A 55636-nucleotide genomic window follows, 5' to 3' on the forward strand; every position below is an offset into this window, starting at 1 on the left:
CCTTTTTCAGCTCGGTTCAAGTCACCAACAAAAAGTAGGAAAACAGCTGACTGGCGAATGGCTTCCTGCGGAACCAATTCATATAAGGCATCTTTTTTCTCTTTACTGCGCACAAGAATCACCGAGTAAGATTGGAAATTTTTCCAAGAAGACGCCATTTGAGCAGCAGTCAAGATTTCATTTAAGTGTTCTTGAGGAATCTCTTGCTCCTTAAAGCGACGAACTGAAGTATGAGCTTTCATCAGTTTAATGGTTTCTGTCATCGGCGATTTTCTCCTTCTAGTCTTGTCTCCTCAGCCAAATAACGAATCCGTTCCATGACCCGTCTAGCTTCCCAAGTCTCGTCATTTCCATTCTTTCCTTTGGCAAAATGTTTTTCCAAATCTTGGAAATTAAAGTTGGAAGTAAAGAAGGTCGGCAAATCTTCCTGCATACGATACTGGAGAATAACTTGGAGAATCTCATCACGTACCCAAGGTGTTGACTGCTCTGCACCAATATCATCCAAGACCAAGACTTCTGCTAACTTGATCTCATCCACCAAGGTCTTTACAGAGCCTTCACCGATAGCATTTTTTACATCAATGACAAAACTTGGATAGTGGAGAATGGTTGTTGAAGCACCACGTTTTTCAGATAGGTCATGGGCTAAAGCTGCCATCATGAAACTCTTACCGACACCAAAATCCCCATAAAGGTAGAGACCTTTTCGGATACTTGGGTAAAGATCAACAAAGGCATAGAGTCTCTCAAAAATCGGCAAGCGTCCTAAGTCATCTAGGTCAATCTGAGCCAATTTCGCTTTCTTGAGACTTGCTGGTAGATTGATCAACTTGAGACGATTCTTGATAGCCGCCTCTTTTTCAGCCGCGATTAGCTCTGGTGTTTCTTCATAAGACACATCTGCATAACCATGATTCATGACCAAGATAGGCTTGTAGCCACGCGCTATATAGTCAGCATCCCCACGAAGAAACTTATCCCGTTCTGTGATATATTGGTTGAACTTGGAAATGCTGCGATTTAACTCCTCTGGACTGAGGGATTCTTTCTGGATAAAAGCCGCTACATCGGGGTCCTTCATGATCTGCTGGACCAAGTCTTGATACTGAAAACGACTTGTCTGACGTTTGATTACATCACCAACACTTTCCATCTAGTCTCCTCCTTCTTCTAATCGGGCTAACATTTCTTGTTTTTTGCGTTCTAGTTCCAGACGAGTTTCCTCACTGGTTTGATTCTTGTATTCTGGATTGCTCCACTTGGGAACATTGGTCTTAGTCGAGCTAGTTTTCGATTTTTGGTCTTCCTGACCTTTTTGCTGACGCTCTCGAATCCGAAGCACGGCTTCCTCTGCTGTCCGAATCTTGCGATAGGCATAGTCGTTTGCGACCTTCATAGCATATTTTTCATTGACATTAGCCGAATCAACCTTGTTAAAGGTTAGAAGCAAGACGATATTGATGACTTCGTCCAACAAACCTACAGACGCCATCTGGTGAAGGAGTTCTCTTTCACTTTGGGTGATGTTTCCCTTACGTGTTTGCTTGATTTCGGCTAAAAATTCCAGGGGAGTTTTATTTTTGGCTTCCCTGATAATGGTCATTTCTTTGGGGCTAAAGTCAGAAGATGCTGGCTTTTGCGCAATCTTTTCACGCATGCGTTTGACTGAAATAACCTGAGCCACCGCTGTCGCCTTAGCTAATTGATAGGTTTCAAACCAGGTCCATTTTTTTTCATCTGCGATGGCAAACAATTCCAAAACATCTGCTTGCTCATTTTCAAAACGCAAGCCATCTCGAGCCATCAGCCGCTGAAAATGTTCCAAGTCAAAATCATTTTTTAACTTGCTTTTAGACTCGATTGGTGTCACTTCTTCAGTCAGGGTTGGAAAGACTTGACTCAAAGAAACCGAGAGTGCTTCTCCCTTACTTGGAGCCTGCTTCATAGCAGAAACAGCTGTATCCCCAATCTTTTTCTCTAATAATCTGCTATAGACAGAATGACTTAGAAATTCCTGACTGGAGAGGGGAGGATGAAGCTGTAATTCATAGGTTTCTCCCTTTTGATAAAGGGTCAACAAATCCAAGGCAGACAAGACTTTGAAGGATTGGAGCAAGGTCGGCATGCCAAAGTTCAAATGGTTGAGGATATGAGAAAAGAGGTGTTCCTTCTGCCCACCATCCCAAAAGGTAATGGCATATAGATAGAGGCTCAGTGCCTCCTGACCGATAATCGGGAGGTAGCACTGCACCAGAGAAGAGGTATCTTGTGACACCCGATTATTCTTTAGAAAGGAAAAACGGTCATTTGGTTTCATCTATTTTTCCTTTTTCTTCTTAGAGGACTGAGTGATCTGCTGGAGAAGGCTCTCCAACTCACTCACGTCCTTAAAGCTACGGTAAACACTGGCAAAACGAACATAGGTAATCTCATCAAGCTCTGCCAATTCTTCCATGACTAAAGACCCAATATATTCACTTTGGATCTCATTCTCACTGCGACTACGGAGTTTTTGCTCAATACGATTGACCACCATGTTGATTTCATCACTTGACACAGGACGCTTCTGGGCTGAGCGGATAATCCCATTAAAGATTTTATCTCTCGAAAACTGTTCTCGCGTACCGTCTTTTTTGACGACAACCAGCGTTCTTTCTTCTACTCGTTCATAGGTTGTAAAACGATGCTGACACTCATCGCACTCACGTCTTCGACGGATGGTATTTCCTTCTTCGGCTTGTCGACTATCAACAACACTAGACTTGGTAGCCCCACATTTTGGACAACGCATGCATTTCCCTCCTTGTCGTTTTCTTTTCATTATACCATTTTTTGAGCAATTCCCAAAACAATTCTTATTTTTACTTGACAAGTTTTTTGTTTTATTGTATTATTTAATTAGAACAATAAAGACATAGAAAGGAGACTATGATGTCCTGGTCATTTGATAATACAAAACCCATTTATTTACAGATTATGGAAAAAATCAAACTACAGATTGTTTCCCATGAACTGGAACCCAACCAACAGCTCCCTACCGTGAGAGATTTGGCGAGCGAGGCTGGGGTCAATCCTAATACCATTCAGCGCGCCTTGTCTGACCTCGAACGTGAAGGATTTGTATACAGCAAGCGGACAACTGGTCGATTTGTCACCGAGGATTTGGACCTCATCGTTCAGTCCCGCAAACAACTTTCCGAGGAGCAGCTACAACAATTCGTCTCTTGCATGCTTCAATTTGGCTACAAAAAAGAAGAACTGCCAAATGTATTAAGCGACTATATTAAAGGAGTTTAAGACTATGACACTACTAGCACTTGAAAATGTAACAAAATCATATGGAGCAACTGCGGCACTTGACAATATCTCACTAGAGATCTCAGCTGGAAAGATTGTCGGGCTCCTCGGACCAAACGGATCCGGAAAAACAACCTTGATCAAACTGATTAACGGTCTCCTTCAGCCAGACAAAGGACGTGTCCTCATTAACGGACAGGATCCAAGTCCTGCTACCAAGGCAATTGTCTCTTATCTACCAGACACAACTTATCTCAATGAGCAAATGAAGGTTAAAGAAGCCCTGACTTACTTTAAAACCTTCTATCAGGATTTCAATCTTGAACGCGCCCAACATCTGCTTGCAGACCTTGGCATTGATGAAAATAGTCGTTTAAAGAAATTATCAAAAGGAAACAAGGAGAAGGTCCAACTAATCCTCGTTATGAGCCGTGAAGCCCGCCTCTATGTTCTTGACGAACCAATCGGAGGTGTGGATCCAGCCGCCCGTGATTATATCCTCAACACCATCATCAACAACTACTCACCAACCTCTACGGTACTGATTTCAACCCACTTGATTTCAGATATTGAGCCAATCTTGGATGAGATTATCTTCCTCAAAGACGGAACAGTCGTCCGCCAAGGAAATGTCGATGATATTCGTTACGAGTCAGGTGAATCAATTGACCAGCTCTTCCGCCAGGAATTTAAAGCCTAAGCAAAGGAGATTATTATGTTTTGGAATCTAGTTCGTTATGAATTTAAAAATGTCAATAAATGGTATCTGGCACTCTATGGAGCTGTGCTTGCAATTTCAGTTTTGATTGGAGCTTTCCTTGGTAGCCTTAGTCAGAGTTACAATTCTAACAATGCTGTTTATTTCATCTTCTTTTTGGTACTAGTCTTTGGGGGACTCAGCGTCACTCTTTGGATTGCAACAATCTTTTTAATCATCCGAAGATTCAAGGGGAGTGTTTATGACCGCCAAGGGTACTTGACCTTGACCTTGCCTGTCTCTGAGCATCAAATCATCATCGCAAAACTTTTAGGTGGTCTTGTCTGGTCCATCTTAAGCTATATCGTCTTTATCTTGAGTGTATTGATTATCTTCTTCTTAACACCAATAGAAAAAGACTTCACTGTCCTCTATAACTTCATTTCCCCTTACCTCAGCTACGGCTGGCTGTATGCCCTATCACTATTTGTCGGTTCGATTACATGGATTTTATCTATTTACCTCTCCATCTCAATCGGACAACTCTTTAATGAGTATCGAACAGCTATGGGGATTCTAGCCTATATCGTCATTGCCATCGTCATTGGTTATGTTTCTCTCTTTTTCCGAATTGAAAATGACTTTAACATGATGATTGGTACAGAAATTCTGCGCGATCTCTTTTTATCGGCTATCTACTATCTCGGTACCTACTATATTTTGAAAAACAAGGTTAATTTGCAATAAAAAATACCCAGCTTACAAGAGCTGGGTTTTCTATACTTTAACTCAATATCAAACTGGCTACAAGAGGGCTGACAAAGACATAGAGAATCCCGGTAACACCGATAGCTAAACCACCCATGGCTCCTGCTATAGAACCATATCGAAAGGCGGTTCCCGTTCCGACTGCGTGGCCTGTTCCTCCAAGGGAGAGTCCGACAGCCACTGGATCATCAATCTTCAACCACTTCAAAAGGGTTGGCCCGATCACACTGGTTAAAATCCCAGTCGCCACTACGACAACCAAGGTCACAGTGGTCAGACCTTGCAATTTTTCTGTAATCCCCACTGCCATAGCGGTTGTCACCGACTTGGGGAAGAGAGAAATAGCTAGGAAAAAGTCCATACCAAATATTTTCGCCACTATGGCAGTGAAGCTAGTATTGACAACCACTGCTAGCAGACTACCAAAGAGAATACTCCGAGCATGGTGCTTCATCAGATGAAAACTCTTATAAAGCGGAATCCCTAGAGCCACTGTCGATGGGACAATCAAATTATTCAGATAAACCCCACCTTGGTAGTAATCTTGGTAAGAAATACCCGTCGCCTTAAGAAGGATGATAATAAAAATTGCCGACAAAAGCAAGGGCGTTGTCAATGGATGGGGAAAACGTCTGTAAATCAGCATTCCCACTAGATAAGCTAGGATAGATAATGCAATCCCAAACAGAGGATTCGATACAAATTCACTCATTTCGTTTCTCCTTTCTCATAATCTCCCTCAAATCGTCTCTTGATAAACTGAACCACTAGGGCTATGAGGATAATGTTGATGACAGCCGCAAAAAAGACAATCAAGACGATAGGCAAAAGATAAGGAGCAATCACATCAAACTTTTCCATGATACCAACTGCTGGTGGCAAAAAGAGAATGGTCATATTGGCCAGCAAGAAATTCCCAACCATGTTGACATGCCTGGTCCTTAGCCACTTGAACTGTAGGGCTAGAAAGAGAATAATCAAACCGATAATACTGCCTGGGATGGGCAGATGAAAGAAACTAGAGATTCCCTCACCGATCAATGAAATCACAAAAAGAATCATTAATTGAACATATAATTTCATCCTAAACTCCTTGAAATAGAATTCTTGCATACCAGTTTACTCTTTTTTCAGAAAATTTCAAGGAAATATCGAAATTTTTCTTTCTTGCAAGGATTGATCAAAAGTAGTATAATCATTGCATGCGCAATCATCTTGTGTTACAAAGGCAGTTAGTAATGACTTTGTGATTTTTACTTTGAAAAGAAAGGAGAAAGCAATGACCTATTTGGAAAAGTGGTTTGACTACAACTGCCGTCAAAAGGAAATGGAAGCCATGCTGGAAGAAACTATTGCCCAGCAGAGTGAACAAAGGCTGAACTTGAAAGAGTTTTACCTGCTCTACTATCTGAATCTGGCCCAAGAAAAATCTCTACGACAAATTGACCTGCCAGATAAACTCCATCTCAGTCCAAGCGCTGTTTCTCGAATGGTGGCTAGGTTAGAAGAGAAAAACTGTGGCTTGCTTAGTCGCAGATGTTGCGACCAGGATAGACGGGCTAGTTTTATCTGCCTGACTGACGAGGGACAAACAACCCTGGCTTATCTACAAAAAGCCGTCGAAGAAAGATTGGAAACCAGTCTTGATTTCTTGCCTTAATAAGTATTTTTAAAAAAAAGTTGCGTGCGCAATCATTTTTCTTGACATTCCTCTTTTCAAGGAGTACAATAAAGTCAAGATCGAACAAAGGAGTTTTATATGATCGAAATTACCTATCTAGACACCAGCAAACAAGAGAGAACCATGACTTTCGAGTCTTACGAAGACTTTGAACGTTCTCAACAAGCTTGCCTTATCGGTGTCGCAGACTATTACCCAGTTCAAAAATTAACCTATAATGGTCATGATTTGGACTACCATGGGACTTATGGAGATGTCTTCTTCTATCTCATGAAACAAGATTTAAGCCAATATAACTAAAAAAGGAGAAATACAATGGCAAAAGCAATTACAGATGCAACATTTGAACAAGAAACAAAAGACGGTTTGGTCTTGGTAGACTTCTGGGCAACTTGGTGTGGCCCATGTCGTATGCAAGGTCCAATCTTGGACAAATTGTCTGAAGAACTTTCAGAAGATGTCTTGAAAATCGTTAAAATGGACGTTGATGAAAATCCAAACACAGCTCGTGCTTTTGGAATCATGTCTATCCCAACTCTTCTCTTCAAAAAAGACGGCCAAGTGGTGAAACAAGTTGCTGGAGTTCACACTGCAGAACAAATCAAGGCCATCGTTGCTGAATTGAGCTAATCACACGAGAGACCAAGTACTTTATTTGGTCTCTTTTTTTCTTGCCCTTTGCCATTTTTCAAAAAATATGCTAGACTGTAGGTAGAATATTACGATGTTTGGGACATGCCATCGCTAAAAAAAACCTCTACTTGGTATTTTTTAGCTCCCTTAAGGGAGCTTTTTGCGTGCTCTGAACATTTCCCATTTTGGAAGGAGTACTATGAAACGTCAATCAGCCTTGGTCGTCTTTAGTGGCGGTCAAGATTCCACAACCTGCCTCTTTTGGGCTAAAGAACACTATGAAACAGTCGAAGCTGTCACCTTTGCCTATGGCCAACGCCATCATCTCGAAATCCAAGTTGCCAAAGAAATCGCTAAGGAACAGGGTATTCGTCATCACATCCTAGATATGTCTCTACTGGGACAAATCACTGAAAATGCCCTGACCTCTGATCTGGAAATTGAGCAAAAAGAGGGAGAGGTTCCCAATACCTTCGTTGACGGTCGCAACCACCTCTTTCTTTCCTTTGCGGCAGTTCTTGCCAAGCAACGAGGCATTAAAGACATCGTGACAGGTGTCTGCGAGACAGATTTCTCAGGCTACCCTGACTGCCGGGATGTCTTTGTCAAATCTCTCAATGTCACCCTCAACCTTGCCATGGATTATGACTTTGTTATCCAAACACCTCTCATGTGGCTTGACAAGGCTGAAACTTGGAAGTTAGCCGACCAACTCGGTGCCTTTGACTATGTTCGTGAAAAGACCTTGACCTGCTACAATGGGATTATCGGAAGTGGCTGCGGGGATTGTCCAGCATGCCACCTACGTCAGCATGGCCTAGATGTTTATCTCTCACAGAAAGGAGTTGGCTGATGTTTTTTGCACCTAAAGAAATCAAACAGGAAACTGGAGAGTCTCTTGTCTACAATCCTCACAGAACCTTAGTTTCAAAAGAGTTTACTTTTGACGCTGCCCACCACCTCTTTCACTATGAGGGAAAATGCAAATCCCTGCACGGCCACACTTATCATCTGCAGATTGCTGTTAGTGGATTTTTAGATGAACGGGGCATGACCTATGACTTTGGAGACATCAAAGGTATCTACAAGGACTACTTAGAGCCCCACTTGGATCATCGCTATCTCAACGAAACTCTACCCTATATGAACACGACTGCTGAAAACATGGTTTACTGGATTTTCCAAACCATGAGTCAAGAGTTGCCAGACGAACGCGGTCTCCGTTTGGAATACGTTCGTCTTTATGAGACTCCAACTGCCTTTGCAGAGTTTAGACGGGAGTGGTTAGATGACTAGGGAACGTGTCCTCAAACTACCTGTTCTGGAAATTTTCGGCCCAACCTTTCAAGGTGAAGGTCGTGCTATTGGGCAGAAAACCATGTTTGTCCGCACTGCTGGTTGCGACTACCATTGCGACTGGTGCGACTCTGCCTTTACTTGGGATGGTTCTGAGAAGCCTACTCGCATGACAGCTGATGAAGTCATCGCTGCCTTAGATAAATTGGGAAGCTACGACTATGTAACCCTATCTGGCGGAAATCCCGCAATCTTAGCAGCCAACATGGCTGAACTCGTCACCAAGCTCAAGGAACGCGGTGTCACTCTAGCTGTTGAGACCCAAGGCTCTCGCTGGCAAAATTGGTTAAAAGACATCGACCAGGTCACTCTTAGCCCCAAACCTCCTTCCTCCAAGATGGAAGTCAACTTTGAGACCTTGGATTTCATCGTTTCCCAACTGGACCCAGACAAAGTCACCTTTAAAATCCCTGTCTTTGATGATGCCGATTTGGCCTTTGCCAAAGACATTCAAGAACGCTACCAACCAGATGTTCTCTTCTTATCAGCAGGAAACCCTGAGCCCAAGGCTACGGGTAATATTGTCCAAGACCAACTGGACCGTCTCAAAGAACTTTGGGAACGCATCGCCGCTGATGATAGTTGGGGGAATGTCCGCGTCCTCCCTCAACTGCATACTCTCCTCTACGATAACCAACGTGGTGTTTAAATTAGAAAGAAAAAATCATGTCACAACAAGAAGAAATGAAAAATCTAAGCCTACTGGGCAACAAAGAAACCAACTACATTTTCGAGTATCAACCAGAAGTCCTCGAATCCTTTGACAATCGTCATGTGGAAAATGACTATTTCATCAAATTCAACTGTCCTGAATTTACCTCTCTTTGCCCAATCACTGCTCAGCCAGATTTTGCGACGATTTATATTTCCTACATTCCTGACAAGTTCTGTGTCGAGTCAAAATCCCTCAAACTCTACCTCTTTAGCTATCGAAATCATGGAGATTTTCACGAAAACTGTATCAACACTATCGGGAAAGACTTGGTCAACTTGCTCGACCCTCGCTATTTAGAAGTATGGGGAAAATTCACTCCACGCGGGGGCATTTCAATCGACCCCTACTACAACTATGGTAGACCTGGAACCAAGTATGAAGGCTTAGCAGAACAACGCCTCTTCCAACACGACCTTTACCCAGAGAAAATTGACAATCGCTAAACTCATACTCAATGAAAATCAAAGAGCAAACTAGGAAGCTCAAGTTGCTCAAAGCACTGCTTTGAGGTTATAGATAAGACTGACGAAGTCAGCTCAAAACACTGTTTTGAGGTTGTGGATAGAACTGACGAAGTCAGTAACCATACATACGGCAAAGTAAAGATGACGTGGTTTGAAGAGATTTTCGAAGAGTATCATACGAAAAAGCCCTGTTCCTCAAAACGAGGAGCAAGGCTTTTTGAATTTCAATTATTCTTCTGTTCCAAGGAAGTTTTTCGCAACAAGGGCTGCAAGAACACCACCAACGATTGGGGCAAGGATGAAAATCCATACTTGTTGAAGGGCTGCACCACCTACCAAGACAGCTGGTGCCAAGCTACGAGCTGGGTTTACTGAAAGGCCAGTGATGTTCAAGCCCACAAGGATCAAAGCTGTCAATGACAAACCAATCACTAAACCAGCGATTGCACCATTGCCTTTGCTTGCTGAAGTGACAGTCATGATAACTAGGACAAACAAGAAGGTTGCGATGACTTCAAACAAGAATCCACCAAAGACAGTGACACCGTTTGCCAAGGCATTTTCACCAAGACTAGCAGTTGACATGCCTGAGTTAGACAAGAGGAAGAATACCGTAGCTGACGCAAGGAAAGCTCCAACTACTTGTCCAAGGATGTAGTTTACAAGCTCTGAAGATGACAAACGTTTGTTTACAAACATAGCGATTGAAACAGCCGGGTTCAAGTGAGCCCCTGAAACAGTTCCGATTGAGAAAGCTGCGACTACGATGGCCAAACCAAAAGCAAGAGCAATCCCAAGGTGGCCAAGACCTTCAACACCATTCCCAAAAACAACAGCTCCTGTTCCGATGAACACAAGCATAAATGTACCGATTAATTCAGCAATAAATTTTTTCATGATAAGTCTCCTTTTTTTAAACTATGTATTAGTCTATCAAAAGAAGGAAAGGGTTTCAAGAAAATTGACTGGAAAGTTATTTGAAGATCATGAACCGACTCGCTTATCCTTAGTACTGAAAGGATTGAATAGCTTCTTTCAAGTCATCTTGTAAAAGTTTATGACAGTCTAGTTGAAGGTAAATTTCTAGCAAACAAGATCTGAAATTGGAAAATTTATGGAAATCATTTACTTCTTTCAAGGGAAATTCGACTGTTTGCAGCCAAGCAGTGAGGAGAGACGATTCGATTTTCCCTCGTAAGATTGGTTCATAAAGTACTCTCGCTAACCGCCAATCTTCATCATTTGTAAAACGAATCTCAACACGTTTAAAGATTTTCCCAATGATTTCAAATGCTTCGGCTATATCTGACTTTGGAAAGCTAGGATGGCATATAACCTCCGTCAAGAGATCAGCCCCATGCGCAAATGCGTGGATCCACCCAAACTGATGAGATTAACCCGTCGTCTCTTTTTCCTTTGTAAGATAGTGTAAGCCTTGATTTAGCATGGTAACCCTGATAGGAGAAGACAACTGCTGGTAATAAAGTGATTCCTTAGTACCATCGCAGGACAGTAGATTGGCATAAATAAGCGCCCTAAAAGAACGTTTAAGAGCCGAGACACCTCTACTATCAATTTCTTTGTATAGACCTTCATCAGAGGAGACCCCTTCTGAGATAAACTGAAACTGCTCAAGGGAAAACAACTCTTCTTGAAGGCCCCTAGCTAAACTCGTAAAAACAAGTTCGTCTCGAATTTCTGGAGAGGGATCTCCCAAATGCTCAAGCAGCCACTGAATTTCTTCTCGGCTATAGCTTGGTTTTTCTTCTGTCACTTTTCTTTGTAATTCTTTATGCATCTAAAGTACCTCTGGATTTCTAGTAACTTATCAAAAAGTCATCCGAAGATGACTTTCTTTCTTATTCTGTTTTTGATGGAGTTTTTCCTGCTGCAATCGCATCTGCTTCTGTCATCTCAACAACGTTGGCTTTATTCGTTTTTGAAGGCATTCTATTCTTACTATACCAATAAACTTTTGATTTTCCATTGTTTGCAACATAGACAATTCTATCTTGCTGTTGAGCTTTGGTTTCAGCTTCACGTGCAATTCTTTTTTCTTCTTTTTGAGAAATTGATGATTCAACTGCACCTATTCTATCAAGCAACTCTGTCTTTTTATCATTATTTTCAATCTGATTAACTGTCTCTTTAGCAGACTTCACTTGGCTCGCATCTTGACTTTCTTCCAATTGTTTGACTAAGGTTTCACCTTTTTCTTGCAACTCCTTTGCAGCTTTTTCTTTGGCAATTCTCTCTTCTTCTGCTTTTTCTTTAGATTTTTTCTCTTCTTCAACTCGTTTTGCCTCTTCTATACTAGATGAAGTATCCGTAGTTGAAGCTGTCGAAGTAGTAGATGTCGCAGTCTGCTTAGTTTCTGATTGAGAAGATGAAATTTTCTTTGTGACTGTCGGAGTTTGAAGAGCAACTGCAACAAAACTGACAATGAAAAGCCCTATCATTAGATTTCTTTTTCGAATATCTGGCGATTTCTTTACAAAATACCAAATACCAACTCCGCTCAAAACAAGATAGAGAGTAGGCAAAGCAATCAATAAAATGATTCCCAATAAAACTAGACCAATTTTGATAAAGAGCATTCTTTTGGGGTCTTGCTCTAGCCATTCTTTGATTCTATTCATATTACTCTCCTAAAACTCTGTCCAATCTTTACTCCCCCAACTCAGCACTGTAGGCAATAATCTGATTAACCGTGTCAGACAAGAACTGAATCGTATCACGGAGTGGTTTATCCATTGAGATATCGGCTCCGATAATCATGGCTGATTCAAGCGGTGTCTTGCTACCACCTGATTTGAGGAGATTGAGCCAATCTTCAGCTCCAGTTTCTGAATGTTTCAGATGAAGGTAACCAGCAGTCGAGATGACTAGTCCAGCTGAGTAGGTGTAACTATACAAGCCCATGTAATAGTGAGCTTGGCGCATCCAAGTCAAGGCCGCATCGTCATCAATCTCAATAGCATCTCCCCAGAAATCCGTCAAGACTTCCTTCATAATACTGTTGAGCTTGCTTGCCCCAAAGGTTTCTCCTTCTTCAATCAATGTATAAACCTTGCGCTGGAAGGCTGCTTCCAAGAGGTGGGTAATAAAGTTATGGAAGTAGGTATCTGTCAAGCGGTGGGCAAGAGCAAAGCGTTTTTGACGAGGATCGTCAGACTGATGTTCCAAATAATCACTTAAAAGCAATTCATTGAAGGTTGATGGCGCTTCGACATAGTAGGTAGACATGTGAGCGTTGAAGTAACTCTGATGATTGTCAGAAAAGATGAATTGACCAGAATGTCCAATTTCATGGATCAAGGTATAGACATCGCTCAAACGGCCTGTCCAGCTCATGAGAACATAAGGATGTACACGATATGGATCCGTTGCATAACCACCAGAATCCTTGCCACTATTGGCAGCGAAGTCAACCCAGCGTTCTTCTTGGTAGCGGGCGATTTCTTGAGTGTATTCTTGACCCAATGGTGCGACTGATTTCATGACCAAATCATAGGCATCGTCGATAGTCACTTCAGGATTGAGGGCGCTGTCCAAGTCTAGCTTCCAGTCTGCAAAAGTCATCTTTTCAAGACCATTAACCTTGGCAACATGCTTGAGGTATCTCTGAGCGACTGGCGCAAAGTCCTTCATGATGAGGTCAATCTGGCGGTCAAACATGGCACGGTCCACTTCTTGCTCAGCCAGAAGATAGTCAAAAACTGAGTCGTAGTCCTTCATATCAGCCAAGAGTTTTTCAGACTTGACCTGAGCTAAGTAGGCTGCAGCAGCTGTATTTTGGTGCTTACGAAGTCCCTCTGAGAAGGAACGGAAGGATTTCTCACGAACCTCAGCGTCCTCGTGGTTTTGGTAGAAATTTTCATAGGTCACAAAGCTGTTTTTGTAGGTTTTTCCATGGGCTTCAAAGTCAGCCATTTCGAAATCCCCAGCACGCATCTTGGTGTAAATATCCTGTGGACTGTAGAAAACTTCACCAAGATTAGTCAAGACCTTCTCCACATCAGCCCCTAGATAGTGGGCTTTTTTGATTTTTGCCTGACGAATGGCAGCTGTTAAATGTGGTAATTCACCCAAACGGTCCAAGACTTCCTCGTCTGCAGCCACCAAGGCGTCGTCAAAGAAGGTCAAGGCTACGCTGGCGTCTGTTTCAAATTCCATCCCAGCTTGGGCAATATTGGCAAAATCTTCATTGCTATAGTCTGTCGTCTGAGGCATAAAGGCATAATTGCCAATATGGCTCATCTGGATGTAGATTTGCTCCAATTCCACAAAGGCCTTCTCAAAATCCTCAAAAGTGTGAAGATTCCCCTTGTAATCACGGCTAAATTGATTGATGTCTTCGCGCGTTTTCTCGATTGCACGCAAGAAATCCTCACGGTCTTGGTATAGGGCGGTTAAATCCCAAAGTTCCTTTTCTGGAAATTCTGAACGGTGTTTTTGTTCCATATTTTTCCTCTTATTTTTCTAATTCTACTAAAACACTAAGGGCTGATAAGGCGTAAAGCGGTGCTGTTTCTGCTCTTAGAATGCGAGGTCCAAGACCTGCCAAAACAGCTCCTTTAGTTTCAAAACTTTCGATTTCTGCTGGTGACAGACCACCTTCTGGACCAAAGATAAAGAGCAGTTTAGCTCCTTTTTCAAGACCAGAGACCGCTTGTAAGAGCGCAGCGACTTCTCCTTCTTTTGCTGATTCTTCATAGGCTACTATGATAGAGTCAAACTGGTCCAGCTGGGCTAGAAAATCTGCTTTCTTCTCGAAAAGCTGAATACTTGGAACGATATTACGCTTGCTTTGTTCTGCCGCTCCAAGGGCAATTTTTTCCAGTTTTTCAACCTTTTTAGCCAATTTCTTACCATCCCATTTGGCGACCGACCAGTCAGCGGGAAAGGCCCAGATTTGACTGGCACCAAGTTCCGTCACTTTTTGAGTGATGAACTCTAGCTTGTCTCCCTTGGGAAATCCTGATGCGATGGTTACTTGGACTGGTAGTTCCACATTGTCAGCTAATTCTTCGACCAACTCAAACTGATGATTTTCCACATCTACCACGCGCGCCAAGCGCTTAATGCCATCATCAAAGACCAAGGTCACCTCATCATCTTCTTTCAAGCGCATAACCTGAAACATATGCTTGCTGGTTTCCTTGTCCTCAATGGTGACAGGAGAGATTGCACTGCCCTTGACAAAATACTGTTGCATGCTAGCCTCCAATCACACCAGAGATATCCTTGGTCTTCTTAAAGACACAGGCATTCCATTCCCCTTGAATCATATGGGTTTCAAGGAAGAAACCTGCCGACTCAGCTGACTCACGCACCATATCCCACTTGTCCTTGATAATGCCACTCATGATCAGGTAGCCTTCATCCTTGACCAAGCGATAAGCATCATCCGTCAGATGAATGAGAATATCCGCTAAGATATTAGCCACAATCACATCTGCCTCAATCTCCACACCCTTGAGCAAATCACCTGCCGCTACATGGATATTTTCCATGCCAGGGTTGAGCTCAATATTTTCCTGAGCCACACGAACTGCCACATCATCTAGGTCATAGGCGAAGATTTCCTTGGCACCAAGCAACGAGCTGGCAATGGAGAGGACACCTGAACCTGTCCCCACATCCAGCACCGTTTCGCCACCACGAAGAACCTGCTCCAAAGCAAAAAGGCTCATCTTGGTCGTTGGATGCGTTCCAGTCCCAAAAGCCATACCAGGATCCAGCTTGATAATCTTTTCTCCCATTGTCGCCTCATAGTCTGTCCAGGACGGCACGATGGTCAAGTCATGAGTAATACGGGCTGGCTCATAGTATTTCTTCCAGTTGTCTGCCCAGTCTTCCTCAGCCAAGGCAGTCATGCCAATCTTGACCTCTCCTAAGTCCATAAAATCTGTCAATTCTGCTAGACGTGCCTGCAAGTCTGCCTCAACTGCCGCTACATCAACCGTTTCGGGATAATAGGCTGTCACCACGATTTCTTCTTGCTGCTCGACTTCAGGGAATATTTCACCAAAACGGTCGACATTCCCCACATAGTCCATACTATCTTCAATCGCAACACCTTGCGCTCCTAGCTCAATCAAGAGATTAGAGACCAGCTCCTCCCCCTCACGCTTCACTGTAACTTTTAACTCTTGCCATGTTTCCATCATTAAGATACCAAGCCCGTAAAACACAAAGCCAAAATAGAAAATTCTCTGAAGACACTTGGGTCTAAGAGAAGTTTATCTTTTTGGCACACTGTTTAGGGCGGGTTCAGTTTAGAAATGTAACCGAACCATCCTTTCTATTTCTCTATACATTTTTTCATGTAAACCATATCCATACCTTCTTTTTCAGGCTCGATATGGGTTTGACGGTAGCCATTTTTCTCATAAAAGGCGACCATCCCCGCATCCTGTAATACCGTACACAAATCCCACTGTTTAATCGTTGAAAATTCCTTTTCCAGCAATCTCAATCCCTCAGAACCATAACCTTTTCCTTGATGCTGAGGCAAAATCGCTGCCGTTCCCAACCAAGCCTCCGTCAATTCTTCATTGGTCTGAATTCGTAAAAAACCGATAATTTCGTCCTTTTCTTTTACAAAGTAGTAATAACTATTAAGACGCTCGACTAGTTTCCATTTGATTCGTTCGCGGTCCTCCAGATAAGGATCATACTCATCTTGATATTTTTCATAGACAGCCTTAAAGCTAGCTCTTTGAATTGCAATTACGGTTTCTAAATCCTCTGCTCCTGCTCGGATAATCTGAATCATACTAATACCTCCAAATTCACTCTCTCAACTCGCTTCCTATGCTCTTCCACACGCTGTTTTACTGACCCTCAAATTCTTCAATCACATCCGTGTAGTGTTCTTTCATTGCGTTATGAATCTGCTGTTTAAAAATACCAAACATAAGATAATAAACAAATAGAACAATTCCTGCAAACAGTATCAAAAATAAAAAATATACTGAAAGGGGCAGTACGAGACCTCTACCACTCAGTAAGGGTATAGCAAGCATTAATACCCAAATAACAGCCATAGAAATCCCAGCTACTTTCGTACCACTTTCCCTTTGTTTTTTTAACTTTAAATATTCTATATAAATGAATGTAGCTTCTTCCCTAGAGTATTGTCCAGCTTTTAGTTTGCGTTTAACTTCCTTATTTAGTGTCGTTGTTGCAATTGCAAAAATCATTTTACTTCCTTCAAATAATCCCTCACTCTCCCCTGCAACTGGGGGACAACCTTATCTGAGCCAAGAAACTCCTCAATACTCATCAGTTTGTAGCCCTGCCCTTCGTCACCAAAGACAATACTATCAAACTGTTCCTGCCTTAACTTACCAACTAGAAAGACGGATTCCTTCCCCTCAAAAAGCATACTTGGGTACACCTTACTCCAAAGCAGACACTCTTCAATCAAATGAATTCCCAGCTCTTCATAAACTTCACGCGCTACACACTCAAAAGGACTTTCATCACCCTCTCGTCCGCCACCTGGCAATTCCCAGGTATTAGGGTATGGAATGTTTGATTTATCATCACGTAGGATAGTCAGGAGCTTATCACCACAAAAGAGGGCAATTTTGCAACCAGTAAAATCAGAAATTTCTATTTCCATATCATACTCCTAATACCTAGGATAAGGATAAAACTCCCCCTCTTCCAAGCCTGCTTTCCCTTCTTCAAAGACTTCTTGGTTCCATTCCATGACAAATTCTTCTGCTTCTGGGTCTTCCAAAAAGTCCATGAGCGCATCCAGCCCAACCTCGGCAGTATCTTTTAGGAAAAGCGCAAAATAAGCTAAAAACTCGCGAGAGAAACCTTTCTTAGGTAGATAAGGGATGACCGTTAAATAGTCTTCTTTAGTGACTGTTGACTTGGCAGGATTGTAAAAAAGTACTGCTTCCTCGAAGAGGATATCATCTGACGAAACCTCTCCGTCTTCATCCACCATCTCCACACCTGCAGCATTTTGCGCTTCCAATAGAAAACTCACTTCAACCGCGTGGTTGCGCTTATCCCAGCTAATCTCAAAGTCAAAAGGAAAGTTCTTGTCCAATTCTTCCTCTAAAACATCTAAAAATCCATATGTTGCCATTTTGTCCTCTTTCTATGCGACTCTTAAATCGCCCCGATTACTCAGAATTATGCTAAAATAGATACTACCATCTTACCACATATACATCAGAAAATCCATGTTAGAAAGGACTGCTATGCCTGACAATCTTGCGCTTCGCATGCGCCCGAAAACCATTGACCAGGTCATCGGTCAGAAACATCTGGTCGGCCCAGGAAAAATCATCCGCCGCATGGTGGAGGCCAACCGCCTGTCATCCATGATTCTCTACGGACCTCCGGGTATCGGAAAAACCAGTATCGCTTCAGCCATCGCTGGAACGACCAAGTATGCCTTTCGGACCTTCAATGCCACTGTTGATAGTAAAAAACGTCTCCAAGAAATCGCTGAAGAAGCTAAATTTTCTGGTGGATTGGTCCTGTTACTGGACGAGATTCATCGTCTTGATAAGACCAAGCAAGACTTTCTTCTGCCACTCTTGGAAAGTGGTCTGGTCATCATGATTGGCGCTACGACTGAAAATCCTTTCTTTTCTGTCACTCCAGCCATTCGTAGCCGTGTTCAGATTTTTGAATTAGAACCCTTGTCTAACCAAGACGTCAAAGAAGCCATTCAAATCGCTATATCTGACACTAAACGTGGTTTTGATTTCCCAGTAGAACTAGATGAGGATGCCCTTGATTTCATCGCAACATCTACTAATGGTGATCTCCGTTCTGCCTTTAATTCACTAGATTTGGCTGTTCTCTCTACTCCCGAAAATGACAAGGGCACCCGCCATATCACTCTTGATATCATGGAAAATAGCCTGCAACGGAGCTATATTGCCATGGACAAGGACGGGGATGGGCACTATGATGTCCTTTCTGCCCTGCAAAAATCCATCCGCGGCTCGGATGTGAATGCCAGTCTCCACTACGCAGCCCGCTTGATTGAAGCTGGGGATCTTCCTAGCCTCGCTCGCCGCTTGACTGTGATTGCTTATGAAGATATCGGCTTGGCCAATCCTGAAGCGCAGATCCATACTGTAACTGCTCTAGATGCTGCACAAAGGATTGGTTTCCCAGAAGCTCGCATCCTCATTGCTAATGTTGTGATTGATTTGGCTCTTTCTCCAAAATCCAACTCAGCCTATGTGGCTATGGATAAGGCACTTGCTGACCTCAAAACATCAGGTCATATCCCCATTCCACGACACCTGCGTGATGGTCACTACAGTGGGAGCAAGGAACTGGGCAACGCCCAAGATTATCTCTATCCACACAACTATCCTGGAAATTGGGTCAAGCAAGACTATCTGCCAGAAAAAATCCAAAATCACCACTATTTTACTCCAAAAGATACCGGCAAGTACGAACGTGCCTTAGCCCAACGCAAGGAAACCATTGATAAATTAAGAAACTTGTGAAATCCTTTTCAAAAAAAATAAATTTTCCTCTTGAATTTTTTTAAAAAAGTGGTATCATATAAATATAGAAACGCTGTGGTGTACGACTTCACACTTAAGTGTTGACCGACTATTTTTTGTATTATTAGGGAAACAAAAGTCTTCTAACAGCATGTAGGCCGTCTCACACGGAAACAGCTTCAGTTAGAGCGAGTTGCCCACCTGCTTAATTGCGCGGGTTCAATACAAACCGTGAAGTTTCGGCACCAATACAGCTTTTTATTTGCCTTCTTAGCTCAGTTGGTAGAGCAGTAGACTCTTAATCTATGGGTCGCAGGTTCGAGCCCTGCAGGGGGCATCTACATACAACAGGAAAAGCCTTGACTTCAAGGCTTTTTTTGCTTATCTGAACGAAAATTCTAGCTCAGTGTCTTCTATTTTTTAAATAATAGAGACTCTAGTTCGATTATAAGGAATTCCACTTTTTAACTGTTCAGTTTTTATCACCTATAGCCATTCTTAGTTTACTAGGAAAGAATGTAAGATACTTGACAGGCTGCCTCTTTTTCAGTAAAATCAAACTGAACATTGTTCATCAAGGGGTAATCAAATGAATACTGTAGTAACATCAAGGGAGAAAATCTTACAAACTAGTCAAGAGCTGATGCAACAGCAGGGCTGGTCTGCTGTCAGCATCCGTTCAATCGCAACTGCCTGCGGAGTCTCTGTAGGTGCCATCTATAATTACTTTGACTCCAAGGCAGAGTTAATAGGGGCTACAGTGGAAAGTGTTTGGTGCGAGATTTTTCACCGCCCAGAAGATGCTACTGTATTTGAAGATATTCAGGTTTGTATTACTTGGATTTACAATCGGATGGCTTACGGTTGCAAGCAGTATCCAGGATTTTTCACTCTGCATTCCTTAGGTTTTCTGCGAGAAGAAAAATCTGATGGCAAACGACGGATGCAACAGACTTGGCAACACATTTTAAACGGTTTGTGTTCTGTCTTGAAAAAGGATACAAAAATTCGGTCAGATGCTTTCACAGAAGACTTTACTCCAGAGAAATTTGCGGATGTCCTATTTTCCCTTATGCTCTCTGCTCTTCTCCGACAAGACTATGACCCATCTGCTGTCCTGGAAATTATTCGCAGAACACTTTATTAGAATTCCCACTCACTTGTGGGAATTTCGTATGTAATTAATTGAACATCGTTCATTAGGAGGTATTACATGAAAGTAAAACGGAATACATTGTTACTGCTGGCCTGCCTTGTTTGGAGTCTAGCTGGTTTCAATATTCTTCGCATTGGACTTTTAGCCTATCCGGCCCATCATGGCATTGTGAATTATCTACTAACCGCACTGGTTTTTACGATATTCCAATTCCTTATTTTTGGCAAGCTGGTAAAAAAACACACGGCAAGGATTCAGGCCTATCAAGAAGAAAAATATTTTTTCCTTAAATTCTTTGATGGCAAATCCTTTGCAATCATGGCAACGATGATGACCTTTGGCATTTGGCTACGATCAAGTGGATTTGCATCAGAACAGTTTATTGCCTTTTTCTACACAGGATTGGGAGCGGCACTTCTCCTGGCAGGCCTACTATTTGGTCTCAACTTCAGCCAAGCCGTCTTTGCCAATGAAAATTAGCAAACACAATCCATTAGAAGAGGAGGACAGACTATGCAAGCAATTGTCGAAACACTTTTTGATTCTGTTTATCTAGTATCAGTTATAACAATTGGAATGCTGATGATTCCCAAAACCTGTGCCTATGTTTGGATAGTACTGATAGGTTATTTTGCGATGAAAAAAGAATGTGAATAAAGGAATGATGACATGAAACGATACATGAATGCCTCTATACTCTACGCTATCCTTGCAATGGTTGGAGGAGTATTTTACCGTGAGTTTACTAAATTCTATGGTTTTATTGACAGAACCTCTCTCGGGTTCGTGCACACACACTACTTTCTGTTAGGTATGGTCTTCTTTCTTCTGCTACTCCTGCTGGAAAAAAACTTTTCCTTTAGTGGAGCGAAAACTAGTCGGATCTTAATTTTCTATCATATCGGTCTCAATCTAACCGCAGTGATGCTTGCAGTTCGTGGTGTAACCCAGGTGCTAGGAATGGTTCTCCCTTCTAGTATCAATGCTACTATCTCTGGGGTCGCCGGAATTGGACATATTCTCCTGAGTGTTAGTTTGATCCTCTTACTCTTGCAGATTAAGAGAAGCCTATCAGACAATATCCAGTAAATGACACTTTGATATTTTTAATAAATATACGCCTATTCAGCATTAAGCAGACAGTCACCAAGAGGAGGCTGTCTTTTTTACTGAGCGAGAGTTAAGAATACAGAGCGAACTTTCCCATTTTATTTTGTTTCTTTCGATACTTTCATGATGTATTTTCGTATAGGTTCTTCAACCATCTGAACGATTTCAAATCCTTCTTTTTGATAGATATCTTTGGCTCTTTGATTTGCCTCGTAGACATTTAGAGAGATACTATCTATGTCTTCATTTTCAAAGGCCAAACTAACAAATTTCCTTAAAGCCCGGCTACCTAAGCCTTGCCCCTGTTTCTGGGGGTTGATAAAAAATCTCCCGATATGAAGATTCCTGTCTTCTAGCCTGATTTTCTGGATAAGCCCCACAAACTCTTGTCCATCAAAGATTGAAAAGATTCCTTCCAAATCTTGCAAGATTTGAATTGTTAAGGGAAAAGGAATCATTGTTCCCATCCATTGTTCTTGAAAGGATTTGCCAAGGGAGTTGGACCATTGGCATACGAGCTGAGCATTTTCTGTGCTCACATTTTCTTCAAAACGAATTGTCATCTTGACCTCACCATCTTATCAATGTTTCTTTATTATACTACTTCTTCTATTTTTTACGAATAGATAAGTATGATTGATCTTTATTTTTTTCTTGTCGGGAGCATTTTCGCTTCTTTTCTAGGTTTGGTCATTGACCGTTTCCCTGAGCAATCCATTATCAAACCAGCTAGTCACTGCGATTCTTGTCAGACTCGCTTGCGTCCCTTAGATTTGATTCCGATTATCTCTCAAGTAATTGGTCGCTTTCGCTGTCTCTACTGCAAGGCTCGCTATCCTATCTGGTATGCCCTCTTTGAACTCGGCTTAGGAATCCTCTTTCTAGCTTGGTCTTGGGAGTGGATTTCCTTGGGGCAAGTCATCCTAATCACTGCTGGTTTGACCTTGGGCATCTACGACTTCCGTCATCAGGAATATCCTTTACTAGTCTGGCTGACGTTCCATCTAATCCTCATGGCTTTCTGTGGTTGGAATCCGATTATGGTCTTCTTCCTTGTTCTCGGAATTTTTGCTCATTTTATCGATATCCGTATAGGGGCAGGTGATTTTCTCTTTCTGGCTTCTTGCGCGCTCATCTTTAGTGCGACAGAACTACTCATCTTAATCCAGTTTGCTTCTGCAACAGGGATTTTAGCCTTTCTCTCGCAAAAGAAAAAGGAAAGACTTCCTTTCGTGCCTTTCCTCTTACTGGCTACTTGTTTGATTATTTTTGGTAAGCTAGTAATTCTCTGATAATCCTGCTCTCTTTTATGGAGGGCTTTTCAATTAAGTGAAATTTTCCAGTTAAATTACTTTCTCAATAAAATTTCGAATAGTGGATAAACCATCTGGTGTTCCAATACTTTCTGGATGGTACTGGAAACCGTAGATAGGCAGGTTCCTGTGCTGAATTCCCATAATGACTTGATCATCCGTCGACCGAGCTGTAACTTCAAAATCTTCAGGTAATTCCTCCACCATAAGACTATGGTAACGCATGACTGAACATTTGTTCTCTATTCCATCATAGAGAATGGATGGAGCTTCAAATTGTAGCTGACTTTGTTTACCGTGCATGACCTTGGGAGCTAAGCCGAGTTTTCCACCGAATGCCTCAGCAATAGCCTGATGTCCAAGACAAATCCCCAAAATTGGTTTTCGGCCTGCAAAATCTCGAATCATTTCCTCCATCTTTCCAGCATCAGACGGCCAACCAGGTCCAGGGGAAAAGACAAGGGCATCCGCCTTTTCTGCAAACTCATAGAGACGAGAATCATCATTTCTCAGCACTTCGATAGGAGCAAAATTCCCTATATACTGAGCCAGATTGTAGGTAAAGGAATCATAGTTATCAATCAATAATATCACTTTTTACTCCTGTTTGATTGCTTGCAAAACGTATCTTTATTTTTTAGCTTCAAGGTAGTCTGCAATCGCAGCTACGTCCTTGTCTCCACGACCAGAGACATTGATGATGATAATCTCATCTTTACTTAGTTTCGGTGCACGTTTTACCGCTTCTGCGATCGCGTGCGAACTTTCGATCGCTGGGATAATCCCTTCAGTCTTGCTGAGAAGGAGCAAGGCTTGAACAGCTTCTTCATCTGTCGCTGCTACGTATTCCACGCGACCTGAATCTTTAAAGTAGGCGTGTTCTGGGCCAACCCCTGGATAGTCCAAACCAGCTGAGATAGAGTAAACTGGCGCTAGCTCTCCATCTTCCTTAAAGACTGCATAAGTCTTCATACCGTCGACAATTCCGACACTACCTTTTGTCATAGTGGCTGCGTGCTTGTCTGTGTCAAGTCCGTGACCGGCAGCTTCGACCCCAACCAATTTGACTTCTTCATCAGCCACATACTGTGAAAAAGCACCGATGGCATTGGAACCACCACCTACACAGGCAATGACGTAGTCTGGTAAACGGCCTTCTTTTTCCAAGATTTGACGGCGAGATTCTTCACTGATGACCTTTTGGAATTCATGAACAATGGTAGGATAAGGATGAGGGCCTACAGCAGATCCCAAAACGTAGAAAGCTTCAAGGTCATTCATCCATGCTCCAAAGGCTGCATCAACCGCATCCTTAAGAGTTCGGGTCCCCGTTTCAACTGCATGAACGGTCGCTCCCATCATCTCCATACGGAAAACATTGAGACGTTGACGCTCCACATCTTCTGCCCCCATGTAGACATCACAGGCCATACCAAACTTGGCTGCAGCAGCTGCTGTCGCAACACCATGTTGACCAGCTCCTGTTTCTGCGATCACTCGTTTTTTACCCATACGTTTGGCAAGAAGAATTTGCCCTAAAACGTTGTTGAGTTTGTGAGAACCAAGGTGGTTAAGGTCTTCACGTTTAAGATAAATCTTAGCTCCACCTAGGTGGTCTGTCAAACTTTCCGCAAAATAGAGTGGTGTTTCGCGACCAGAATAATCCTTCAAGTAATGGCGAAATTCTGCCAAAAATTCTGGATCATCCTTGTATTTGTCAAATGTCACTTCCAACTCATCCAACAAAGCCTGAATCGGCTCCGGTACAAAACTTCCACCAAATTGTCCAAAATAACCTTTAGTTGTCATAAAATTTTCCTCTTTCAGTATTGATTTAAAGATATGAAAAAAGCCCACACACAGAAAACAATCTGTGTGAGGGCGTTGGTAACGCGGTGCCACCTCAATTATAAAGGGACTATTCCCCTTTACATCTCTGCCTTGTCTAACAACAAGTTGCACTGTAAGGTGTGCGCACCGAATTTTCATTGTTTCAAATTCATTTTTAAAATCAGCCCACTTTCACTACTTCCAACCACCTGTTCACAATCACCACAGGCTCCCTGAAGATCGAATATAGTTACTTTTCTGATTTATTGAGAATATTATATGTTATTGTTCTATCTTTGTCAAGATTTTTTTATGATTTTTTTCCTGAACCGAGTATTTCTTCGGAAATTCTCACCAAAGTCTGAACGATATAATCAACCTCATCATCACTTAATTTTGTATGAAGAGGGAGCGTAATTTCATTTTCAAAGAAGGCATAGGCTCTTGGATAATCTGCTATATCAAAACCAAGATTCTTATAGGCTGTCAAAAGAGGAAGTGGTTTGTAGTGAACATTACTTGCGATTCCTGCCTTGGCCAATTCTTGGATAATACGATTACGCTCTTCTAGACTAGCACCTTCTACATGGGTGATGTAGAGGTGACGACAAGATTCGACAGTATCAGTCTTGTGTGCCAGTGGGTGAATACGAGTACCCGCAAAGCCACGATTATAGCGATCCACGATGTCCTTACGACGTTGTAGCAAACCAGGGTAACGATCCAATTGTACCAAACCTATCGAAGCCATGATATCCGTCATGTTGCACTTATAGGCTGGTGTTACGATATCGTACTCCCATGAACCCAATTGCATCTTAGCAAGAGCATCCTTAGTCTGACCATGAAGGGAAAGGATTTGGAATTCCTTGTACATTTCTTCGTCGTCAATCGCTGGATTGGCCTTCCAAGTCGCACTTCCTCCCTCAGCAGTTGTAAAGTTTTTAACGGCATGGAATGAGAAGGAAGTAAAGTCAGCGATAGAACCAGCTGGTTGCCCTTTGTAAGTAGATCCCAAAGCATGGGCACTATCAGAGACAATCACGATACGGTTAAAGACCTTTTGCCACTTGCTTGAAGCAGTAAAGAGGTCGCGTTTCTTCTCCACAATTTGGAATAAACGGTCATAGTTGCAAACAATCCCTGCAAGGTCTACTGGGATGATGACCTTAGTCTTTTCAGTGATGGCTTGCTCAAGAAGGTCATAGTCCATCTCAAACGTATCTGCTTGGATATCCACCATGACAGGTGTTGCTCCTACGTGTGTGATGACACTACATGAAGCTGTATAAGTCATAGCTGGAACGATGACTTCATCACCAGGTCCCACTTCCAAAACACGTAAAATCAACTCAAGAGCGGCTGTCGCAGAGTTGAGGCAGACAGTCTTAGGCGTCTGTGTGTATTGGGACAAGCGACGCTCCAGTTCTTTTGTCTTAGGACCTGTTGTGATCCAACCAGAACGCAGGGTATCTGCTACTTCAGCAATTTCAGCTTCAGTGATATCGGGCGGTGAAAATGGAATATTGTAATTTGGCATTGATTTGCTCCTTTTATCTGTACTCATTTTCTCATGACTACTTTATTTTAGTACCTCAAACACGGTTTGAAACATGATTTTGATGTCTCCAAGGAAACTAAACTCTCGGAGATAGGCGAGGTTATAGCGCATCTTTTCAGGAAGGACATGTTCGACATAGGCCTGGTCAACCGACAAACCTTTCTCCGTCATTTGACTGATGATGGTGTCCTCATCCTTGTAGTTGATACTGGCTGGAGAGGTAATCCCTGCTGGCAAGAGCAAGGTCGCCATCATTTCAGGGCTATACTGCTCGGTGTAGCGTGGCACCTCAGGTCTTGTCCCAACAAAGGACATCTCGCCTTTAAGGACATTGACCAGCTGAGGCAGTTCGTCCAAGCGCACACGGCGGATGAAATTTCCAACCTTGGTAATGCGGCTATCGTTAGCAGAAGTCACCAGACTTCCTTTTTTATCCGCATCCGTTACCATAGTACGGAACTTCCAAATCTTGAACGGACGGTTGTACTGGGTCACGCGCTCTTGCTTGTAAATGACAGGTCCCTTGCTATCCAACTTGATCCAAATGCTCAAGATAAGAAAGATGGGAGAAGTCAAAATTAGCAAAAACAGGGCCAGAACCCAATCCAGGCAACGCTTGAAAATCAGCGAACCCTTCCTTTTAGAGACAAGCTGGTAGTAAGACTCAACCTCGCTTGATTGCATTTCCACGGGCAAGTCTTCCCATTTCAGCATGCTGTTTCTCCTTTGTTTTTATTATACTATTTGTCAACATTTTTCATTATACCACAAAATGGAAAAGGCGGTGCAAGAAATCTGTAATTTAAAGAATTTCCTTCTTATACTCAATGAAAATCGAAACGCAAACTAGGAGGCTAGTCACAGGCTGCTCAAAGTACAGCTTTGAGGTTGCAGATAAAGCTGACGTGGTTTGAAGAGATTTTCAAAGAGTATTAGGACATGGCTCCAGCCTGCAAGCTATACATCTTGTGATAGGTTCCTCCTAAGGCCAAGAGTTCCTCATGGGTTCCACTCTCAATGATGCGCCCCTTATCCAAGACATAAATGCAGTTGGCGTCTTGAATGGTAGAAAGGCGATGAGCGATGGCAATGGTCGTCCGACCCTGTCTCATCTTAGCTAGGGAATCTTGAACCAAACTTTCTGTTTCAGAGTCAATATTGGCTGTCGCTTCATCCAAAATCAAGATTTTAGGCTGACTTGCGACTGTTCTGGCAAAGGCAAGAAGCTGACGCTGTCCAGTAGAAAAGCTCGAACCACGCTCAGACACAGGTGCATCATAACCCTGCGGAAGCTCCTGAATAAAGGAATCTGCATCCACAAAGGCAGCCGCAGCCTGTACCTCTTCATCACTAAGATCTTGGTACATGGCGATATTGGACTTGATAGTCCCGTGATAAAGGAAGGGATCCTGCAAGACCAGACCGATGTTCTTTCTCAGCTCTTCCTGACTGTAGTCCCTAATATCCACACCATCCAAGAGAACTCGGCCTGACTGAAATTCATAAAAACGCATGAGGACATTGATAATCGAAGATTTCCCCGAACCTGTATGACCTACAAAGGCAATGGTTTCGCCCTTGTTAACTGAAAAGGAAATATCATCCAGAATCTGGTGTTTACCGTCATATGAGAAACATACATGTTCAAAACGAATATTGCCTTCTTTGACCTCGGCCTGGCCGTTTTCTTGAAGGGGTTCATAGGTCCTCTCGTCGATCAGAGCAAAGACACGGCCTGCAGACACCATGGACGTTTGAAGGATTGAAAAGTTTTGCGTCACCTCAATCAAGGGGTCAAAGAGACGATTGATATACTGGATAAAGGCATACATGGTTCCTGCTGTTATTCCCAGATAAAGCCCACGGTAGCCAAAATAAGCCATCAAAACAGCGTAGCCTAGGAGTTTCAGCAAACTCATGGCAGGACGTAAAAAGAGGGCGTCCAAGGCTACAGAACGGTTGGCATAGACCAAGTGTTCTTGGTTGATTTCATCAAATTCTGCCTGCAGGCGCTTCTCTTGATTGAAGGCTTGGATAATTCTGATCCCTTCAATACTTTCTGCTAGCTTGCTATTGATATCCGACAAGAGACTTCTGGTTTTTTCGATGATTTTCACTGACTTTTTCCGATAGAGATTGACCAAAAGGAAAATCAAAGGAAGAAAGAGCAAGACTAAAGCTGTCAAACGAAAATCCAGCACCAACATGGTATACAGAGTTGTCAGAAAGATGAAAACTGCTGAAATAAAGCTGGATAAAATCCCTGAAAACATATCACTGATGGTCTCGGTATCATTGGTCAAACGAGAAACGATGGAGCCTGCTGGCGTCTTGTCAAAATAAGACATGCCGAGTTTCTCCATATTGGCAAAGGCATCGCGACGAATATCTCTGACAATACTGTAGGACACCCGCGCAAAGAGAAGATTTCCGACATACTGGACCAGAGTTTGTAGGATATAGAGGCCATAGTAGGCCAGCAAAACGGTCACGGCCAGTTGATTAAGATTGCTGAGGTACTGGTCGATAAAGTGGGAAGCCACAAGGGGAATGACACTTTTAATGACCGTAGTCGCAAGGAGAAAACTGAGTGCCAAAAAGGTCAGGAGGCCATAGGGCTTGAGATAGGACATCAAGCGCGTCAATACAGCCCATTGTTCTTTCTTATTCTGCATCTTCTTCTCCTTTCATTTCCAACTGCTGAGACTGGTAGGTTTGGGCATACCAGCCATCCAGAGCCAACAAATCTTCGTGTTTTCCACGCTCGATAATTTGGCCATTTTGTAGAACCAAGATTAGATCTGCATGGACAACCGCACTGAGACGATGTGCTGTGATGATAGTTGTCTTATCCTTCCGCGTCTCCTTGAGATTGTCAATAATCGCATACTCCGTCTTAGCATCCACGGCGGACAAGGAATCATCTAGAATCAAAATATCAGGGTCTAAAATCATAGCCCGACTCATAGCCAGACGTTGCTTTTGACCACCTGAGAGACTGACCCCTTTTTCACCGATCAACGTATCAAAGCCCTGAGGCATGTCCACAATATCTTGGTAAACTTGGGCTAGCTTAGTCGCTTCCTCAACCGTTGAAAGGGGCAAATTAGGATTTCCAAAGCGGATATTGTCTAAGATAGAGGCCGCAAAGAGAAACTGATCCTGAGGAACATAGCCCATGAGACTGCGAAGGTCTGTCAGGCGATAGCTCCGAATATCGTGACCGTTTAGGTAAATAGCTCCCTTATCCACATCGTACTCACGCAAGAGGAGCTTGATTAAGGACGTTTTACCAGAACCTGTCTGCCCGACCAAGCCTAGAGTTTGCCCTTTTTCCAGACTAAAGTGAATATCCGTCAGTGTCTCCTCATTTTCAAAGGCAAAGCTGTCAATGGCGTACTCCAAACGTCCATTTTCGATACCGTCCAGAGGAAATTCAGGGTCTTTTACAGGTGATTCCTGAGACAAAAGATCCTCAATCCGCTGATAGGACACCTTCCCTCGCTGAGTAATATTAAAGAGGAAACCAATAGCCATAAGAGGCCAAACCAACATATCTAGGTAGCTGATAAAGGTAACCAGATTCCCAACGGTGATTTGCCCTTTCTGAACCATCAAAGAACCGACCAAAAGAGTTAAAACGTAGGACGAACCAACAAACAATAGAACCATAGGGTCAAAGAGACTATCGTATTTCATGGTTTGGAGATTCTTTTGGAAGGTCAATTCATTAACTGCCTGAAAGGACTTCAGCTCGTCCGCCTGATAACCGAAAGACTTGCTTACTTTGATACCTGATACAGACTCCTGTACCTTATTATTGAGTTCAGAAAAGGCTGCTTGGGATTCTCCGAAAGCCTTATGAGTCTTTCTCCCTAGACGACTGGTCGAATAAGCCATGAAAGGCAGGGGAAGAATGGCAACTAGAGTCATTTGCCATGAAATGCTACAAAGCATGGTCAGCAAGGTTACTAAAGCCGTGATAGAGGCATCGACCGCAGACATGACTCCGCCACCTGCGAGACGAGTTAAGGCATTGATATCGTTGGTGGCGTGTGCCATCAAGTCCCCCGTTCGATAGGTCTGATAAAAGGCTGGCGACATCTTGGTAAAGTGCTCAAACAAGCGAGAGCGCATAATCTGACCGAGTCGGTAGGAAGTCCCAAGGATATACATGCGCCAAACATAGCGCAGATAGTACATACCAAAGGCTGCTAGCAGTAGATAAAATAGATTAAGAAGGAGGTCCTGATGGGTTAATTGCCCCCCAGTAATGGCGTCAATCACCCGTCCCATGACCATGGGGGGAATGAGATTAAGGACAGAAACCAAGACCAGGGCCACAATTCCGACTAGGTAACGGCGCTTTTCTAACTTGAAAAACCACCAGAGTTTTTGAATAATGGACATAAAATCCCTTTCTGATTGCAAATGGAAACCTGAGGCCAAGACTCAATGAAAATCAAAGAGCAAACTAGGAAACTAGCCGCAGGCTGTACTTGAGTACGGCAAGGCGACGTTGACGCAGTTTGAATTTGATTTTTGAAGAGTACAAGACCCCAGGTTTTTCTTATTCATAAGTTACGACTGAGACGACACCCTTGTCATACTCAGCGATAAAGATATTGGCCACATTGTCATACCCTTGTTTGCTGAGATTATCAAGCAGCCATTCTTCGCTGCGACCAATGGTCTCCAAAATTTCGACTTGGATCACACCGTCTGTGACAACAGGATACTTGGGATTCTCATCTCCCATTTGGACTACAATGAGTTGACCGTTTTGCTCCTGCATTGCTCTTTTGACTTGTTTCATTTGGAAAATTCCCTGGCTACGGAGCTTAAGAGCTACGTCCGCTGCTGATAAACCAACCGAACGGCAGGCTTCTGGATCAATCTTTCCATTTTTGATGAGCAGGGTTGGTTTCCCATCAATCAAACGTTTTACAAAGTGAACATTATTGTTAAGCCATTTGAGAGTTAAGACCAGAATGGTCCACATAATCAGGATAACTGCATACTGAAGGATACTGATAGCGCTATTGTAAATCACCCCACCGATGATGCCCCCTAGTACATAGTTCTGAATTTGATCTATCGCTGAGTTAGGCGCTAGGTTGCCCTTTCCTGTCACATTAATCACGAAAACCAGAGAAAAGAGACCCAAGGCTAGTTTGATTAAAATTTCGATATAATTGAGTGTCATTTGTTCACCTCCACCAGTTCAATTGCATCTGTTTTATACAATTCCACTTTCTCTAGCAGGTACTTGTCTGGCTCACTTCCGTTCAAGGCACGATAATAGCAATCACCTACCTTGATAAGTGCGCCATCAGTGTTTGTGGAAGTATTGACATAGATCTCTGACTTGTCAACTCCCAATTCTTTGGAAACAAGCTCGATGAAATGAAGTGAAGCTTGAAATTTATTATTAGAAACTTGATTATTTTGATAAGTCGTGATGCTGACTAAAAGGAGAGCTAATAAGGTCAAAGCTGAAATCATGACCAACTCACGAAATTTGGTCCCCTTTTTATCATGATAAGCCTTGAAAGCTAAAAATCCTGTCACAGCTAATAGGACAATCCCTAAACCAATCATGATGCCATTTTGCTGACCGATTTGGCTGAGTACATAGTCATAAGAATAGAATTTCATGTATTTTCACTCCCTTTCATAAAATCATTCTTCATTATAAACGAAAGAGGGTGATTTTTCAAACCATACGTTGGGGAAATGCGCCATTTTTTGGTATAATATAGTCTATAATCTCAATGAAAAAGGTAATGTTATGAAACTCATCTCATGGAATATCGATTCCCTCAATGCAGCCCTAACGAGCGACTCTGCTCGCGCCAAACTTTCACAGGAAGTTCTACAAACCTTAGTAGCTGAAAATGCCGATATTATCGCTATCCAAGAAACCAAGCTTTCTGCCAAGGGGCCTACAAAAAAACATCTGGAAATTTTAGAAGAACTCTTCCCAGGCTACGAAAACACTTGGCGTTCTTCCCAAGAACCTGCCCGCAAAGGCTACGCTGGAACCATGTTCCTTTATAAGAAAGAACTCACACCAACAATCAGTTTCCCAGAAATCGGTGCCCCTTCTACCATGGACTTGGAAGGCCGCATCATCACCTTGGAATTTGACACATTTTTCGTGACCCAAGTTTACACTCCAAACGCTGGCGATGCCCTCAAACGCTTGGAAGAACGACAAGTCTGGGATGTCAAATACGCTGAGTATTTGGCTCAACTAGACAAAGAAAAACCAGTCCTTGCAACTGGAGACTACAACGTAGCTCACAAGGAAATTGACCTTGCAAATCCTGCTAGCAACCGCCGTTCACCTGGATTTACAGACGAGGAACGTGCTGGTTTTACCAACCTTTTGGCATCTGGATTTACCGACACCTTCCGCCATATTCACGGCGATGTCCCCGAGCGTTATACCTGGTGGGCGCAACGCAGCAAGACTTCTAAAATCAACAATACAGGCTGGAGAATCGACTACTGGCTCACTAGCAACCGCGTGGCTGACAAGGTGACCAAGTCTGATATGATTGACTCTGGTGCGCGTCAAGACCATACGCCGATTGTATTGGAAATTAAACTTTAAGGATTTTCACTATGAACTACAATGCAGTTATTCCCGAGTTTGTTGTAAGTGATTTAGAACAGTCCCGTTCTTTCTACTGCGATTTACTCGGTTTTAGGATTGAATACGAGCGTCCAGAAGAAAACTTTCTCTTTCTTTCTCTTGAAGAGTGCCAACTAATGCTAGAGGAGGGAACCCCCGAGGAACTGGCTAACCTTACCTACCCTTTTGGAAAAGGTGTCAACCTATCCTTTGGTATAAAGGATGTCCCACAACTTTATCAAAAAGTGACCGAGGCCAACTATCCTATTTATCGTCCTTTGACCAAGAGAACATTTCGTGTTGGGGATCATTATATCTATCCTCACGAATTTGCAGTTTTGGATCCAGATGGTTATTTTTTAAGATTTAGCGAATAGAAAAATAGAGACTGGAAAAATCTTTCAAATCAGAAAAAGGCATATTGCCAGGTCTTGAAAAATCCTGATAATATGCCTTTTATGATGGAATAATCTTCTAAAGGTTAGCCTACAATTGAGCTTTTGCCCTTTTTTCTTCAATTTGTTCGTTTTTTATATCTAAACATTAACAAAATATTTGATTTCTAAAGTTATTTGGTGTAGAATAAAAACATTGGCGTCAGCCTATTTAAAATTGAATATCATTTTACTTGTTTATGTCGTGAATTGGCACGACGTTTCTACAAGGTGCCGGAACACCTAACAATGAGTATGTCAGCTGAAGGTATGGTTTTGACCATGCCTATTTTGGGGACTTACTTAGGGGATTAAGTAGGTTCTTTTTCTATTTCTTGCTAGAAACTCTAAACAAGTAAATGAAGCATCTTTTAGACTTTAGGAGGTCTTATGAAATTATTAGAAGAGCGCATCCTTCAGGATGGGCATATCTTGAGTGACAACATCCTCAAGGTAGATTCCTTTTTAACCCATCAAGTTGACTATCGTTTGATGCGGGAGATTGGTAAAGTTTTTGCGGAAAAATTCGCTTCTGCTGGCATTACCAAGGTCGTGACTATTGAAGCGTCAGGTATTGCCCCAGCCGTTTTTACAGCTGAAGCCCTAAACATTCCCATGATTTTCGCCAAAAAAGCTAAAAACATCACCATGAACGAAGGCATCTTAACTGCTGAGGTTTACTCCTTTACCAAGCAGGTGACGAGCACGGTTTCCATCGCTGGAAAATTCCTCTCACCAGAGGACAAGGTCTTGATTATCGATGATTTCCTAGCCAATGGACAAGCTGCCAAAGGCTTGATTCAAATCATCGAACAGGCCGGAGCAAAAGTTGAAGCGATTGGTATCGTGATTGAAAAATCCTTCCAAGATGGTCGTGATTTACTTGAAAAAGCAGGCTACCCTGTACTATCGCTCGCTCGCTTGGATCGTTTCGAAAATGGTCAAGTCGTATTTAAGGAGGCAGATCTCTAATGCAAAAACAAGAAAAACACTCGCAAGCAGCCGTTCTTGGCTTACAGCACTTACTAGCCATGTACTCAGGTTCTATCCTAGTTCCTATCATGATTGCGACAGCTCTTGGCTATTCAGCTGAGCAGTTGACCTACCTAATCTCCACAGATATCTTCATGTGTGGGGTGGCCACCTTCCTCCAACTCCAACTCAATAAATACTTTGGAATTGGACTACCCGTCGTTCTCGGAGTTGCCTTCCAGTCAGTCGCTCCCTTGATTATGATTGGTCAGAGCCATGGCAGTGGCGCTATGTTTGGTGCCCTTATCGTTTCAGGGATTTATGTAGTTCTGATTTCAGGCATCTTCTCAAAAGTGGCCAATCTTTTCCCTTCTATCGTAACCGGATCTGTTATTACGACTATTGGATTGACCTTGATTCCTGTCGCTATTGGAAATATGGGAAATAACGTTCCTGAGCCAACTGGTCAAAGCCTCTTGCTTGCAGCTATCACCGTTTTGATTATCCTCTTGATTAACATCTTTACCAAAGGATTTATCAAGTCCATCTCTATTTTGATTGGCTTGGTTGTCGGAACTGCCATCGCTGCTACCATGGGATTAGTGGACTTCTCGCCTGTTGCGGCAGCACCGCTTGTCCATGTCCCAACTCCACTCTACTTTGGAATGCCAACCTTTGAAATCTCATCTATTGTCATGATGTGTATCATTGCAACGGTGTCTATGGTTGAATCCACTGGTGTTTACCTGGCCTTGTCTGATATTACCAATGACCCAATCGACAGCACGCGCCTGCGTAACGGTTACCGCGCAGAAGGTTTAGCTGTCCTTCTCGGAGGAATCTTTAACACCTTCCCTTACACAGGATTTTCACAAAACGTTGGTTTGGTTAAATTATCAGGTATCAAGACTCGTCTGCCAATCTACTACGCGGCTGGTTTCTTAGTTCTCCTTGGACTCCTTCCTAAGTTTGGTGCCCTCGCCCAAATCATTCCGAGCCCTGTTCTTGGAGGTGCCATGCTGGTGATGTTTGGTTTTGTTTCCCTTCAAGGGATGCAAATCCTCGCCCGCGTTGACTTTGCTAACAATGAACATAACTTCCTTATCGCAGCTGTTTCAATCGCTGCTGGTGTAGGTCTAAATAACAGTAATCTCTTTGTCAGCATGCCGACAGCCTTCCAAATGTTCTTCTCAAACGGAATCGTCGTAGCCAGCCTACTTGCCATTGTACTCAATGCCGTATTAAATCGGAAAAAGAAATAAGAAAAAGAGGCTCACACCTCTTTTTTGTTTCTCTATATCCTTACCTGTCTTTTTTCAGACCGCTGGCCTGTGACAAACATGGTAAAGGTTGCTTTGCAGACATTTCTGCCTTCTTGATTGGTGATATCGACATCTACCACACAGGTTGTGCGTCCATGATGGACACATTCTCCTTTAATGGTCAGTACATCATCTAGTTTTCCTGCCTTGAGGTAGTTGATAGAGGACTGAAGCGTCACTCCATCTAGCCCCAGCGAGATAACCACCAAACCACTAATCTGATCACAAAGGGTGAAGAGATAGCCTCCATGGGCATTGCCATAGTAGTTGAGCGACGAGTCCACTATTTTCGTCGTCACCACAACGTGACCATCTCTCATTTGTTCAATTTCGTAATTTTCAAAGGCAGATATAGCGTCAAAATGAAAATCTTTCATCGTTTCCTCCTGATATTTCAAATGACCCTATGATACTACTTTTTATAGGACTATGCAAGGAGAAAGCTCCTAGTCTGGCAAAATTCCGACCTGTTCTACAAAGCGCATAAAGGCTGCTTGTCCCTGCTCTGTTTGCTTGTAAACCCCCGCGTCCTCCAGAACACGTGCAAAGATGTCACCCACAGAGTCCTTGACGATTTCAAGGGCTTTTTCTTTATCTGCTAGGTCCAGATGTTGGGCTTTGAGCTGGTCTGCCCATTCCTGATGATAGTCGGCAACTGTAACCCCTTCTCCCACGAGGTAGCTGGCAACTTGCTCCACTTCTGCCTTCAAACGAGGTGGAAGAATAGCCAAGCCCATGACCTCAATCAAGCCAATATTTTCCTTCTTGATATGTTGGACATCCTTGTGGGGATGATAGATACCATCAGGATGCTCTGCTGAAGTTTGATTGTCCCGTAAAACCAAGTCCAATTCAAACTGTCCATCGAGTTTACGCGCAATGGGTGTGATGGTGTGATGCGGTGTCCCATCTGTTTCTGCTAAAATCTGCACTTCAGGATCTGAATATTGACGCCATTCCTGTAAAATCTTATCAGCCAAGTTGATCAAATCCTCTTTAGAATCCGAGTTCAAACGTAGCACTGACATTGGCCACTTGACAATCCCAGCCTTGACCTGCTCAAATCCAGCAAATCGGAAAGGCTTTTGCAAGGGAGCCAATTCCATAGGAAATACGTGACGGCCTCCTTGATAGTGATCATGAGTGAGAATAGAACCTCCCACAATCGGTAGGTCGGCATTCGAACCCGCAAAATATCCCGGAAATTGCTCTACGATCGCCAGCAGACGCTCAAAGCTCTGACGACTAATGGCCATGGGACGATGCTGGCCGTCTAAGAAGATACAGTGCTCATTAAAATAAGCATAGGGCGAATACTGGAAGCCCCACTCCTGACCCGCCATTTCAAAACGGATAATGCGGTGATTGCTGCGAGCTGGATGGTTAATTCGACCATGATAGCCTTCGTTCTCTATACAAAGCTGACACTGGGGATAATTGCTAGCTTGCACCAACTTGGCTGCTGCAATCTCCTTTGGATCCTTTTCAGGCTTAGAGAGGTTGATGGTAATCTCAAGTTCTCCGTAGTCAGATGGAACACGATAAGCAATATTTTTTGCAATGGCCTTGAGTTTGATGTAGTCGTTTTTCTGGCTAAGTTGGTAGAAATCTGCTATTGCCTGTTCGGGAGATTGGTTATAGGTTGTCCAAAAGTCACGATTGACCTGACTTGGACAAGGCGTTACCAAGTCCATTAGTTCAGCACCGAGGATTTCACGCGCAGCCTGACTATCCTCAATCGTCTCTAATCGAACCGCTTCCTCAACCAACTGGTCTTTGAGGTCAATCACTTTATCCAGATTGGTCTCAACTTCCAAAACACCTTCGCCTACTCGTGCCAAAACACGATTGGTCAGGTAGATTCGATCCATTTCCTCAAATGAACTTTCAGCAATAACGTGTGTTACAAATTTATCTACTAAGGTCACGATAGAGCCTCCTTTTAACTAGTCAAGGACGCGAGTGCCACCTGCAACTTCAGCGATATAGAAGCTTGGAGCGTATCCAACGACTTCCTCGTAGTGCTTGCCAACAGCTTCCTTAAAGGTCTCAACAGCGTCTTTTTGAACCAAGGCAATGGCACAGCCACCAAAACCTGCCCCTGTCATACGAGCACCGAGAACACCTTCTTGATCCCAAGCTGTGTGAACAAGAGTATCCAATTCCAAGCCAGTTACTTCATAGTCATGTTCTAGAGAGACGTGAGAAGCATTCATCAAGCGACCAAATGTTTCCAAATCACCTGCTTGAAGGGCAGCTTGAGCTTTAAGGGTACGTTGGTTTTCAAGCACAGCATGACGAGCACGTTTCAAACGATTTTCGTCTTTGATCAGATAGCTGTATTGGTCAAAGGCCCACTCGTCCAATTCACCCAAGGTCTGAACATCCAAGGCGACTTGCAATTCTTCCACTGCTTTTTCACACTCAGCACGGCGCTCATTATATTTAGAATCCGCCAATTCACGGCGTTTATTGGTATTCATAATAACAACGACATTGTCCTTCAAATCAAGTGGCACCAAGTCGTACTCCAAAGTATTAGTATCTAGGTAAATAGCACGTTGGTCAGCTCCCATACCGATGGCAAACTGGTCCATGATACCAGAATTAACTCCGATAAAGCTGTTTTCTGTTTGTTTTCCAATTTTTACCAAATCCAAACGGTCTAGTTTTAAATCAAAGAGATGCTCTGCCACGACCCCTGTCAAGAGTTCCAATGATGCTGAAGAAGACAAGCCAGAACCATTTGGGATATTCCCATAAACATAAAAATCAAAACCTTTGTCAATGACATGGCCAGCTTCCTGCAAGAAATAAAGAACTCCTTTTGGATAATTGGTCCAGCTGTGCTCTTTTTCAAACTTGAGATCAGCAAGAGGCACTTCGATGATACCTTTGTCCTCAAAGTTAGCTGAGTAGAAACGCAAGACTTGGTCGTCACGCTTGCGAGCTGCACCATAGGTTCCCAAGGAAATCGCAGCAGGAAAAACGTGCCCACCGTTGTAGTCCGTGTGTTCACCAATCAAATTGATACGGCCTGGTGAAAAGAAGGTTTGATCTGCTTCTTGACCAAAAACAGCAAGAAAGTCTTTGCGAAGGGCTTCAGCAGTAAGATGTTGTGTCATATTAATTCTCCTTTGACTGTCCGTTAAGCCACCTTAACGTGTAATCGTTTTCTTCTATTGTATCCAAGGATTTTACCAAGGTCAATCCTTTTTACTAAAGTTTTACTAAAAAATCGGTAAAAAGAATAAAAATATGATATACTAACCTAAAAGAAGGAGGATTTATGGCTACCTTAAAAGACATTGCACAGCTAGCCTCTGTCTCTATCGCGACCGTATCCCGTGTCCTCAATCGCGACCAGAGTCTATCTGTCACAGAAGAAACCAGACACCGTATTTTAACCGTCGCTGAAGAGCTGGGCTATACCAAGCACCTCAAGACAGGCGAATCCCACAAACCCAAGCAAAAGATTCCATTATCCAATGGGTCAGCGAACAGGGGGAGCTAGACGACCTCTACTACTACCAGATTCGTCTCGGTATTGAAAAAAGAGCCCAAGAGTTGGACTATGATATCTTGCGCTATTTTAATGACCATCCTTTTACACTGAGTGAGGAAGTGATTGGCATTCTCTGCATCGGAAAGTTCAGCCGATCACAGATCTCTGCCTTTGAAGAATACCAAAAGCCCCTGGTCTTTATAGACAGCGATACCCTCTCACTAGGCCATACCTGTATTATCACTGACTTTTACACTGCTGTGAAACAAGTTGTAGACCATTTCGTCAGTCAAGGGCTGGATCGCATCGGGATTCTCACTGGCCTTGAAGAAATCACCGACCAAGAAGAAATCATCCAGGATAAACGTCTCGAACATTTTAAAAACTATTCTCTATCAAAAGGTATCTACAATGACAAACTGGTCTTTCAAGGTAGCTTTACTGCCCAGTCAGGCTATGACTTGATGAAGGAGGCTATTCACAAGTTGGAGGATCAGCTCCCTCCAGCATTTTTCGCAGCCAGTGATAGTTTAGCTATCGGTGCCCTTCGTGCCCTTCAAGAAGCTGGAATTAGCCTACCAGACCGCGTCAGCCTCATTTCTTTTAACGACACTAGCCTGACCAAGCAGGTCTATCCTCCTCTTTCTAGCATTACCGTCTATACCGAAGAAATGGGCCGAGCAGGTATGGATATTCTTAACAAGGAAGTTCTCCACGGTCGCAAAATTCCTAGCCTGACTATGCTGGGAACCAGACTGACTTTGAGGGAAAGTACAAGGAATGAATAGAAAAAGTGAATAAAGAAATATTCCTTTATCCACCTTTTTGGGATTTAATTGTTATTCGCTACGAAGCGATTCGACTGGGTCTTTCTTAGCAGCGATGCGTGAAGGGATTAGACCGGCTAACATGGTAAGGACAATCGAAATACCGATAAGGATTAGAGCAACTTCTATTGGTAATTGCGCTACATTTCCCACATTTGTCATTTTCGCAACAATCGCATTGATTGGGAATGTCGCAAGAAAGGTAATCGCGATACCGAGCACCCCAGAGATCAATCCTTCAATGGCTGTTTCAGCAGTGAAGATACGACGAATATCTTTCTTCGAAGCCCCCATTGCACGTAGGATTCCGATTTCTTTTGTACGTTCGAGAACTGAAATGTACGTGATAATCGAAATCATTATAGAAGATACAATGAGTGAGATGGCCACAAAGCCAACGAGTACTGTTGTCACTACGCCAACCAATGTCGTAATTGAAGACATGATAGTTTGGATATCATCTGAATAAGCGAGTACCTTATCGTCTTCTCCAGCTTCTTTTTTCGCTGTGTTATAGGCGTTTATGAACTCTTTTAAGTCTTGTTTTTGTTGGAACGAAGAGGTGTAGAGCTCAATGGCAGCTGGTTTGGATTTGTTGATGACGCCCATTTTTGCGAGGTTTTCCTCGTAAGTTGAAGCCGAATTGTCGTTATATTGTTGGACATACTGCGCTTGTTCTTCAGGCGTCATTTTGGCCAACTGAATTTTTTCTTCTTCGGTTAAATTCTCCGAACTGAATGGTTTAGGATCTTTGGCAAATTCTTTACCCGTAAATACATTTAGATTTTGATTGGATTCCTGTTCCTTAACGATATCACTATTTTGAATGTATTCGGAAGTGTAATCAATGAGGGTGCTTGTGTAGGCGATTCCTCCTGAAGGAGCATTCACGCTTGAACTTGTGCCGTCTTTTTGGCGAAGGACACCCACAATTTTAAGTTCGATCCCATTCTCGATTTGAGTTTTCATATAAGAAGCATTATCAATCTTATTGACCCATAAGTTATTTTCTTTCACAAAACGGTTTGTATTAACAACTGCTTTGAAAGTTTTTCCTATAAAATCACTATATTGATACGTTTGAGAAGAGAGTTCGTCGAGCTTCTTCGTATCGTTCAATTCACTGGGATCTTTGATACGCAAACTATAGAGCAACAAGTCGCTAATTTGATTGTTTTCATCTACGATAAGGACGAGCTCGGACTTATCTTGTGGGAAGCGTCCTTCCAACACGTCGTACTTGCTTTCTAGCATTGAAGAATCACTAGAAAGTTCACTCCAGTAGTTGAGGTTTTGTAAGTATCCCTTCATCGTTTGATTCGCTGTTTCTACTTCATCAGCTAAGGTTGAAGGCAGAATACTTTTGGGTCCGTTGGAAGTATCACTTGCATAGATAAACGGTTGTAAATTGTATCGGTAACGAATGTCTTTTGTGAGAGATTCGACCTTCGAAGTGTGTTCCTCCAAGTATGTCTTGAAGGAAGCTAGGTCGTTCTTTCCGATTTGTTTTTTCAATAAATTCGTTAAAATCGTATTGATACCGAGCTCATGATTATCCTTGTAAGGCTTCTCGCTCAAATCTGGAGAGGTCGCCAACAAGTTACTCTGGTTCTGCTCGCTAATCGTCAGTGGAAGAGAGACGAGGGTATCTTCCTGCACCTTTTTAACGTAGTCACTCACACCATTGGAAAGGGCTAAGATAAGAGCAATCCCGATAATCCCGATAGAACCCGCAAAAGCTGTTAGTAAGGTACGACCTTTCTTCGTCAATAGGTTATTAAAGGAAAGTACAAGGGCGGTTATAAAGCTCATCTTCGTCTTCGTGAACTGGATGTCGACTTGCTTTGTCTCCTCTGTTGGTTCGCATGGATTTGAGTCGCTCAAGATGTTTCCATCTAATACTTGTACGATACGTGTGGAGTACTTCTGCGCCAGCTTTGGGTTATGCGTCACTATGATAACCAAACGTTCCTTAGCGATGTCTTTTAATAAATCCATGATTTGAACAGAAGTCTCAGAATCAAGCGCTCCTGTCGGTTCGTCGGCTAAAACAACTTTTGGATCATTAACAAGAGCACGCGCAATCGCGATTCGTTGCATTTGTCCCCCAGACATTTGACTTGGTTTCTTATATAAATGGTCTTTTAGGCCTACGCGTTCGAGCACTTCGATAGCACGTTTCTTACGTTCTGCTTTTGAAACGCCCGAAAGAGTCATTGCAATTTCTACGTTAGAGAGTGCAGTTTGGTGCCCGATGAGATTATAAGACTGAAAGACGAAACCGATGGTGTGGTTTCTGTAGCTATCCCAATCGCGGTCTTTAAATTGCTTTGTTGATTTTCCTTGGATGAGTAAATCACCAGATGTGTATTGGTCGAGTCCCCCGATGATATTTAATAGGGTGGTTTTCCCAGAACCCGATTGCCCGAGAATGGAGACAAACTCATTCTCACGGAAGCGAATCGAGATATCCTTTAGCGCGTGGAACTCTTGATCGCCCGTATGATAGACTTTTGAAATGTGTTGTAGCTGTAACATCGCCTATCTCCTTTCAGTGATATATGTAGTCTATCACAATTTCATAATGGAGTAAATATGTTACATTTACAATTCATCAAAAATAATCAACAAATAGAAAATCGACTTCTTATGCATGATAATGTCCATGACTTTGACCTACTTCCAACTCCTCAATTTTTCGCTTATGGGTTTGGTGACTTGCCAGGTTTGCATCAACTTCAATGGTAACATTTTGAAAGCCATAATCTTTAAGTAAATTACGAATGGATTCTTTACAATACTCTATATGTTCAATCTCTTCTAGGCAAACATGAACAATGGCATTTTTTTCCAAACCATCCATAGTCCAGAGATTGAGCTGATTAACACTGGCCACATGATCTAATTGCTCCAAGTCTTTCTTCACTTGTTTGATATCTACTCCTTCTGGCACAGCATCCAAGAAAATATTGAGTGCGCTCCAAAAGCGAGGAATGGCTTTTGTTAGAATGAAGATGGAAATGACAAGCGATAAGAGCGGATCAAGAATATACCAATCTGTAAATCGGAGGATAATCGCCATTAGAATGACCGCCAACCAACCAAGAGTATCTTCCAAAAAATGCAGACTCAGAATTGACTCGTTCTTTGTCTTTCCCTTACGAACTACTAGACTAGCTATCACATTGATACTTACTGCAATGATTCCCAGCCAGAGGACGCCTTCCTCATTGACAGGTTGCGGGTGAACTATCTTTGTGATATTTTCCAATATCACTAGGACAGACCCTATCATAAGAATCACAGCCGTTAGGATGGCCCCTAAAAGACTGAAACGCTTGTAACCCAAGGTGTACTGCCCGTCTTCTTCTCGGTTTGAGATTGTTTCTAAAAGGGCTGATATGCCAACGGCTATAGCATCTCCCAAGTCATGAACAGAATCAGCAAGAACAGCACTCGAACCAAAGATCCCTCCTGCGATAAACTCAACAATAGCATAGCTTAAATTTAAGAAAAAAGCTAACCAGATTGATGTTTTAGAGCTCATTTCTCTCCCTCCTTTGGTATAATGGGTATATATACTTCTTTCATTTGTATTATCTAATAAAATCCAAAGAAAGGATAGAAGCAAACTGTCAGCCTTATTCAGTTCTGAACAGTTTGTCTCAAGTGTCTGTATGCTAAAAAGAGACCGTCGAGTCAACAAGACAAAAAAAGCCATCTATCAAGCCTTTTTACAACTTTTGAACGACAAGGGTTATGAGGCTACTACTGTCCAAGATATCATTGACTTGGCAGATGTTGGACGTTCGACCTTTTACTGTCACTACGAGAGCAAGGAACTGCTTTTAGATGAACTCTGTCGCTATCTCTTTCATCATCTCTTTGAAAGGGAAGAACACTTAACTACCGAGGACTACCTCGCGCATATCTTTTTACATTTTCAAAAGAACCAAGACCGTGTTACCAGTCTCCTTTTTTCCAAAAATGACTACTTTCTCCGCCAACTACACAAGGAGCTCGAACACCATGTTTACCCCATGGTGGCGGATGACTTGCAAGAAGCCTATCCGAACATACCGGCTTCCTACCTCAAACATTTTGTAGTAACCAATTTTATCGAAACACTGACCTGGTGGCTAAAAAAAGGAAAATCATATACCGAAGACCAAGTAGTGAGATTTTACTTAGATGTGATTGAGATGACTTCTACAAAATCACTCGAGATTTAATCCTGTTACAAAGAAAGGAATCAACCATGTTAAATTCTATTATCCTAGGAATACTGACAATTGTACTAGCTCTCGGTTTTTCACTTCTCCATCTCGCAGCTGCTTTCGCAGCCATGAAAGAAAAAAACTACTGTCGGGGAAATATGTGTATCTTGGTGGGAAGCTGTCTCACCTCACTAGCTCTTGCTATCTTTTTCTTTGTCCCGCTTGCAACGGTCATCTTATGGATAGTGGGCTCTAGCATCATCTGCTACGGTGCTTACTGGAATGGGCAACAGCAAGAAAGTCAACATATATCGCACCACATTATTCGTATAACGAGCGCTATCGTTATTACCGTGTTACTCATTTTGCTCTAACACAAAAAAGGATCTTCTGATCCTTTTTTATTTTTTAAGCGCTTTTTGCTGCCTTGCTCCACTGGTACCAACCAACTAGACTGTTAATGAGATAAATCAGGTATTTCCCTTGGATTTGCAGGCTTTCTCCCCACCAGAGATAGATTAAAAAGACATTAGTAGCAGCCCAGAATATCCACTGTTCACGGTAAACAGCTGTCATGAGGATTTGCCCTACACCATTGGTCGCATCTGTGATTGAATCACGATAGGGTCGATTAGCTCCGATAGACTGATAAATGAACCCAAAGGCCAACCACCAAAGGACACTAATGGAAAGATACTTTGTCCAACCCTTGCTGTCCAGTTTACGTGCGACAAACTCCTGCTTTTCCTTCTTAAACTGTGCCTGGTAAATCCACACTAGAAGTCCAATCGGTTGCATGATCGTAAAGTAGAGTGTCGTCAACACCTCGCCATAAAAGCCTTTCTGTAGGGCAAGCACCAGATAAATGATGGAATTAATCAAACCAAATAGGTAGTTACTAGCACGACCTTCAGCTTCTCAAAGAGCAGAAAAAAGGTTAGTAAGGCTTGAGAGATGAATCATTTTAAAGGCAAACAATTCCAACAAGACATCATCATTGTCGCTGTTGGTTATTACCTACGTTACAATCTGAGCTATCGTGAAGTTCAGGAATTGCTTTATGACCGTGGAATAAATGTTTGTCACACTACGATTTATCGGTGGGTTCAAGAATACAGTAAAATCCTCTATCATCTCTGGAAAAAGAAAAATAAACAGTCCTTCTATTCGTGGAAAATGGATGAAACCTATATCAAAATTAAGGGGCGTTGGCATTATCTCTATCAAGCGATTGATGCGGACGGTTTAACATTGGATATCTGGTTACGAAAGAAACGTCGAGCAGACGATAACAGCTATAAGTTAGAAGATACCGCCTATCAAGAAGATAAAGCACGCAAAGCAGAAACCGAAGATAAGCTAGCTATTGAAGCAATGAAAAGCAAGTACACCACGCTATTGCTAGAAAATATGTTGCTAAGTCCGTTTGAAATGCAAGATACAAAAATCATGGCAGGATTGCAAGTCCATGTTTACCCCCTCTATGACGAACTGAAAGAATTAAGAGGGCTAAATAGTGTCAAAGACCACTTGTCTTATGTTGCCAGCAGACGTGAAGAATATTCTAAGCATAATATCGCACGCTACCTCAAAAAAGCCATTGAACAATATCTACCAACGGTTAAAAGGCAGGACTTAAACCATGAGTGAAGACTTAAAAACGATCAAAGAGCTGGCGGATGAGTTGAGTGTTACAAAACAAAATATTCAATATCACTACCAAAGGTTACCAAAAGAATTACAGCTTAAAAGTTCCAATGGGTCTAATCTAATAAATTCTAAAGCAGAAAAAATAATTTTAGGTAAAGTAGAAAGTAGTAGCAAATCAAATACCAAAGACCAACAAATAAGTAGCAAAGACCAATAAATAGAAAAACTAACTAATTTGTTAGACCAGTAACAACGATTAGCCTTGCAAGATAAAAAGTTGCTAGAAGAATACAAGGCGGAAAATGATAACTTAAAAGCCCTCAAAGTGCCCTCACAGGAAACAGAATTCAAACACTTAGACAATCAATATAAAGATGAAGTGAACGCTCTTAAAGAGAAGTTGGAAAATTTGCAGGAACAAATCAAAGATCAAAAAAGGATAGAAGAACAAGAAAAACCAATAAAATGGTGGGGACTATGGCGAAAATAGATGATTCAGTTAAAAAGAAAGTTCCAGAATTGCGATTTAAAGGATTCACGGATGAATGGGAAGAGCGTAAGTTGGGAGACGAAGTTCGAATAGTGATGGGACAGTCTCCTAATTCAGAAAATTATACTGATGATCCTAATGGGCGCTAAAAATGCGAAGACCTATGAAGACCTATTTTGTATTAGTCAAACAAAAAATCCAAAAGAAATGGTATATGATTATGACCATGAAACAAAGTAAAATCAAACCGAGTGATCTGAGGAAGCACCCGATGATCATGAAAGGTTATTAAACACAAAAGTCACCCATGTGAGTTCTTGCCAGAAGCTGAAGTTAATCCTTCAACCTGGAAAACCCGCAGAGGTGACTTTTTCTATACATCTCGATTTTGCTGGCAATAATCATTAACCGATAAATATGTCTGTGAATCACCCAGCGACTCCGCTATGTCCATAATCCGCGGTGGTAGTAATCCCACTCGCTGGACAAGTTCGTGATTGCTGAACAATTCCCGTGGACTGCCGGCGAAGCCAAACTTCCCGTGTTCCATAACATACACCGACTCAAACTCGGCGGCGACCCAATCCATGTCATGGGTGATGGTCACAACTTGGTGGCCCGAATCAGCCAACTGATGGAAAATTGCGGTCAACTTGCGCCGGCTTTCCCAATCAAGCGACATCATCGGCTCATCAAATAAATAAATCGCCGGATCCACTGCCAAAACTGTGGCAACGCTCAACAGCTTGCGTTCCGACAATGACAGGTCATATGGACTTTCAGCTGTTTTATCATCCAAGCCAACTCTTTTTAGAGCCGCTAAAGCCCGCCTCGTAATCGTGTCGTGGTCATCCATGACCTGCGCGACATTCCACTCCACCTCTCGTTGAACGGTCGGGTTGAAAAGCTGATCGTCAGGATTCTGAAAAGTAATCCCAACCTTCAGTAACTTTTCGACTGGTTTAAGATCATTAAAATTTTCTCCATCGATCTTAATCACACCGGTTTGTGGTGTCAGCAAGCCCGTCAACAATTTGAAGAGCGTTGATTTGCCGGCACCATTTTGGCCGACAATCGCCACCATCGGATCGGCGAAGTGTTTGTCTTCAACATCCAAGCTAAAGGACCGTTCCGGATAAGTGAACGTCAGGTGGCTCAGTTCAATTGTGGACATAACGAACCTCCTTCAGATCAGCGTAATTCACCGGATACCGGCCATCAGCCAAGTGCCAATCCATTTTTTGAGCAAGTTGCTGGATTGTCGGGGCTGGAATCTGCCAGTCAGCTGCCAAATGATTAAACACCTCACCCGGCCTGCCCTGGGCTACCATTTGACCCTCGTGCAGCACCCACACAACGTCGGCGACTTCGCACAAATCGTCAATTTCACTGGTGACAATGAAGACAGTCGTCTCTTTGACTTGGGCCAGCCATTGGAAAAATTGCCGGCGGCCAAGGGGATCCATCTCACTGGTCGGATCATCCATAATCAAAACAGCCGGATTAGCCACAATCGCCGTGGCAATTGCCAACCGCTGGATCTGACCACCGGAAAGGCTCTCGGGACGCAAATTCAGCTGTTCAATCAGCCCCATTTGCGTGGCAACTTCTTCAACCCGTTTTTGAATCAGTCCTTCAGCCATTCCCTGATTAATCAAGTCAAAGGCGATTTCATCGGCAACCGTGTCTGCCAACCCGCTTAGTTGGCCAGCTGGATTTTGCAGTACAACTCCATTCATGGCATTATAAACGGGCCAATTGTCAGACACTCGCTGGCCAAACATGTGCCAATCGCCCTCAATCTCAGCAGACACAATTTTGGGAATGACCCCTGCCAGCACACGGCACAAAGTCGATTTGCCGGAGTGGCTATTCCCGATAATCCCAACCACCTGGCCGGTATGAACCTCCGCGTTAATCTGACGCAGTTGTGGTTGCTCAGTACCCGGATAACGGGTAGTCAAATTTTCAATTACAATCCGTTTATCTTCGTCCATATCTTCCACCCAATCAATAAAACTGCCAATCCAGTCAGACCAATGTGCAGCGTCCGCGACAGTCGATACACGCGCTGGGAGGTTCTGACAGTCCGGTTGAGATTATCAAAACCTCTCAGTTGGAGAGAAATCGACCGCGTCATCGATTGATCCAAGGTCTTAATCACCAATGGAATTAGAACCGGCAGGACTGACTTTAATTTCTGAATCAACGTTTTTTGCGGATTGGTTCCGCGAACTTTTTGTGCCTGCTGGATTTTCCGCATATTGCGCATCATTTCCGGCAAAATATAACACACCGACATCAGAACGTAGACGGTTTTATAAGACAATCCGGACAGTTCCAAATAGGCCGCGTTTTCTGAAATACTCGTGGTCACCATAAAAAAGCCACTGGTCAAAATAATCACCAATACTCGACAACCCAGAGTGGTGGCGTAAATCAGGCCCTCTTTGTAGAACGACACCCCAAGCACAGAAAACAGCACAGTTTGATTCCGACTGTAAAATAACCCTTGGATGATCAGCATGGTGCAAATCAGAAACAGGCTGAATCCCAGCGCCTTAAAGGTGGTAGAACTCAATTTGGAAAATAACAATAGCAGTGTTGCGACAAGAATTAATCCGGCCTGAAGCAATAAATTCATACTGGCAAAGCTCAACAACGTCATGTCCAAGATGAACAAGAGCTTAGTAATCGGATCGATCACCTGGTACCACTTGAGCTTGACCCGTGGCGCTCCAGAAATCAATGTTTTATCAGTCATCATTTATCATCGCTAAAGAAGTGCACCATCCGCTTCGGCAGCTGACGATAGATGAAGAATGCCAGGTAGGCCACGCAGACTTTATCCAAAATATCCAAGACAAACTCATCGGTAAATGAGGCCAGCCACACTGGTGCATGATTGGCGACCATTACCGCAAACAATGAGTCACCCCAAGCGATACCGGTCTGACCACCCCAAAAGATGACGTTGAGTGGCGTTGAAATGACAGCTGAAACGATGGCAATAATAATAGCAGAAACAAATACTCGTCGCGCTGACGAGAACCACCCATTGGCGTGCAAAACTCCGACAGCAATCCCAATTCCGATGCTGGTAATCGCATACACGGTTGAAATTGGCGATAAGGTCAGCCCATAGATCACGTTGTTGATGAAACCACTAATGGCACCGGCAACCGGCCCAGCCAACATGCTGGTAAGAAAGGTTCCCAAAGACCCCAGCCAAACGGGCAACTTTAACCCCTCCGCCAAGGCTTTGGCAACATAGTTAATCCCCACGGCAGCGGGAATCAAAGTCATGGTAGCAGCACTTAACTTAAATTTCCACATACTGGTACGATGAATCGGTTCTGTTTTCATAATCTTCTCCTTTTGTTTTTAAAGAGCCGTGTCTGGATAGACTTTCGGACGCAACGCTCTATTATATATCTACTGAACTGTCTATACACAAGATTTCCATCCTTAGTCGACATGAGCTGGAAATCTTTATTTGTTAAGTAGTTCACAACACATTATACACCTATTTTGTGAATAGTCAAGTGTATTTACAGTAAAATTTTAGAAAATCCTAAAAATTTCCTCTTATTTTCCATTTAAAAATGAAAATCATTAATTTTGACACCAAAAAAGCCCAGACAAGATTGTCTGAGCATTCTTCTATATAGTCGTTTAAGGAAGTTGAGTTCAGCATTTTCAAGCTATTTCTTCAAGAAACCTTGTTCTTGCAGAAATTCCTTGGCTACTTGTTCTGCTGACTTGCCTTCAACACCGACTTGGTAGTTGAGCTGGCTCATCTGGCTTTCAGTAATTTTACCAGCTAATTTATTGAGAACCGTCTCCAACTCAGGATGTTTCTTGAGAAGAGCTTCTTTCATTAGTGGAGCCCCTTGATAAGGTGGGAAGAGTTGTTTGTCATCCTCCAAGACCTGCAAATCATAACGCGCCAACTCTGCATCGGTCGAATAGGCATCCGTGATTTGAATATCACCTGACTGAATTGCCTGATAGCGAAGGGCTGGCTCCATGGTCGCCACATTGAGATTGAGACCATACATTGACTGCAAGCCTTTATTTCCATCTTCACGGTCATTAAACTCAAGTGTAAAGCCTGCCTTCAACTGCCCTTCCACTTTTTTCAAGTCCGAAATGGTCTTCAAGCCATATTCTTGAGCAATCTTTTTCGGAACAGCTACAGCGTAGGTATTTTGATAAGACATAGGTTTGAGATAAGCCAGATGATCCTGTTTGGCAATGCCATCACGCGCTACTTGATAAACCTGATCTGGCTCATGACCTACTTTAGGTGATGGCTGAAGTAAACTTTCAGTCACCGTACCAGTAAATTCAGGATAGATATCAATATCCCCTTTTTTCAGAGCTTCATAGAGGAAGCTTGTTTTCCCAAAATTCGGTTTGACAGTCGCAGTCATACTGGTATTCTCTTCAATCAGCAACTTATACATATTAGCCAAAATTTCTGGTTCTGGACCCAATTTCCCAGCAATAACCAAGTTTTCTTTCTCTTTTTGAGCTAAGAGGGCTGGACTATAAGACAGACCGAGCAATATGGTCACCAAGGCAAAACCAGAAAAAATCGTCCGCAATTTTGCTTTTTCCATCACTTTTAGTAGGAAGTTAAAGGCAATAGCCAGCACTGCAGAGGAAAGTGCCCCAATCAAAATCAGACTGGTATTATTACGGTCAATTCCCAAAAGGATAAAGGAACCCAGTCCCCCAGCACCAATCAAGGCTGCCAAGGTTGCCGTACCGATAATCAAGACCGCTGCCGTCCGAATCCCAGACATGATAACAGGCATGGCAAGTGGAATTTCAAACTTCTTGAGACGCTCCCACCTGGTCATCCCAAAGGCAATCCCAGCCTCTTGCAGACTCGGATCAATTCCCTTCAGCCCAGTGATGGTATTTTGCAAAATCGGAAAAATAGCATAAATCACTAGAGCTGTCAAGGCCGGTAAGGTCCCAATTCCCATCAAGGGGATGAAGAGCCCCAACAAGGCAAGAGACGGGATGGTCTGGAAAACCCCTGCAATCTGCAAGACCCAATCCGCCAACTTTTCATGATAGCGAAGATAAACAGCCACGGGAATAGCGATAAAAATAGCCAGCAACAAGGTCAAAAGTGACAACTGCAAATGTTGAGATAGAGCTGTCAACCAATCACTAAAACGATCCTGAAAAGTTGCAATTAAATTAGTCATGAACACTACCTCCAAACAAGTCTGCTACAAATTCTGTGGCAGGAGCTTTTAAAATAGTCTCGGGATTCGCCACCTGACGAATCTCTCCATCCTGCAAGACAGCAATACGGTCCGCCAACTTCAAGGCTTCATCCGTATCATGGGTCACAAAAATCGTTGTCATCCCAAATTCTTTATGCAATTCTTTCGTCAGAACCTGTAGCTGTTTTCTCGAAATAGCATCCAAGGCCGAAAAGGGCTCATCCATGAGGAGAATCTTAGGCTGACCAATCATGGCACGGACAATCCCGACCCGTTGCTGTTCTCCACCAGATAATGCACTCGGAAGTCGATGCCCATACTCAGCTACTGGCAAGCCAACTTTAGCTAAAAGCTCTTCTGTTTTCTTCGCAATTTTTTCCTTAGTCCAGCCCTTCATCTCAGGAATGAGAGCAATATTTTCTACAACCGTTAGATTGGGGAACAGAGCAATAGCCTGTAAAACATAACCAGTAGAAAGACGAAGTTCACGCTCATCATAGTCCTTGATGCGCTTGCCATCCATGTAAATATCGCCATCCGTAGGTTCCAAGAGGCGGTTGATCATCTTGAGCATGGTTGTCTTACCAGATCCAGATGGCCCAACTAAAACCATGAACTCTCCATTCTCGATCCGCAATTTGACATCTCTCAAGACATCTTTTTCTGTATAGCGTAAAGCTACATTTTTGTATTCAATCATTCTGTATCCTCAATTTAAAACTTCCCTCGATTGGTCAAGTCTTCTGCCTTAGGCATAACTTCCTTATTGTCCCAATGCTCCACAATTTTCCCGTTTTCTAGACGGAAGATATCGTACTGGGCATAAGCAACGTCATCAATCTGAGTCTGACCATAGCTAACCACATAGTTTCCTTGTCCTAAGAGTTGGAAAACAAAGTCAAAAGTGACATCATGCTCAGTAACATAGTTTTTATAAGCATCACTTCCTTGGCCAATCTCATGATTATGCTGAATCAAATCGTCCGCTACATAATCACTCCACTGCTCTAGCTCCCCATTTTGGAAAATTTCTGTCAAGAAACGACGAACGGTTTTTTTATTTTCTGCTGTCTTATCCACATCCTTGATTTCAAAATCGCCAAAGATTTGGTCTAACTGTCCATTTTCTGGAGCACGATAGTAGTCAATGACATCCCAATGCTCCACGATACGACCATTCTCATCCGCACGGAAAGTATCCGTCGTCACCCATTGCGCTTCTCCGCCATTGAGATATTGGTGAACATGGACAAAGACCAGATTGCCGTCTTCAATGGTGCGAACAATCTTCATCTCACGCTCGGGATGGCGCTCAAAGAAATTTGCAAAGAAAGCCGCAAACCCTTCTTTCCCATCTGGCACACCTGTCGAGTGTTGAATGTAGGTATCTCCTACAGACTGAGCTTGAGCCTCCGCAACTCGTCCGTCTTGAATGGCATGAATATATAGATTTTGTGCATTTTCAACTTGTTTTGACATGATTTATGCCTCACTTTCCTTCTCTTTCAGATTGTCTAAAATGCGTTCCTGATAACTTTCAAACTGACGAATTTCTTCCTCAGTGAATCCTTTATAAAAAATTGCATCTAATTTTTGACTGACACGATTGCCCACTTCTTTCTGCGACCAACCTTGCTCTGTCAACTTGACATATTTCTTTCTCTTATCTATTCCACATGGGCTAATGATGACCAGGTTTTGCTCCTCAAGTTTCTTAATCATGGTTGTGAGCGTATTGTTAGCAAGTCCAGTCGCAAGCGCAATATCTGTCGCCGTAGCGCAACCTGTCTCACTATTCCATAACACCGTGAGAATCTTTCCCTGTTCACTCCGATAAAGAGCTTCAGGATCCTGACTCAATAACTTTTGAAAGATCCGCCCATTCAACAAACGAATATGATGGGCAACTAAATGACTATCCCTCATGATTCCTCCAATTTATTTCTATATCGAATTTTCTCTATTGTAACACCTGCCATTCCATCTGTCAACTATTTCGACTTAGAAATAATTTCCACCAACAAAAAAGACCTCCTACCTAAAGTAGAAGATCTTCGTTCTTGAGTAACTTAATCTATCATTTCAGACACCAGTGTTCGATGTTCCAGTGGTAGACTGCACATAACTAGCAAGAAGATGAATCCTGACTGAATCCAGAAGAGAGCCAAGTCAAAAATTCCATGTACAGCGACTACTGTAAGGAAGGAGAGATAAAGACCGATAATTGGTCGTTTACCAGATTCCTGACTCATATCCATCATCATGTGAACCGGGATAACCGAAGAAATGGATAAGAGTATGGTTCCAATCAAACCATAACTTAAAATAGTATCGATGTAAAGACTATGCGCGTGTTCGTGGTAAGGTGCATGGATTCTCGGATAGGAATTCATATAGGTCAGTGGACCCTCACCCCAGATCGGATTTTGCTTGAACAAAGTCATACCCGCATTCCAGATTGAAACACGCTCTTCCATTGAAGAATCTAGGGTTCCCATACGGACACCCAAATCGCTTGAGAAGAGGAAACAAAGGCCAATCCCGAAAACACCAATACTGAGCCAGAAGGCACGCCAGTTTTTAATGGTTGTAAAGAGATAAATGATGGCACCAGCAATGATGGCAGGGAAGGCCGTTCTATTTTGCGTAAAATTCAAACCAAATAGATTCACAAAACCTGCTAGCACACAAAAGATTTTTAACCATCTTAACTTCGTCGTTGTAAAGAGGTAAAAGGCAATCATAATACAGAAGCAACAGATAATCCCATAGTAGTTAGGATTAAAGAAGGTCACCTCTGCACGGTTTTGGTGCCATACTTGCATATTTGGCGAAAGAAAAGCATAGTTAAATTTCTTTACAATTTGGAAATGCTCCAAGGTAGCAAAAGCTGCAGAGAGCACACTACCAAACAAGATTGTCTGCAGTATCAGTCGAAAGAAAGCATGTGTCAGACGTTTCTGGTAATAACTAAAGAAAATGAGGAAGAGAAACATCAGTAAAGATGCAACCAATCCAAGCCAGTTCTTGGCAACGATAGAGATGATACTACTATAGGTAATAAAAAAGAGAAGTACAGGATGTTTGATTAATCCTTTGATAATTCCCTTCATCTCCCCAGTAACAAGTAAACCTATCAAATATAAAGCAAAGAGTGCTAAGAACAAATAAAAAGGTAAAAAGATACTTATGATCATCAAATACAAAAAGAAATCTTTTTTCGAAAGCCCTCTTATCTTATCCAGTAATCCAATTGATTTCAAAACGGATCCTTTCTGTTCTGGAATTCTCCAGAAGATAAATGCTAAACTTATCTTTATATTCTACCATTTTTTCCGTCATTTGGGAACAATGAACACGTTTTCGCCACAAAAAAACTGTTTCATTAATATAGCACTAGAACTGAATTTTTCTGCCGTTTTCTAATACTTGATAGGTCTGACTTTGCAAATCAATTTCTGCTACTGCTGTTACGGACTTGTCTTTATTTTGACGTTTGATTACAATGCTGTGAGCTGTTGGTGTTTCTATCTCAATAGTCCCTTCTAGGTCAAAGGCCTCTGATTGATTACGGAAAGAAAATAGATTGAGAAGAGACTTTACCACAGGACGTTGAACTTCTTCTGCTATTTCCTCGTTGCTATAGTAATGACGATTAATATTTCTACCTTCTTTGGTTTCTTCTAATAATTTCAAGTCATTTTTTCCTGCTAATAGACCCACATAGTAAACCTGAGGAATACCTGGAGCAAAAGCTTGAATCAAACGAGCGAGGAAGTACTTGACATCATCATCTCCAAGCGCAGAATAGTAGGTTGAATTGATTTGGTAGATATCTAGATTGTTATACTCTGCACTAGAGTACTTACGTTTGACATTCGCTCCAACCTTATAGAGCTCATTTGAAGCATAGTCAACTTCCTCATCGGTCAGGATATCTTTGACATCCACCACTCCAATTCCATCATGAGTATCTAGTGTCGTAAATTGCTTCATCGGGCTCATCTTTAACCACTTAGCCAAGCGCTCTGTTCTGGAACTGTAAAGAGTATAAAGGGTCACCATTGGAAGGGCAAAATCGTAAACATAGTAATCATGGTCCGCTATTTTAAACTGAATCGAATAGTGCTCATGAATCTCAGGTAAGAGCTCTGTCCCATACTCAGCTGCTATATCTCGAACTTTGTCCAATAAATCCCAAATATCTGGTTCCACAAAGAAATCATTGGTATCCAATTTCTTCACCGCA

General features: G+C 42.6%; 64 protein-coding genes, 1 tRNA gene, 5 pseudogenes, 1 riboswitch and 1 other annotated feature (1 of these 72 cut by a window edge). Of the genes and pseudogenes, 29 read left to right on the forward strand and 41 right to left on the reverse strand.

The window, feature by feature from the left end:
• The 4 genes from ATE34_RS07245 to nrdR all read right to left on the reverse strand — a co-directional run.
• The coding region (locus tag ATE34_RS07245) for a nitroreductase family protein (protein ID WP_180382685.1) at positions 1-263 on the reverse strand (263 nt) is incomplete at its 3' end.
• Positions 260-1156 (reverse strand): primosomal protein DnaI, encoded by an 897-nt coding sequence (gene dnaI, locus ATE34_RS07250; protein WP_000446485.1) that lies wholly within the window; start codon positions 1154-1156, stop codon positions 260-262. The genes dnaI and ATE34_RS07245, both read right to left, overlap by 4 nt.
• On the reverse strand, positions 1157-2320 hold the full coding sequence (locus ATE34_RS07255; protein WP_084911467.1) for a DnaD domain protein: 1164 nt from the start codon (positions 2318-2320) through the stop codon (positions 1157-1159).
• A complete protein-coding gene (gene nrdR / locus ATE34_RS07260; RefSeq protein ID WP_001203678.1) occupies positions 2321-2794 on the reverse strand; it encodes a transcriptional regulator NrdR in 474 nt (157 codons plus the stop codon). It lies immediately after the preceding gene.
• Between the two features lie 140 nt (positions 2795-2934).
• On the opposite strand from nrdR, the gene ATE34_RS07265 reads away from it, so the two are divergent.
• From ATE34_RS07265 to ATE34_RS07275, 3 genes are read left to right on the forward strand one after another with little or no spacing between them, the layout of a single operon-like run.
• Positions 2935-3300, forward strand: a complete 366-nt coding sequence (locus ATE34_RS07265; RefSeq protein WP_084873418.1) for a GntR family transcriptional regulator — start codon at positions 2935-2937, stop codon at positions 3298-3300.
• A gap of 4 nt (positions 3301-3304) precedes the next feature.
• Positions 3305-4000, forward strand: coding sequence for an ABC transporter ATP-binding protein (locus ATE34_RS07270; RefSeq protein ID WP_084911468.1), 696 nt, complete (start codon positions 3305-3307; stop codon positions 3998-4000).
• Between the two features lie 15 nt (positions 4001-4015).
• Positions 4016-4744, forward strand: coding sequence for an ABC transporter permease (locus ATE34_RS07275; RefSeq protein ID WP_000498776.1), 729 nt, complete (start codon positions 4016-4018; stop codon positions 4742-4744).
• Positions 4745-4781: 37 nt separating this feature from the next.
• On the opposite strand, the gene ATE34_RS07280 is transcribed toward ATE34_RS07275, so the two are convergent.
• Both ATE34_RS07280 and ATE34_RS07285 read right to left on the reverse strand, forming a co-directional pair.
• Positions 4782-5477, reverse strand: a complete 696-nt coding sequence (locus ATE34_RS07280) for an LrgB family protein (protein WP_084911469.1) — start codon at positions 5475-5477, stop codon at positions 4782-4784.
• Positions 5474-5848: a CidA/LrgA family protein gene (locus ATE34_RS07285; protein WP_000781326.1), complete on the reverse strand. Its 375-nt coding sequence runs from the start codon at positions 5846-5848 to the stop codon at positions 5474-5476. Before ATE34_RS07285 ends, ATE34_RS07280 begins: the two co-directional genes overlap by 4 nt.
• Positions 5849-6044: 196 nt before the next feature.
• On the opposite strand from ATE34_RS07285, the gene ATE34_RS07290 reads away from it, so the two are divergent.
• From ATE34_RS07290 to queF, 7 genes are all read left to right on the forward strand, one after another.
• Complete coding sequence (locus ATE34_RS07290) at positions 6045-6425, forward strand: MarR family winged helix-turn-helix transcriptional regulator (RefSeq protein WP_033606232.1); 381 nt, start codon at positions 6045-6047, stop codon at positions 6423-6425.
• A 99-nt stretch (positions 6426-6524) separates the two neighbouring features.
• Positions 6525-6746 carry a DUF4649 family protein gene (locus tag ATE34_RS07295; protein ID WP_000570266.1) on the forward strand — a complete coding sequence of 74 codons (222 nt, stop codon included), beginning with the start codon at positions 6525-6527 and terminating at the stop codon, positions 6744-6746.
• Positions 6747-6761: 15 nt separating this feature from the next.
• Positions 6762-7076, forward strand: coding sequence for a thioredoxin (trxA, locus tag ATE34_RS07300; RefSeq protein WP_001029581.1), 315 nt, complete (start codon positions 6762-6764; stop codon positions 7074-7076).
• Between the two features lie 202 nt (positions 7077-7278).
• Positions 7279-7932 (forward strand): 7-cyano-7-deazaguanine synthase QueC, encoded by a 654-nt coding sequence (queC, locus tag ATE34_RS07305; protein WP_061598119.1) that lies wholly within the window; start codon positions 7279-7281, stop codon positions 7930-7932.
• Positions 7932-8375 (forward strand): 6-carboxytetrahydropterin synthase QueD, encoded by a 444-nt coding sequence (queD, locus tag ATE34_RS07310; protein ID WP_084911470.1) that lies wholly within the window; start codon positions 7932-7934, stop codon positions 8373-8375. The genes queC and queD overlap by 1 nt, the downstream gene beginning before the upstream one ends.
• On the forward strand, positions 8368-9084 hold the full coding sequence (queE, locus tag ATE34_RS07315) for a 7-carboxy-7-deazaguanine synthase QueE (RefSeq protein WP_061598117.1): 717 nt from the start codon (positions 8368-8370) through the stop codon (positions 9082-9084). Before queD ends, queE begins: the two co-directional genes overlap by 8 nt.
• Positions 9085-9101: 17 nt before the next feature.
• Entirely contained in the window at positions 9102-9593 is a 492-nt protein-coding gene (gene queF, locus ATE34_RS07320) for a preQ(1) synthase (protein ID WP_084911471.1), read from the forward strand.
• 249 nt (positions 9594-9842) lie between these two features.
• On the opposite strand, the gene ATE34_RS07330 is transcribed toward queF, so the two are convergent.
• The 10 genes and pseudogenes from ATE34_RS07330 to ATE34_RS07375 all read right to left on the reverse strand — a co-directional run bounded on the left by ATE34_RS07330 (position 9843) and on the right by ATE34_RS07375 (position 17727).
• A complete protein-coding gene (locus ATE34_RS07330) occupies positions 9843-10511 on the reverse strand; it encodes an MIP/aquaporin family protein (protein ID WP_084911472.1) in 669 nt (222 codons plus the stop codon).
• Between the two features lie 109 nt (positions 10512-10620).
• Positions 10621-11412, reverse strand: a pseudogene (locus ATE34_RS07335) (DUF2785 domain-containing protein).
• Positions 11413-11473: 61 nt separating this feature from the next.
• On the reverse strand, positions 11474-12253 hold the full coding sequence (locus tag ATE34_RS07340; protein WP_084911473.1) for a deoxyribonuclease: 780 nt from the start codon (positions 12251-12253) through the stop codon (positions 11474-11476).
• A 28-nt stretch (positions 12254-12281) separates the two neighbouring features.
• Positions 12282-14078, reverse strand: coding sequence for an oligoendopeptidase F (pepF, locus tag ATE34_RS07345; RefSeq protein ID WP_084911474.1), 1797 nt, complete (start codon positions 14076-14078; stop codon positions 12282-12284).
• Between the two features lie 10 nt (positions 14079-14088).
• Positions 14089-14832 carry a 16S rRNA (uracil(1498)-N(3))-methyltransferase gene (locus tag ATE34_RS07350; protein WP_061598113.1) on the reverse strand — a complete coding sequence of 248 codons (744 nt, stop codon included), beginning with the start codon at positions 14830-14832 and terminating at the stop codon, positions 14089-14091.
• 1 nt (position 14833) lies between these two features.
• Positions 14834-15784 carry a 50S ribosomal protein L11 methyltransferase gene (prmA, locus tag ATE34_RS07355; protein WP_081103110.1) on the reverse strand — a complete coding sequence of 317 codons (951 nt, stop codon included), beginning with the start codon at positions 15782-15784 and terminating at the stop codon, positions 14834-14836.
• 137 nt (positions 15785-15921) lie between these two features.
• Positions 15922-16395 carry a GNAT family N-acetyltransferase gene (locus tag ATE34_RS07360; protein ID WP_061598111.1) on the reverse strand — a complete coding sequence of 158 codons (474 nt, stop codon included), beginning with the start codon at positions 16393-16395 and terminating at the stop codon, positions 15922-15924.
• A 58-nt stretch (positions 16396-16453) separates the two neighbouring features.
• Entirely contained in the window at positions 16454-16822 is a 369-nt protein-coding gene (locus ATE34_RS07365; protein WP_061598110.1) for a hypothetical protein, read from the reverse strand.
• Positions 16819-17247 carry an NUDIX hydrolase gene (locus ATE34_RS07370; RefSeq protein ID WP_061598109.1) on the reverse strand — a complete coding sequence of 143 codons (429 nt, stop codon included), beginning with the start codon at positions 17245-17247 and terminating at the stop codon, positions 16819-16821. Before ATE34_RS07370 ends, ATE34_RS07365 begins: the two co-directional genes overlap by 4 nt.
• A 9-nt stretch (positions 17248-17256) precedes the next feature.
• The gene (locus ATE34_RS07375) at positions 17257-17727 is read right to left on the reverse strand and encodes a DUF3013 family protein (RefSeq protein ID WP_061598108.1); all 471 of its coding nucleotides are present in this window, start codon (positions 17725-17727) and stop codon (positions 17257-17259) included.
• 115 nt (positions 17728-17842) lie between these two features.
• Here ATE34_RS07375 and ATE34_RS07380 point away from each other — a divergent pair, with 115 nt between their 5' ends.
• The 6 genes from ATE34_RS07380 to ATE34_RS07400 all read left to right on the forward strand — a co-directional run bounded on the left by ATE34_RS07380 (position 17843) and on the right by ATE34_RS07400 (position 21359).
• Positions 17843-19114, forward strand: coding sequence for a replication-associated recombination protein A (locus tag ATE34_RS07380; protein ID WP_061598107.1), 1272 nt, complete (start codon positions 17843-17845; stop codon positions 19112-19114).
• A gap of 264 nt (positions 19115-19378) precedes the next feature.
• Positions 19379-19451 (forward strand) — tRNA-Lys (locus tag ATE34_RS07385).
• Positions 19452-19703: 252 nt separating this feature from the next.
• A complete protein-coding gene (locus ATE34_RS07390; protein ID WP_061598106.1) occupies positions 19704-20261 on the forward strand; it encodes a TetR/AcrR family transcriptional regulator in 558 nt (185 codons plus the stop codon).
• A gap of 66 nt (positions 20262-20327) precedes the next feature.
• A complete protein-coding gene (locus ATE34_RS07395) occupies positions 20328-20750 on the forward strand; it encodes a hypothetical protein (RefSeq protein ID WP_061598105.1) in 423 nt (140 codons plus the stop codon).
• A gap of 33 nt (positions 20751-20783) precedes the next feature.
• Positions 20784-20927 carry a hypothetical protein gene (locus tag ATE34_RS11090; protein WP_180382686.1) on the forward strand — a complete coding sequence of 48 codons (144 nt, stop codon included), beginning with the start codon at positions 20784-20786 and terminating at the stop codon, positions 20925-20927.
• A gap of 12 nt (positions 20928-20939) precedes the next feature.
• Complete coding sequence (locus tag ATE34_RS07400; RefSeq protein ID WP_061598104.1) at positions 20940-21359, forward strand: DUF2871 domain-containing protein; 420 nt, start codon at positions 20940-20942, stop codon at positions 21357-21359.
• Positions 21360-21478: 119 nt separating this feature from the next.
• On the opposite strand, the gene ATE34_RS07405 is transcribed toward ATE34_RS07400, so the two are convergent.
• Positions 21479-21943, reverse strand: coding sequence for a GNAT family N-acetyltransferase (locus ATE34_RS07405; RefSeq protein WP_084911475.1), 465 nt, complete (start codon positions 21941-21943; stop codon positions 21479-21481).
• Between the two features lie 69 nt (positions 21944-22012).
• Here ATE34_RS07405 and ATE34_RS07410 point away from each other — a divergent pair, with 69 nt between their 5' ends.
• Positions 22013-22672, forward strand: a complete 660-nt coding sequence (locus ATE34_RS07410) for a prepilin peptidase (protein WP_061598102.1) — start codon at positions 22013-22015, stop codon at positions 22670-22672.
• Positions 22673-22723: 51 nt separating this feature from the next.
• Here ATE34_RS07410 and ATE34_RS07415 read toward each other — a convergent pair whose 3' ends face one another.
• From ATE34_RS07415 to ATE34_RS07450, 8 genes are all read right to left on the reverse strand, one after another.
• The gene (locus tag ATE34_RS07415) at positions 22724-23287 is read right to left on the reverse strand and encodes an aminodeoxychorismate/anthranilate synthase component II (protein ID WP_061598101.1); all 564 of its coding nucleotides are present in this window, start codon (positions 23285-23287) and stop codon (positions 22724-22726) included.
• A gap of 36 nt (positions 23288-23323) precedes the next feature.
• The gene (gene trpB / locus ATE34_RS07420; protein ID WP_045592556.1) at positions 23324-24502 is read right to left on the reverse strand and encodes a tryptophan synthase subunit beta; all 1179 of its coding nucleotides are present in this window, start codon (positions 24500-24502) and stop codon (positions 23324-23326) included.
• A 65-nt stretch (positions 24503-24567) separates the two neighbouring features.
• Positions 24568-24799 (reverse strand) — a binding site (T-box leader).
• A 34-nt stretch (positions 24800-24833) separates the two neighbouring features.
• On the reverse strand, positions 24834-26063 hold the full coding sequence (locus tag ATE34_RS07425; protein ID WP_061598100.1) for a DegT/DnrJ/EryC1/StrS family aminotransferase: 1230 nt from the start codon (positions 26061-26063) through the stop codon (positions 24834-24836).
• Positions 26064-26105: 42 nt separating this feature from the next.
• A complete protein-coding gene (locus tag ATE34_RS07430; protein WP_084911476.1) occupies positions 26106-26798 on the reverse strand; it encodes a sugar transferase in 693 nt (230 codons plus the stop codon).
• Positions 26799-27016: 218 nt separating this feature from the next.
• Positions 27017-28759 carry an ABC transporter ATP-binding protein gene (locus ATE34_RS07435; RefSeq protein WP_084911477.1) on the reverse strand — a complete coding sequence of 581 codons (1743 nt, stop codon included), beginning with the start codon at positions 28757-28759 and terminating at the stop codon, positions 27017-27019.
• Positions 28749-30494, reverse strand: a complete 1746-nt coding sequence (locus tag ATE34_RS07440) for an ABC transporter ATP-binding protein (protein WP_084911478.1) — start codon at positions 30492-30494, stop codon at positions 28749-28751. Before ATE34_RS07440 ends, ATE34_RS07435 begins: the two co-directional genes overlap by 11 nt.
• A gap of 160 nt (positions 30495-30654) precedes the next feature.
• Positions 30655-31290 carry a DUF421 domain-containing protein gene (locus tag ATE34_RS07445; protein ID WP_000174434.1) on the reverse strand — a complete coding sequence of 212 codons (636 nt, stop codon included), beginning with the start codon at positions 31288-31290 and terminating at the stop codon, positions 30655-30657.
• Positions 31287-31742 carry a DUF3290 family protein gene (locus ATE34_RS07450; RefSeq protein ID WP_049536503.1) on the reverse strand — a complete coding sequence of 152 codons (456 nt, stop codon included), beginning with the start codon at positions 31740-31742 and terminating at the stop codon, positions 31287-31289. Before ATE34_RS07450 ends, ATE34_RS07445 begins: the two co-directional genes overlap by 4 nt.
• A gap of 133 nt (positions 31743-31875) precedes the next feature.
• Here ATE34_RS07450 and ATE34_RS07455 point away from each other — a divergent pair, with 133 nt between their 5' ends.
• From ATE34_RS07455 to ATE34_RS07470, 4 genes are all read left to right on the forward strand, one after another.
• Entirely contained in the window at positions 31876-32703 is an 828-nt protein-coding gene (locus ATE34_RS07455) for an exodeoxyribonuclease III (protein WP_084911479.1), read from the forward strand.
• Between the two features lie 11 nt (positions 32704-32714).
• Positions 32715-33101, forward strand: a complete 387-nt coding sequence (locus ATE34_RS07460; protein WP_001108700.1) for a bleomycin resistance protein — start codon at positions 32715-32717, stop codon at positions 33099-33101.
• A gap of 231 nt (positions 33102-33332) precedes the next feature.
• Positions 33333-33428: riboswitch (purine riboswitch) on the forward strand.
• 120 nt (positions 33429-33548) lie between these two features.
• Positions 33549-34130, forward strand: a complete 582-nt coding sequence (locus ATE34_RS07465; RefSeq protein ID WP_061598094.1) for a xanthine phosphoribosyltransferase — start codon at positions 33549-33551, stop codon at positions 34128-34130.
• Positions 34130-35392 carry a nucleobase:cation symporter-2 family protein gene (locus ATE34_RS07470; protein WP_001171650.1) on the forward strand — a complete coding sequence of 421 codons (1263 nt, stop codon included), beginning with the start codon at positions 34130-34132 and terminating at the stop codon, positions 35390-35392. The genes ATE34_RS07465 and ATE34_RS07470 overlap by 1 nt, the downstream gene beginning before the upstream one ends.
• Before the next feature lie 32 nt (positions 35393-35424).
• Here the strand turns inward: ATE34_RS07470 and ATE34_RS07475 are convergent, their stop codons facing one another.
• The 3 genes from ATE34_RS07475 to ATE34_RS07485 all read right to left on the reverse strand — a co-directional run bounded on the left by ATE34_RS07475 (position 35425) and on the right by ATE34_RS07485 (position 38577).
• Positions 35425-35829, reverse strand: coding sequence for a PaaI family thioesterase (locus ATE34_RS07475; protein WP_049538104.1), 405 nt, complete (start codon positions 35827-35829; stop codon positions 35425-35427).
• 69 nt (positions 35830-35898) lie between these two features.
• Positions 35899-37380: a UDP-glucose--hexose-1-phosphate uridylyltransferase gene (locus ATE34_RS07480; protein ID WP_084911480.1), complete on the reverse strand. Its 1482-nt coding sequence runs from the start codon at positions 37378-37380 to the stop codon at positions 35899-35901.
• Between the two features lie 18 nt (positions 37381-37398).
• The gene (locus ATE34_RS07485; protein ID WP_061598092.1) at positions 37399-38577 is read right to left on the reverse strand and encodes a galactokinase; all 1179 of its coding nucleotides are present in this window, start codon (positions 38575-38577) and stop codon (positions 37399-37401) included.
• Between the two features lie 164 nt (positions 38578-38741).
• On the opposite strand from ATE34_RS07485, the pseudogene galR reads away from it, so the two are divergent.
• Positions 38742-39745: pseudogene (galR, locus tag ATE34_RS07495) on the forward strand (DNA-binding transcriptional regulator GalR).
• A 51-nt stretch (positions 39746-39796) separates the two neighbouring features.
• Here galR and ATE34_RS07500 read toward each other — a convergent pair.
• Both ATE34_RS07500 and ATE34_RS07505 read right to left on the reverse strand, forming a co-directional pair.
• The gene (locus tag ATE34_RS07500; protein WP_061598090.1) at positions 39797-42322 is read right to left on the reverse strand and encodes an ABC transporter ATP-binding protein/permease; all 2526 of its coding nucleotides are present in this window, start codon (positions 42320-42322) and stop codon (positions 39797-39799) included.
• Positions 42323-42431: 109 nt separating this feature from the next.
• On the reverse strand, positions 42432-43331 hold the full coding sequence (locus tag ATE34_RS07505) for a cation diffusion facilitator family transporter (RefSeq protein WP_061598089.1): 900 nt from the start codon (positions 43329-43331) through the stop codon (positions 42432-42434).
• Between the two features lie 130 nt (positions 43332-43461).
• Between ATE34_RS07505 and ATE34_RS07510 the strand changes: the two genes are divergently transcribed.
• A complete protein-coding gene (locus ATE34_RS07510; RefSeq protein WP_061598088.1) occupies positions 43462-44016 on the forward strand; it encodes a TetR/AcrR family transcriptional regulator in 555 nt (184 codons plus the stop codon).
• Positions 44017-44042: 26 nt separating this feature from the next.
• Positions 44043-44375, forward strand: coding sequence for a hypothetical protein (locus ATE34_RS07515; RefSeq protein WP_000935020.1), 333 nt, complete (start codon positions 44043-44045; stop codon positions 44373-44375).
• A gap of 34 nt (positions 44376-44409) precedes the next feature.
• Here the strand turns inward: ATE34_RS07515 and pnuC are convergent.
• Positions 44410-44916, reverse strand: a pseudogene (gene pnuC, locus ATE34_RS07520) (nicotinamide riboside transporter PnuC); the annotation flags it as partial.
• A 39-nt stretch (positions 44917-44955) separates the two neighbouring features.
• Between pnuC and ATE34_RS11345 the strand changes: the two are divergent.
• The 5 genes and pseudogenes from ATE34_RS11345 to ATE34_RS10995 form a co-directional block, all read left to right on the forward strand.
• Positions 44956-45306, forward strand: a pseudogene (locus tag ATE34_RS11345) (IS6 family transposase); the annotation flags it as partial.
• A gap of 24 nt (positions 45307-45330) precedes the next feature.
• Positions 45331-45651: pseudogene (locus tag ATE34_RS11350) on the forward strand (DNA replication protein); the annotation flags it as partial.
• Complete coding sequence (locus ATE34_RS07530; protein ID WP_008808877.1) at positions 45644-45868, forward strand: hypothetical protein; 225 nt, start codon at positions 45644-45646, stop codon at positions 45866-45868. The pseudogene ATE34_RS11350 and the gene ATE34_RS07530, both read left to right, overlap by 8 nt.
• A 45-nt stretch (positions 45869-45913) precedes the next feature.
• Positions 45914-46141: a hypothetical protein gene (locus ATE34_RS07535; RefSeq protein WP_061598087.1), complete on the forward strand. Its 228-nt coding sequence runs from the start codon at positions 45914-45916 to the stop codon at positions 46139-46141.
• On the forward strand, positions 46129-46290 hold the full coding sequence (locus ATE34_RS10995) for a hypothetical protein (protein ID WP_180382687.1): 162 nt from the start codon (positions 46129-46131) through the stop codon (positions 46288-46290). Before ATE34_RS07535 ends, ATE34_RS10995 begins: the two co-directional genes overlap by 13 nt.
• Positions 46291-46514: 224 nt before the next feature.
• Here ATE34_RS10995 and ATE34_RS07540 read toward each other — a convergent pair whose 3' ends face one another.
• From ATE34_RS07540 to gtfA, 10 genes are all read right to left on the reverse strand, one after another.
• The gene (locus tag ATE34_RS07540) at positions 46515-47315 is read right to left on the reverse strand and encodes an energy-coupling factor ABC transporter ATP-binding protein (protein ID WP_000103849.1); all 801 of its coding nucleotides are present in this window, start codon (positions 47313-47315) and stop codon (positions 46515-46517) included.
• On the reverse strand, positions 47302-48138 hold the full coding sequence (locus tag ATE34_RS07545) for an ABC transporter ATP-binding protein (RefSeq protein ID WP_000343048.1): 837 nt from the start codon (positions 48136-48138) through the stop codon (positions 47302-47304). Before ATE34_RS07545 ends, ATE34_RS07540 begins: the two co-directional genes overlap by 14 nt.
• Positions 48114-48905 carry an energy-coupling factor transporter transmembrane component T gene (locus ATE34_RS07550; RefSeq protein WP_180382688.1) on the reverse strand — a complete coding sequence of 264 codons (792 nt, stop codon included), beginning with the start codon at positions 48903-48905 and terminating at the stop codon, positions 48114-48116. Before ATE34_RS07550 ends, ATE34_RS07545 begins: the two co-directional genes overlap by 25 nt.
• Positions 48905-49507 (reverse strand): hypothetical protein, encoded by a 603-nt coding sequence (locus tag ATE34_RS07555; protein WP_000846130.1) that lies wholly within the window; start codon positions 49505-49507, stop codon positions 48905-48907. The genes ATE34_RS07550 and ATE34_RS07555 overlap by 1 nt, the downstream gene beginning before the upstream one ends.
• A gap of 338 nt (positions 49508-49845) precedes the next feature.
• Complete coding sequence (locus ATE34_RS07560) at positions 49846-51366, reverse strand: ABC transporter permease/substrate-binding protein (protein ID WP_084911483.1); 1521 nt, start codon at positions 51364-51366, stop codon at positions 49846-49848.
• A complete protein-coding gene (locus tag ATE34_RS07565; RefSeq protein ID WP_084911484.1) occupies positions 51359-52087 on the reverse strand; it encodes an ATP-binding cassette domain-containing protein in 729 nt (242 codons plus the stop codon). The genes ATE34_RS07560 and ATE34_RS07565 overlap by 8 nt, the downstream gene beginning before the upstream one ends.
• Before the next feature lie 14 nt (positions 52088-52101).
• On the reverse strand, positions 52102-52866 hold the full coding sequence (locus ATE34_RS07570; protein ID WP_084911485.1) for a nuclear transport factor 2 family protein: 765 nt from the start codon (positions 52864-52866) through the stop codon (positions 52102-52104).
• Between the two features lie 3 nt (positions 52867-52869).
• Positions 52870-53313 carry a MarR family winged helix-turn-helix transcriptional regulator gene (locus ATE34_RS07575; RefSeq protein WP_084911486.1) on the reverse strand — a complete coding sequence of 148 codons (444 nt, stop codon included), beginning with the start codon at positions 53311-53313 and terminating at the stop codon, positions 52870-52872.
• A 143-nt stretch (positions 53314-53456) separates the two neighbouring features.
• On the reverse strand, positions 53457-54650 hold the full coding sequence (locus tag ATE34_RS07580; RefSeq protein WP_084911487.1) for an O-antigen ligase family protein: 1194 nt from the start codon (positions 54648-54650) through the stop codon (positions 53457-53459).
• A gap of 133 nt (positions 54651-54783) precedes the next feature.
• Positions 54784-55636, reverse strand: the 3' portion of a protein-coding gene (gtfA, locus tag ATE34_RS07585; protein ID WP_084911488.1) for a sucrose phosphorylase. It continues 590 nt past the right edge of the window; 853 of the gene's 1443 nt are visible here — the last part of the coding sequence; its start codon lies off the right edge, out of view — the gene reads right to left on this strand; it ends in the stop codon at positions 54784-54786.

The sequence above is a fragment of the Streptococcus oralis subsp. tigurinus genome, assembly GCF_002093545.1.
GTDB lineage: Bacteria > Bacillota > Bacilli > Lactobacillales > Streptococcaceae > Streptococcus > Streptococcus oralis_C.

Coding starts and splice junctions, on each gene's coding strand:
- dnaI (WP_000446485.1), bottom strand. CDS start 1,156: ATGGAAAGTGTTGGTGATGTAATCAAACGTCAGACAAGTCGTTTTCAG.
- ATE34_RS07255 (WP_084911467.1), bottom strand. CDS start 2,320: ATGAAACCAAATGACCGTTTTTCCTTTCTAAAGAATAATCGGGTGTCA.
- nrdR (WP_001203678.1), bottom strand. CDS start 2,794: ATGCGTTGTCCAAAATGTGGGGCTACCAAGTCTAGTGTTGTTGATAGT.
- ATE34_RS07265 (WP_084873418.1), top strand. CDS start 2,935: ATGTCCTGGTCATTTGATAATACAAAACCCATTTATTTACAGATTATG.
- ATE34_RS07270 (WP_084911468.1), top strand. CDS start 3,305: ATGACACTACTAGCACTTGAAAATGTAACAAAATCATATGGAGCAACT.
- ATE34_RS07275 (WP_000498776.1), top strand. CDS start 4,016: ATGTTTTGGAATCTAGTTCGTTATGAATTTAAAAATGTCAATAAATGG.
- ATE34_RS07280 (WP_084911469.1), bottom strand. CDS start 5,477: ATGAGTGAATTTGTATCGAATCCTCTGTTTGGGATTGCATTATCTATC.
- ATE34_RS07285 (WP_000781326.1), bottom strand. CDS start 5,848: ATGAAATTATATGTTCAATTAATGATTCTTTTTGTGATTTCATTGATC.
- ATE34_RS07290 (WP_033606232.1), top strand. CDS start 6,045: ATGACCTATTTGGAAAAGTGGTTTGACTACAACTGCCGTCAAAAGGAA.
- ATE34_RS07295 (WP_000570266.1), top strand. CDS start 6,525: ATGATCGAAATTACCTATCTAGACACCAGCAAACAAGAGAGAACCATG.
- trxA (WP_001029581.1), top strand. CDS start 6,762: ATGGCAAAAGCAATTACAGATGCAACATTTGAACAAGAAACAAAAGAC.
- queC (WP_061598119.1), top strand. CDS start 7,279: ATGAAACGTCAATCAGCCTTGGTCGTCTTTAGTGGCGGTCAAGATTCC.
- queD (WP_084911470.1), top strand. CDS start 7,932: ATGTTTTTTGCACCTAAAGAAATCAAACAGGAAACTGGAGAGTCTCTT.
- queE (WP_061598117.1), top strand. CDS start 8,368: ATGACTAGGGAACGTGTCCTCAAACTACCTGTTCTGGAAATTTTCGGC.
- queF (WP_084911471.1), top strand. CDS start 9,102: ATGTCACAACAAGAAGAAATGAAAAATCTAAGCCTACTGGGCAACAAA.
- ATE34_RS07330 (WP_084911472.1), bottom strand. CDS start 10,511: ATGAAAAAATTTATTGCTGAATTAATCGGTACATTTATGCTTGTGTTC.
- ATE34_RS07340 (WP_084911473.1), bottom strand. CDS start 12,253: ATGAATAGAATCAAAGAATGGCTAGAGCAAGACCCCAAAAGAATGCTC.
- pepF (WP_084911474.1), bottom strand. CDS start 14,078: ATGGAACAAAAACACCGTTCAGAATTTCCAGAAAAGGAACTTTGGGAT.
- ATE34_RS07350 (WP_061598113.1), bottom strand. CDS start 14,832: ATGCAACAGTATTTTGTCAAGGGCAGTGCAATCTCTCCTGTCACCATT.
- prmA (WP_081103110.1), bottom strand. CDS start 15,784: ATGGAAACATGGCAAGAGTTAAAAGTTACAGTGAAGCGTGAGGGGGAG.
- ATE34_RS07360 (WP_061598111.1), bottom strand. CDS start 16,395: ATGATTCAGATTATCCGAGCAGGAGCAGAGGATTTAGAAACCGTAATT.
- ATE34_RS07365 (WP_061598110.1), bottom strand. CDS start 16,822: ATGATTTTTGCAATTGCAACAACGACACTAAATAAGGAAGTTAAACGC.
- ATE34_RS07370 (WP_061598109.1), bottom strand. CDS start 17,247: ATGGAAATAGAAATTTCTGATTTTACTGGTTGCAAAATTGCCCTCTTT.
- ATE34_RS07375 (WP_061598108.1), bottom strand. CDS start 17,727: ATGGCAACATATGGATTTTTAGATGTTTTAGAGGAAGAATTGGACAAG.
- ATE34_RS07380 (WP_061598107.1), top strand. CDS start 17,843: ATGCCTGACAATCTTGCGCTTCGCATGCGCCCGAAAACCATTGACCAG.
- ATE34_RS07390 (WP_061598106.1), top strand. CDS start 19,704: ATGAATACTGTAGTAACATCAAGGGAGAAAATCTTACAAACTAGTCAA.
- ATE34_RS07395 (WP_061598105.1), top strand. CDS start 20,328: ATGAAAGTAAAACGGAATACATTGTTACTGCTGGCCTGCCTTGTTTGG.
- ATE34_RS11090 (WP_180382686.1), top strand. CDS start 20,784: ATGCAAGCAATTGTCGAAACACTTTTTGATTCTGTTTATCTAGTATCA.
- ATE34_RS07400 (WP_061598104.1), top strand. CDS start 20,940: ATGAAACGATACATGAATGCCTCTATACTCTACGCTATCCTTGCAATG.
- ATE34_RS07405 (WP_084911475.1), bottom strand. CDS start 21,943: ATGACAATTCGTTTTGAAGAAAATGTGAGCACAGAAAATGCTCAGCTC.
- ATE34_RS07410 (WP_061598102.1), top strand. CDS start 22,013: ATGATTGATCTTTATTTTTTTCTTGTCGGGAGCATTTTCGCTTCTTTT.
- trpB (WP_045592556.1), bottom strand. CDS start 24,502: ATGACAACTAAAGGTTATTTTGGACAATTTGGTGGAAGTTTTGTACCG.
- ATE34_RS07425 (WP_061598100.1), bottom strand. CDS start 26,063: ATGCCAAATTACAATATTCCATTTTCACCGCCCGATATCACTGAAGCT.
- ATE34_RS07430 (WP_084911476.1), bottom strand. CDS start 26,798: ATGCTGAAATGGGAAGACTTGCCCGTGGAAATGCAATCAAGCGAGGTT.
- ATE34_RS07435 (WP_084911477.1), bottom strand. CDS start 28,759: ATGCAGAATAAGAAAGAACAATGGGCTGTATTGACGCGCTTGATGTCC.
- ATE34_RS07440 (WP_084911478.1), bottom strand. CDS start 30,494: ATGTCCATTATTCAAAAACTCTGGTGGTTTTTCAAGTTAGAAAAGCGC.
- ATE34_RS07445 (WP_000174434.1), bottom strand. CDS start 31,290: ATGACACTCAATTATATCGAAATTTTAATCAAACTAGCCTTGGGTCTC.
- ATE34_RS07450 (WP_049536503.1), bottom strand. CDS start 31,742: ATGAAATTCTATTCTTATGACTATGTACTCAGCCAAATCGGTCAGCAA.
- ATE34_RS07455 (WP_084911479.1), top strand. CDS start 31,876: ATGAAACTCATCTCATGGAATATCGATTCCCTCAATGCAGCCCTAACG.
- ATE34_RS07460 (WP_001108700.1), top strand. CDS start 32,715: ATGAACTACAATGCAGTTATTCCCGAGTTTGTTGTAAGTGATTTAGAA.
- ATE34_RS07465 (WP_061598094.1), top strand. CDS start 33,549: ATGAAATTATTAGAAGAGCGCATCCTTCAGGATGGGCATATCTTGAGT.
- ATE34_RS07470 (WP_001171650.1), top strand. CDS start 34,130: ATGCAAAAACAAGAAAAACACTCGCAAGCAGCCGTTCTTGGCTTACAG.
- ATE34_RS07475 (WP_049538104.1), bottom strand. CDS start 35,829: ATGAAAGATTTTCATTTTGACGCTATATCTGCCTTTGAAAATTACGAA.
- ATE34_RS07485 (WP_061598092.1), bottom strand. CDS start 38,577: ATGACACAACATCTTACTGCTGAAGCCCTTCGCAAAGACTTTCTTGCT.
- ATE34_RS07500 (WP_061598090.1), bottom strand. CDS start 42,322: ATGTTACAGCTACAACACATTTCAAAAGTCTATCATACGGGCGATCAA.
- ATE34_RS07505 (WP_061598089.1), bottom strand. CDS start 43,331: ATGAGCTCTAAAACATCAATCTGGTTAGCTTTTTTCTTAAATTTAAGC.
- ATE34_RS07510 (WP_061598088.1), top strand. CDS start 43,462: ATGCTAAAAAGAGACCGTCGAGTCAACAAGACAAAAAAAGCCATCTAT.
- ATE34_RS07515 (WP_000935020.1), top strand. CDS start 44,043: ATGTTAAATTCTATTATCCTAGGAATACTGACAATTGTACTAGCTCTC.
- ATE34_RS07530 (WP_008808877.1), top strand. CDS start 45,644: ATGAGTGAAGACTTAAAAACGATCAAAGAGCTGGCGGATGAGTTGAGT.
- ATE34_RS10995 (WP_180382687.1), top strand. CDS start 46,129: ATGGCGAAAATAGATGATTCAGTTAAAAAGAAAGTTCCAGAATTGCGA.
- ATE34_RS07540 (WP_000103849.1), bottom strand. CDS start 47,315: ATGTCCACAATTGAACTGAGCCACCTGACGTTCACTTATCCGGAACGG.
- ATE34_RS07545 (WP_000343048.1), bottom strand. CDS start 48,138: ATGGACGAAGATAAACGGATTGTAATTGAAAATTTGACTACCCGTTAT.
- ATE34_RS07550 (WP_180382688.1), bottom strand. CDS start 48,905: ATGACTGATAAAACATTGATTTCTGGAGCGCCACGGGTCAAGCTCAAG.
- ATE34_RS07555 (WP_000846130.1), bottom strand. CDS start 49,507: ATGAAAACAGAACCGATTCATCGTACCAGTATGTGGAAATTTAAGTTA.
- ATE34_RS07560 (WP_084911483.1), bottom strand. CDS start 51,366: ATGACTAATTTAATTGCAACTTTTCAGGATCGTTTTAGTGATTGGTTG.
- ATE34_RS07565 (WP_084911484.1), bottom strand. CDS start 52,087: ATGATTGAATACAAAAATGTAGCTTTACGCTATACAGAAAAAGATGTC.
- ATE34_RS07570 (WP_084911485.1), bottom strand. CDS start 52,866: ATGTCAAAACAAGTTGAAAATGCACAAAATCTATATATTCATGCCATT.
- ATE34_RS07575 (WP_084911486.1), bottom strand. CDS start 53,313: ATGAGGGATAGTCATTTAGTTGCCCATCATATTCGTTTGTTGAATGGG.